The sequence below is a fragment of the Acinetobacter sp. YH12064 genome, assembly GCF_013419735.1.
Classification (GTDB): Bacteria; Pseudomonadota; Gammaproteobacteria; order Pseudomonadales; family Moraxellaceae; genus Acinetobacter; species Acinetobacter amyesii.
In genome coordinates, this window is record NZ_VOZP01000016.1 from 1 (window position 1) to 57,671 (window position 57,671).

49 protein-coding genes and 5 pseudogenes (1 of these 54 running past the window's edge) are annotated in these 57,671 nt (G+C 37.4%); 28 read left to right on the forward strand and 26 right to left on the reverse strand.

Annotated elements, in window-relative coordinates:
- Positions 1–2,370 (reverse strand): annotated as a pseudogene (locus FTU13_RS14485) (hypothetical protein); the annotation flags it as partial.
- Between the two features lie 69 nt (positions 2,371–2,439).
- Positions 2,440–2,535: pseudogene (locus FTU13_RS17660) on the reverse strand (ESPR domain-containing protein); the annotation flags it as partial.
- Positions 2,536–2,886: 351 nt separating this feature from the next.
- Here FTU13_RS17660 and FTU13_RS14490 point away from each other — a divergent pair.
- The 3 genes from FTU13_RS14490 to FTU13_RS14500 all read left to right on the forward strand — a co-directional run bounded on the left by FTU13_RS14490 (position 2,887) and on the right by FTU13_RS14500 (position 5,516).
- Positions 2,887–3,693 (forward strand): DUF6502 family protein, encoded by an 807-nt coding sequence (locus tag FTU13_RS14490; RefSeq protein ID WP_180128715.1) that lies wholly within the window; start codon positions 2,887–2,889, stop codon positions 3,691–3,693.
- A 66-nt stretch (positions 3,694–3,759) separates the two neighbouring features.
- Positions 3,760–4,404, forward strand: coding sequence for a hypothetical protein (locus FTU13_RS14495; RefSeq protein ID WP_180128714.1), 645 nt, complete (start codon positions 3,760–3,762; stop codon positions 4,402–4,404).
- 179 nt (positions 4,405–4,583) lie between these two features.
- Positions 4,584–5,516, forward strand: coding sequence for an IS5 family transposase (locus tag FTU13_RS14500; protein WP_180128713.1), 933 nt, complete (start codon positions 4,584–4,586; stop codon positions 5,514–5,516).
- Between the two features lie 330 nt (positions 5,517–5,846).
- On the opposite strand, the gene FTU13_RS14505 is transcribed toward FTU13_RS14500, so the two are convergent.
- The 4 genes from FTU13_RS14505 to FTU13_RS14520 all read right to left on the reverse strand — a co-directional run bounded on the left by FTU13_RS14505 (position 5,847) and on the right by FTU13_RS14520 (position 10,175).
- Positions 5,847–6,860 (reverse strand): competence protein CoiA family protein, encoded by a 1,014-nt coding sequence (locus tag FTU13_RS14505; protein WP_180128711.1) that lies wholly within the window; start codon positions 6,858–6,860, stop codon positions 5,847–5,849.
- A gap of 17 nt (positions 6,861–6,877) precedes the next feature.
- Complete coding sequence (locus FTU13_RS14510) at positions 6,878–7,885, reverse strand: HNH endonuclease domain-containing protein (protein WP_180128709.1); 1,008 nt, start codon at positions 7,883–7,885, stop codon at positions 6,878–6,880.
- A complete protein-coding gene (locus FTU13_RS14515; protein WP_180128708.1) occupies positions 7,878–8,462 on the reverse strand; it encodes a class I SAM-dependent methyltransferase in 585 nt (194 codons plus the stop codon). The genes FTU13_RS14510 and FTU13_RS14515 overlap by 8 nt, the downstream gene beginning before the upstream one ends.
- Before the next feature lie 78 nt (positions 8,463–8,540).
- Positions 8,541–10,175 carry an HNH endonuclease gene (locus tag FTU13_RS14520; protein ID WP_180128706.1) on the reverse strand — a complete coding sequence of 545 codons (1,635 nt, stop codon included), beginning with the start codon at positions 10,173–10,175 and terminating at the stop codon, positions 8,541–8,543.
- A gap of 596 nt (positions 10,176–10,771) precedes the next feature.
- On the opposite strand from FTU13_RS14520, the gene FTU13_RS14525 reads away from it, so the two are divergent.
- Both FTU13_RS14525 and FTU13_RS14530 read left to right on the forward strand, forming a co-directional pair.
- A complete protein-coding gene (locus FTU13_RS14525; protein ID WP_180128705.1) occupies positions 10,772–11,521 on the forward strand; it encodes a metallophosphoesterase in 750 nt (249 codons plus the stop codon).
- Positions 11,522–11,619: 98 nt separating this feature from the next.
- Positions 11,620–11,802, forward strand: coding sequence for a hypothetical protein (locus FTU13_RS14530; protein ID WP_151766087.1), 183 nt, complete (start codon positions 11,620–11,622; stop codon positions 11,800–11,802).
- Positions 11,803–11,901: 99 nt separating this feature from the next.
- Here the strand turns inward: FTU13_RS14530 and FTU13_RS14535 are convergent, their stop codons facing one another.
- From FTU13_RS14535 to FTU13_RS14570, 8 genes are all read right to left on the reverse strand, one after another.
- Positions 11,902–12,189 (reverse strand): hypothetical protein, encoded by a 288-nt coding sequence (locus FTU13_RS14535; RefSeq protein ID WP_180128703.1) that lies wholly within the window; start codon positions 12,187–12,189, stop codon positions 11,902–11,904.
- Between the two features lie 95 nt (positions 12,190–12,284).
- Positions 12,285–12,575 carry a hypothetical protein gene (locus tag FTU13_RS14540; RefSeq protein WP_151766085.1) on the reverse strand — a complete coding sequence of 97 codons (291 nt, stop codon included), beginning with the start codon at positions 12,573–12,575 and terminating at the stop codon, positions 12,285–12,287.
- A gap of 411 nt (positions 12,576–12,986) precedes the next feature.
- Positions 12,987–13,589 carry a transposase family protein gene (locus tag FTU13_RS17520; RefSeq protein WP_373456155.1) on the reverse strand — a complete coding sequence of 201 codons (603 nt, stop codon included), beginning with the start codon at positions 13,587–13,589 and terminating at the stop codon, positions 12,987–12,989.
- Complete coding sequence (locus tag FTU13_RS14550) at positions 13,478–13,768, reverse strand: transposase family protein (protein WP_180024855.1); 291 nt, start codon at positions 13,766–13,768, stop codon at positions 13,478–13,480. The genes FTU13_RS17520 and FTU13_RS14550 overlap by 112 nt, the downstream gene beginning before the upstream one ends.
- Positions 13,769–14,551: 783 nt before the next feature.
- Complete coding sequence (locus tag FTU13_RS14555; RefSeq protein WP_180128702.1) at positions 14,552–18,052, reverse strand: hypothetical protein; 3,501 nt, start codon at positions 18,050–18,052, stop codon at positions 14,552–14,554.
- A gap of 11 nt (positions 18,053–18,063) precedes the next feature.
- Positions 18,064–20,370: a hypothetical protein gene (locus FTU13_RS14560; protein WP_180128700.1), complete on the reverse strand. Its 2,307-nt coding sequence runs from the start codon at positions 20,368–20,370 to the stop codon at positions 18,064–18,066.
- 4 nt (positions 20,371–20,374) lie between these two features.
- Positions 20,375–20,827 (reverse strand): transporter, encoded by a 453-nt coding sequence (locus FTU13_RS14565; RefSeq protein WP_180045974.1) that lies wholly within the window; start codon positions 20,825–20,827, stop codon positions 20,375–20,377.
- Positions 20,828–20,878: 51 nt separating this feature from the next.
- Positions 20,879–21,118: a helix-turn-helix domain-containing protein gene (locus FTU13_RS14570; RefSeq protein ID WP_180128699.1), complete on the reverse strand. Its 240-nt coding sequence runs from the start codon at positions 21,116–21,118 to the stop codon at positions 20,879–20,881.
- Between the two features lie 101 nt (positions 21,119–21,219).
- Between FTU13_RS14570 and FTU13_RS14575 the strand changes: the two genes are divergently transcribed.
- Positions 21,220–21,996: a hypothetical protein gene (locus FTU13_RS14575; RefSeq protein WP_180128697.1), complete on the forward strand. Its 777-nt coding sequence runs from the start codon at positions 21,220–21,222 to the stop codon at positions 21,994–21,996.
- Between the two features lie 680 nt (positions 21,997–22,676).
- Here FTU13_RS14575 and FTU13_RS17530 read toward each other — a convergent pair.
- The 3 genes from FTU13_RS17530 to FTU13_RS14585 form a co-directional block, all read right to left on the reverse strand.
- On the reverse strand, positions 22,677–22,808 hold the full coding sequence (locus tag FTU13_RS17530; RefSeq protein WP_257223926.1) for a hypothetical protein: 132 nt from the start codon (positions 22,806–22,808) through the stop codon (positions 22,677–22,679).
- On the reverse strand, positions 22,805–23,329 hold the full coding sequence (locus tag FTU13_RS14580) for a helix-turn-helix domain-containing protein (protein ID WP_180128696.1): 525 nt from the start codon (positions 23,327–23,329) through the stop codon (positions 22,805–22,807). The genes FTU13_RS17530 and FTU13_RS14580 overlap by 4 nt, the downstream gene beginning before the upstream one ends.
- 388 nt (positions 23,330–23,717) lie before the next feature.
- Positions 23,718–24,896: a replication initiation protein gene (locus FTU13_RS14585; RefSeq protein WP_104442428.1), complete on the reverse strand. Its 1,179-nt coding sequence runs from the start codon at positions 24,894–24,896 to the stop codon at positions 23,718–23,720.
- A 942-nt stretch (positions 24,897–25,838) separates the two neighbouring features.
- Here FTU13_RS14585 and FTU13_RS14590 point away from each other — a divergent pair.
- The 8 genes and pseudogenes from FTU13_RS14590 to FTU13_RS14620 all read left to right on the forward strand — a co-directional run bounded on the left by FTU13_RS14590 (position 25,839) and on the right by FTU13_RS14620 (position 34,455).
- Entirely contained in the window at positions 25,839–26,615 is a 777-nt protein-coding gene (locus tag FTU13_RS14590; RefSeq protein ID WP_130075507.1) for a ParA family protein, read from the forward strand.
- An 11-nt stretch (positions 26,616–26,626) separates the two neighbouring features.
- The gene (locus tag FTU13_RS14595) at positions 26,627–27,538 is read left to right on the forward strand and encodes a ParB/RepB/Spo0J family partition protein (RefSeq protein ID WP_104442427.1); all 912 of its coding nucleotides are present in this window, start codon (positions 26,627–26,629) and stop codon (positions 27,536–27,538) included.
- Between the two features lie 233 nt (positions 27,539–27,771).
- Positions 27,772–28,307 (forward strand): annotated as a pseudogene (locus FTU13_RS17665) (transposase); the annotation flags it as partial.
- 33 nt (positions 28,308–28,340) lie between these two features.
- A pseudogene (locus FTU13_RS14600) lies at positions 28,341–29,303 on the forward strand (IS5 family transposase).
- A gap of 449 nt (positions 29,304–29,752) precedes the next feature.
- Complete coding sequence (locus FTU13_RS14605; protein WP_180128694.1) at positions 29,753–31,105, forward strand: MFS transporter; 1,353 nt, start codon at positions 29,753–29,755, stop codon at positions 31,103–31,105.
- A gap of 148 nt (positions 31,106–31,253) precedes the next feature.
- Complete coding sequence (locus FTU13_RS14610; protein WP_180128692.1) at positions 31,254–32,243, forward strand: AraC family transcriptional regulator; 990 nt, start codon at positions 31,254–31,256, stop codon at positions 32,241–32,243.
- 111 nt (positions 32,244–32,354) lie between these two features.
- Positions 32,355–33,461: an NAD/NADP-dependent octopine/nopaline dehydrogenase family protein gene (locus tag FTU13_RS14615; RefSeq protein WP_180024847.1), complete on the forward strand. Its 1,107-nt coding sequence runs from the start codon at positions 32,355–32,357 to the stop codon at positions 33,459–33,461.
- Between the two features lie 4 nt (positions 33,462–33,465).
- Complete coding sequence (locus FTU13_RS14620; protein WP_180024846.1) at positions 33,466–34,455, forward strand: 3-hydroxybutyryl-CoA dehydrogenase; 990 nt, start codon at positions 33,466–33,468, stop codon at positions 34,453–34,455.
- Between the two features lie 127 nt (positions 34,456–34,582).
- Here the strand turns inward: FTU13_RS14620 and FTU13_RS14625 are convergent, their stop codons facing one another.
- Complete coding sequence (locus tag FTU13_RS14625) at positions 34,583–35,050, reverse strand: MarR family winged helix-turn-helix transcriptional regulator (protein WP_180128691.1); 468 nt, start codon at positions 35,048–35,050, stop codon at positions 34,583–34,585.
- A gap of 147 nt (positions 35,051–35,197) precedes the next feature.
- Here FTU13_RS14625 and FTU13_RS14630 point away from each other — a divergent pair, with 147 nt between their 5' ends.
- The 10 genes from FTU13_RS14630 (at position 35,198) to FTU13_RS14675 (ending at position 44,828) form a co-directional block, all read left to right on the forward strand.
- The gene (locus FTU13_RS14630; RefSeq protein ID WP_180128689.1) at positions 35,198–36,319 is read left to right on the forward strand and encodes an amidase; all 1,122 of its coding nucleotides are present in this window, start codon (positions 35,198–35,200) and stop codon (positions 36,317–36,319) included.
- An 18-nt stretch (positions 36,320–36,337) separates the two neighbouring features.
- On the forward strand, positions 36,338–37,504 hold the full coding sequence (locus FTU13_RS14635) for an acyl-CoA dehydrogenase family protein (RefSeq protein WP_180128687.1): 1,167 nt from the start codon (positions 36,338–36,340) through the stop codon (positions 37,502–37,504).
- A 37-nt stretch (positions 37,505–37,541) separates the two neighbouring features.
- Positions 37,542–38,057, forward strand: coding sequence for a nuclear transport factor 2 family protein (locus tag FTU13_RS14640; RefSeq protein ID WP_180024842.1), 516 nt, complete (start codon positions 37,542–37,544; stop codon positions 38,055–38,057).
- Positions 38,058–38,086: 29 nt separating this feature from the next.
- On the forward strand, positions 38,087–39,364 hold the full coding sequence (locus tag FTU13_RS14645; protein WP_180024841.1) for a Rieske 2Fe-2S domain-containing protein: 1,278 nt from the start codon (positions 38,087–38,089) through the stop codon (positions 39,362–39,364).
- A gap of 13 nt (positions 39,365–39,377) precedes the next feature.
- Positions 39,378–39,863: an aromatic-ring-hydroxylating dioxygenase subunit beta gene (locus FTU13_RS14650; protein ID WP_180128686.1), complete on the forward strand. Its 486-nt coding sequence runs from the start codon at positions 39,378–39,380 to the stop codon at positions 39,861–39,863.
- 9 nt (positions 39,864–39,872) lie between these two features.
- The gene (locus tag FTU13_RS14655) at positions 39,873–40,610 is read left to right on the forward strand and encodes an SDR family NAD(P)-dependent oxidoreductase (RefSeq protein ID WP_180024839.1); all 738 of its coding nucleotides are present in this window, start codon (positions 39,873–39,875) and stop codon (positions 40,608–40,610) included.
- Between the two features lie 34 nt (positions 40,611–40,644).
- Positions 40,645–41,598: a PDR/VanB family oxidoreductase gene (locus FTU13_RS14660; protein WP_180024838.1), complete on the forward strand. Its 954-nt coding sequence runs from the start codon at positions 40,645–40,647 to the stop codon at positions 41,596–41,598.
- 72 nt (positions 41,599–41,670) lie between these two features.
- Positions 41,671–42,630 carry a p-hydroxyphenylacetate 3-hydroxylase reductase component gene (locus FTU13_RS14665; protein WP_019836948.1) on the forward strand — a complete coding sequence of 320 codons (960 nt, stop codon included), beginning with the start codon at positions 41,671–41,673 and terminating at the stop codon, positions 42,628–42,630.
- Positions 42,631–42,785: 155 nt separating this feature from the next.
- Positions 42,786–43,178: a DUF4440 domain-containing protein gene (locus FTU13_RS14670; protein WP_019836947.1), complete on the forward strand. Its 393-nt coding sequence runs from the start codon at positions 42,786–42,788 to the stop codon at positions 43,176–43,178.
- A gap of 354 nt (positions 43,179–43,532) precedes the next feature.
- On the forward strand, positions 43,533–44,828 hold the full coding sequence (locus tag FTU13_RS14675; RefSeq protein ID WP_180024868.1) for an amidase: 1,296 nt from the start codon (positions 43,533–43,535) through the stop codon (positions 44,826–44,828).
- A gap of 215 nt (positions 44,829–45,043) precedes the next feature.
- Here the strand turns inward: FTU13_RS14675 and FTU13_RS14680 are convergent, their stop codons facing one another.
- From FTU13_RS14680 to FTU13_RS14700, 5 genes and pseudogenes are all read right to left on the reverse strand, one after another.
- Complete coding sequence (locus FTU13_RS14680) at positions 45,044–45,976, reverse strand: IS5 family transposase (RefSeq protein ID WP_180128685.1); 933 nt, start codon at positions 45,974–45,976, stop codon at positions 45,044–45,046.
- 175 nt (positions 45,977–46,151) lie between these two features.
- Positions 46,152–46,805: a 3-oxoacid CoA-transferase subunit B gene (locus tag FTU13_RS14685; protein WP_180024836.1), complete on the reverse strand. Its 654-nt coding sequence runs from the start codon at positions 46,803–46,805 to the stop codon at positions 46,152–46,154.
- Between the two features lie 19 nt (positions 46,806–46,824).
- Positions 46,825–47,496, reverse strand: coding sequence for a 3-oxoacid CoA-transferase subunit A (locus FTU13_RS14690; RefSeq protein WP_180128684.1), 672 nt, complete (start codon positions 47,494–47,496; stop codon positions 46,825–46,827).
- A 201-nt stretch (positions 47,497–47,697) separates the two neighbouring features.
- Positions 47,698–47,988 (reverse strand): muconolactone Delta-isomerase, encoded by a 291-nt coding sequence (catC, locus tag FTU13_RS14695; protein ID WP_180024834.1) that lies wholly within the window; start codon positions 47,986–47,988, stop codon positions 47,698–47,700.
- A 14-nt stretch (positions 47,989–48,002) separates the two neighbouring features.
- Positions 48,003–48,969, reverse strand: a pseudogene (locus FTU13_RS14700) (muconate/chloromuconate family cycloisomerase).
- Positions 48,970–49,071: 102 nt separating this feature from the next.
- On the opposite strand from FTU13_RS14700, the gene catM reads away from it, so the two are divergent.
- On the forward strand, positions 49,072–49,989 hold the full coding sequence (catM, locus tag FTU13_RS14705; RefSeq protein WP_180024832.1) for a cis,cis-muconate-binding transcription regulator CatM: 918 nt from the start codon (positions 49,072–49,074) through the stop codon (positions 49,987–49,989).
- Positions 49,990–50,035: 46 nt separating this feature from the next.
- Here the strand turns inward: catM and FTU13_RS14710 are convergent, their stop codons facing one another.
- The 3 genes from FTU13_RS14710 to catA form a co-directional block, all read right to left on the reverse strand.
- On the reverse strand, positions 50,036–51,649 hold the full coding sequence (locus FTU13_RS14710) for a dynamin family protein (protein ID WP_180128682.1): 1,614 nt from the start codon (positions 51,647–51,649) through the stop codon (positions 50,036–50,038).
- Entirely contained in the window at positions 51,646–52,905 is a 1,260-nt protein-coding gene (locus FTU13_RS14715; RefSeq protein WP_180128681.1) for a GTPase, read from the reverse strand. The genes FTU13_RS14710 and FTU13_RS14715 overlap by 4 nt, the downstream gene beginning before the upstream one ends.
- Positions 52,906–52,993: 88 nt before the next feature.
- Complete coding sequence (gene catA, locus FTU13_RS14720; RefSeq protein WP_180024829.1) at positions 52,994–53,938, reverse strand: catechol 1,2-dioxygenase; 945 nt, start codon at positions 53,936–53,938, stop codon at positions 52,994–52,996.
- A 776-nt stretch (positions 53,939–54,714) separates the two neighbouring features.
- Here catA and FTU13_RS14725 point away from each other — a divergent pair.
- The 3 genes from FTU13_RS14725 to FTU13_RS14735 form a co-directional block, all read left to right on the forward strand.
- Positions 54,715–55,950 (forward strand): OprD family outer membrane porin, encoded by a 1,236-nt coding sequence (locus FTU13_RS14725; RefSeq protein WP_180128679.1) that lies wholly within the window; start codon positions 54,715–54,717, stop codon positions 55,948–55,950.
- 43 nt (positions 55,951–55,993) lie between these two features.
- On the forward strand, positions 55,994–57,139 hold the full coding sequence (locus FTU13_RS14730; protein WP_180128678.1) for an ABC transporter substrate-binding protein: 1,146 nt from the start codon (positions 55,994–55,996) through the stop codon (positions 57,137–57,139).
- 90 nt (positions 57,140–57,229) lie between these two features.
- On the forward strand, positions 57,230–57,671 hold the 5' end (the start) of the coding sequence (locus FTU13_RS14735) for a branched-chain amino acid ABC transporter permease (RefSeq protein ID WP_180024826.1). It continues 596 nt past the right edge of the window; 442 of the gene's 1,038 nt are visible here — the first part of the coding sequence; it begins with the start codon at positions 57,230–57,232; its stop codon lies off the right edge, out of view.

The following is a 57,671-nucleotide window of genomic DNA, read 5'->3' on the forward strand; positions in this document are numbered from 1 at the left end:
CACAAAGTTAACTTTATTGTCATCTTTATTGACGTTCTTAACAGTTACACCATCAATCTGGGTTTCGATGCTTTGTAATGCACTGTCTGCCTTAACTAAGCTGTCTTTCGTTTTATCACTTAAATCAATTGCATAATCAGTTACATTGTCTGCATTCGCCGTGCCTGCTTTAACAGTTACTGCATCTGAACCCGCTGATGCTGTTGTGCCATTGGCATTGACTGTATATGTGCTTTGACCTGTCGCTGCATCCGTTACTTTATCTACGCTTGCAACGTTGGTACCTGCTGCAACGACTGTTTTTGAAGCAGAAATTGCTTCAGAAATATTTTTATAATTAAAACTATCTACTACAAACGGACCTGTAATATTTCCATTTGAATCTAGCTTGACATCTCCACCAATAATATTTTTTGTACTATTAGCAACGTTTCCTAAAACACTATTAGTTGCATAAAGTTGACTCCCATTAATGGCATCAGTACTTTTATCAGATATCTCACCAGCACCAACATTCTTAATTTGACGTTCTTTCCCTAAAGCCCCCACAGAAACCTGCATGCCAGCATCAGTTACTTGCCCAGCAAAATCACCATAAGTTAAATTATTTAATGTAGTAGAAACCTGTTCAGTTGCATCACTGTCCGTTGTCGCGTAAGCGCCTAAAGCAATAGAGTTTTCTTTACTTGATGATGCACCAAAACCAACAGCAGTTGATAATCTACCAAGCGCATTTGCATAAGAACCAGTAGCAGTAGCATATTCCCCTTCGGCTTCTGCTGCAGTACCTATAGCACTAGACATAGCGCCAGCAGCGTTAGCATACCAACCTAAAGCCATAGCACCTTCAGCGATCGCTTTAGATAAATGTCCGGCAGCAATAGCCTTATCACCTGTCGCTTCTACAGTATCACCGATACCAATTGCTCCACCTCCTGTCGCATTAACACCTGTACCCAAAGCAAGCGATTGTTGTCCAGCCGTACTATTATGACCAACAACAATTGCTGTTTCACCTGCAGTGGTATTATTATTACCCACTACAAGCGTATTAGTATGTTCAACAGTATTTTCATTCCCTACCACGCGGACACTAGCAATCTTACCAACGATTTGGTTGTTATTACCAAATACGCCACTTTCTGTTGCATCAATTGTGCCATTGTTATTACCTAAACTATATGTTCCTGAACCAGTAATTATGGTTGGATCACCAATTGCACCAGAACCAATACCAGTAACAATATTACCTGTACCAATACTAATCGAATTTTGGCCTGTGGCTTGTGCCGTAGTACCTATCGCTATAGCATTATTACCGCCAGATTGAGCACCATCACCAACTGCGACACTGGAAAGCCCACTAGAAACCGAACTAGTGCCAACAACTACAGATCGTTCTCCCTGAGCTTCAGCTGATGCTCCTAATGCGACTGAACTCACGCCTATACCTTTAGTAAGTGATCCGATTGCAACGGCATACTCCCCACTCTCAGTCGCAGTACCCACAGCTACTGAATTTGTACCAACGGCTTGTGATTGAAACCCCCCAGCAAAAGAACTTTGCCCAACTGCTTCTGTATATGCACCAACAGCGGTAGAAGCAATACCAGTAGCCTTAGCAGTATCACCGCCAGCAAAAGCTGAATTTTCACTAGCCTCTGCATTCACCCCAACTGCTGTACTATATACTTTTGTTGCTTGAGCTGAACTACCTAAAGCTAATGCATCAGAAGCTGTAGCATCTGCTGAAGTGCCGATTGCAACTGAATTACTACCACTCGCAGTTGTACCCGTATTATTCCAATCTCTTCCCGTTCCAGTTGAACTCCCAATTGCAACTGAGCCAGTACCAGACGCAACACTCGAATGCCCGACTGCTGTAGATCTTGCCCCTGTTGCTGAGCTAACAGTCCCTAATGATAAAGAATAATCACCTTTAGCTGCAGCTTCACGTCCAATTGCAATTGAAGCATTGCCTGTCGTATATGATTTATTACCTATAGCAACATTGTTATTTCCATTTGCATATGAATTAGATCCAATTACAACTTGAGCACCTAGGTTAATACCATCCTGTACAGCAGAAGTAGCACCATCAATTGTTGCTGTAGCATTTCCACCAATAACAACAGATCCCCTGCTCAGAGATTTAGCATTATCACCAATTGCTATAGCACTTCCTGCAGCTACTTGACTTTGCATAAACAACGGTACATTAGGATTGTTCCAATACAATATTTCTAAGGAAGTATTTCCATCATAGACTACGCCATTGTCATGACTGACCAAACCTGTTCCAGAACCTGTTGTTGTAATTTTTTTGGCAGCAAATGTCTGAGATGCACCACCAATACATACAGCTAGCATGCTAATTTTAAAAAGCTTTGACAGCAAACTTTCATTATTAATCGAATTATAGTTTTCACTAGCATTCTTTACGGCTTTTGTTTTTTTTCCTGCTTTTCCTAGTTCTGAAACCGCCACCCAAACCCCTAAAGAGGCATTCCATACAACTCTATAGATTTTATTCATATCAAGACCCAATGTGTTTACTTATGTGATAAATGTCTCATTTCAAGGAAACAATAATGCAACATAGATCACATTTTTTAAAAAAATAAATGTGCATAACACACATATATTACATATAAATGTGCTTTTTGCACATTTATTTTTTTGTTAAAAATTTATCCTGCTGATTACTAATAATTTTTTTATTGATATAATCAAAAAACTAAGTAATAAAAAATATTATTAAGTTTGCTTAAGTAATACACAAAATAACTTTTTGGAATGATTTTTTGATTTATACTATTGCTTAAGATCAGATGTAGAAATAAAATTAAATTACTGAATTATATAGTTTTTTTGAAAGAGTTTTTTATGCCAGATTCGTTATTGCCAATTTCAGAAATTGCAAAAAAAAATGTTTCTAAAGTTATGCACCCTCTGGTATCTTGGCTAATTAGCTCAGGTGTAGGATTTAGTGAATTCTCGCAAGCTTTAAAAATAATCTTTCTAAAACAGTCACTCGTTGAGTTAGAGAAACTGGATAAAAAATTAACTGACTCGTCTATAAGCTTACTCTCAGGCTTAAATAGGAGAGATGTAAGTGAACTAAAAAGTAATCTTCAAAATGATACTGCTATTCAAACTTCTTCAAATATTAGTGCGCGTGTAGTTACATTATGGATTCAAAAAGAATGGCCAAAACAAATTCCTATTACGGGGGAAGGAATAAGTTTTGAGAATTTGGCAAAAGAAATTTCACAAGATAAACACCCTAGAGCCATTATTTTTGAATTAGATCGTCTTGGGCTTATCACTGAAGTTGCAAATACAATAATTCTACATACTGAATCTTTTACCCCTTCTAATAGCTCTTCATATAGCCAAAAATTACTTGCACAATCTGCTTCAGATCATATTTCATCAGGCTTATCAAATATTTTAATCTCTCCGAACATGTTTCTTGAACAAAATATAAATGCAGATGAATTAACGGAGGAATCAGTTCAAATATTAAAAGATTATACTCATGTTATATGGAAAGAAATGTCAAAAAAATTAGTGGATAAAGCTTTAGAATGCTCACAAAATGATGAGGGAAAATTAAATGCAAAATACCGCTTTAGTATGGGTATATATCAGTTTGATGAATTGTTAAAAAAAGATAATACTGAAAAATAGATACCTGACACGTTATTAATAAAGTATATTAAATAATAAATTTTTCACATAAAAAGGATATTCATAGTGAACAAACCTTTTTTTTATTTAATATCAGTTTTTCTTATTAGTGCTTGTGGGGATGATTTAGGTTCATTAAACACTGGCGGTGTATCTTTAGGCGGTACAGGTTTGCCTACTGCTGGCGGAGGTAATAATCCACCGTTAACTACTGAAGAAGAAACTAATGACTATATTATTTGGACAAAAGGTGTATACACACAAGTTTGTGAAAACTTAACAATTTCATCATATTTTCAAAACAGTGAGACAAATGAAGCTATTTTGAAAGATGGACATGGTACTTTTCTAATAGATACTAATGCAAAACCCACTTCAAATTTAACACTTGTTCTTACTGTTAAAAATAATAATCTTTATCCTATTTATGAGTATAGATATAAATGTGAACCACCTGTAATTCTGAGAGATCAAAATCAAAACATTTATGAACCAATAGAAGACCCTCAATGTTCTAATACTTCGGATGAATATCAGATACTTATGCCTTCTGATACATGGAATTATACTTTAAAATATAATATTCCTAAATATACTCAAGCATGGAATATGAAGTATGATAAAGAGTTCTCTATTAACCAATATTCACCTATTAATCAAAGATTAAAATGCTCTACTTTTAGTCTAGATTTTTTAGTTGAAAAAATGTAAGAATAAATTTATCAAATAAAATTAATGCTCTAGTTATGGCTGTCTTATAGAGATGGCCATAAGCTTACCGTGTATCACATATACTTAAATAAAAATAGATTAATGATAACATTATAGTATTTCATGGCTTTGTTGCACAAAGCTGTTCTTGAGGGCTTCTTCAGCAATATAATTTTCAAATGAAGAAGTCTACACACAAAATCTACCACACAGCCAATTGGCCCGCATATAACAGAGCCCTCATTAATCGTGGGAATATTGCTATTTGGTTCGATCCAAAGACCCAGTGGTATGCACAATCACAAGGCAAACATGAACGAAATCAAACTTACTCCGATACTGCTATTCAATGCTGCTTAATGATCAAATCTTTATTTAAATTGTCTTTGCGAATAGTCAAAGGCTTTGTCCAAAGTCTGATTAAGCTTTGTGGATTAGATTGGATAGCGCCAGATTACTCCACACTGTGCAGAAGACAAAGGCATATCGATATTGCAATTGGCTATCAAAAAAGTAGTGGTGGTCTCCATCTACTCGTAGACTCTACTGGCCTAAAGTTTTTAGGTGAAGGTGAATGGAAGCGTAAGAAACATGGACCTGAATATCGTCGCCAATGGCGTAAGCTTCATATTGATATCGATGCTGAAACCCTTCAAATACGTGCTGTACAACTCACCGCAAATAATGTCAGTGATTCACAGGTACTGGAAGATTTACTTGCTCAAATCCCATTAGATGAACAAATCGATTCTGTCTATACAGATGGTGCTTATGACACAAAACGATGCCATCAGGTCATTGCAGATCGGCAAGGACATGCAGTGATTCCACCTAGAAAAAATGCGAAACCATGGAAAGATACAAAGAGTAGCTCGCTAGAGCGAAATGAATTACTTCGAACAATTAAACGTGTAGGCAGGACACTATGGAAAAAATGGTCAGGCTATCATCGGCGAAGTTTGGTTGAAACTAAGATACATTGCATCAAATTATTAGGAGATAAACTCAGTGCAAGGAGTTTTGATAGCCAAGTGAATGAGATCCATGCACGTGTAGCAGTCCTTAACAGATTTACGGAATTAGGTCGACCACTTACCCAAGTTACGCCTTAAATTTGGCTCAAAATTAGGGGGCGCTTTGCATTTCAAATCTTTGTGCAACAAAGCCGTTTCAGGAGAAAAAAGACTGACGCCTTTTGGCCCTGAAACCTGTAATCTTAAGTGCATCTGTTTTACTCCTTACTTACGTGGTGGATTGTTATCGCGACCACCGCCAGAAGGATTCCCTGTTGTACTTGGCCAGCCTGCTTTACTCATTATGTTCTCCTTAGTTCATGTAGATTCAGCTTCATATCGAGCTGATCGAGGCATTATGGAAGAAGTATTTTTTTAATTTTGCCGTAAACGATTCAAATCAGTATAAAAAGTAATCAAGAAAATATTTTATGCTAATCGGTACCAATCACATTCCGCAGCCTGATTTGAATTACACGCTTTCTTTTTGGCTTTACAATAAATAGGTAACCCTTCTGTATAGTTGTAATTATCACCACTGTATTTACACAGAAAACAACTCTTCACAGGTATTTTCTTTTCAACTGCAAGTTTTAACTGCGAGATAAACATATCTCCATGTGCATAGCCCATGAGTACATTTGAGTTTTCAAATTCCAAATCAGTTTCAATAATATTGCTATATTCAATTTTATCTTGATACTTCGATAACTTAGCTTTTATATCTGCTAAATATTCCAAACCCAGCCAAGCCTTACCTGAATCCCAAACTAGAAATAAGAAATACCGCTTATGCATACACTTGCAATCAGCATCTACAATTGGAGCACTTTCCTGATTGAACCCAATAAAAAGAGCATCACTTTGCTTTAAGTCTGCCTGATAAATTTTTTCGACATTCTCTTCACAGTCCAATGGTATTTCAATAATTCGCTTGCCTGAGTTTTCCTTTTTTTCACTCAAAAAATGCGTCACAGCAATTTCAATATAAATACAATCTTCGACATTATTCTGACGAGTTAACAATAGATCGGGAATAAAATGATCGTGCCTTTTTTCAACTTGTATTTTTGAAAAGTAACTTGTGAGATCAAAACGTTTCACCACATATCCAAGATCACAATGTTTTCGGATGGATCTTTTAAATTTATGACATTTCTTGGGCACGTTGAACGTAATATAAAATGGTTCGTTTTCAGTTAAACATCTTTGATAAGTATCAAAAAAAGCACGCTTTCCCAAACGGTGTAAATACGTTTCACCATTACAGTCGAGTACCGTCTTATGGGCAAAATGCGGTTTCTTGATTTTTCCATTTACCTTTGCAATTAAAGGATTGTCACAGCCAAAGCAAATGTATTCAGATTTTTCTTCTTGTCCGACTAAATCAACTGCTTTGACAATTTCACCATGTTCATTTTTTGCATATTGATACCGTGCCATTTCACTTCCTTATAAATTTAACCCGTCCACATCAAATAATTATTTTCTTTTCCTTGTGCATAAGCCCACTCAGCCACCTTATGCGACCGCTCTTTATCCGTCAAAAAACCGAGCACTGATATCCGATCCACAATAATCAAATCCTGTTCTTCATTACGCTCTTGCCACTTATGCAAAAATTCATCAGATGCCAGTAGATTACTTTTCTTAGAATTACAGCTTGAATCTGCCAATACGAAGTTATGACCTGTATCCGACGGGTACATAGACCATGGAATGAAATGATCAACGGCGTAATTGCCATTTCGCATCGGTTTACTGCAGTAGAAGCACTTACAGTCTTGCAGCTCGACCAATACATTTGCTACCGCATTCAACTGGTTTCTACTCGGCTCAAACATGAATTGTTCAAGATTCGGCAACTGATTCAAAATAGGTGCATTGCTGCTGTTCTTACGGATATAGTCAATCCAACGTTTCTGGCAAAGCTCTTCAATGATCTCACTGAATTGCCTTAAGCAAAACATGACTTGCGGTAGAAGAATAAGTTGCTTTCCACACCGATCAAGCTGATATAAAAACTCAAAATTTTGACCATTGATGTTTTGCAAGTAGCGGACTGGCATGTCTTTTACAGTGCGAGCGACATCTTTAACTAACTTCAACCACACCAATGAATCTCGTCTTAATAACCCCAAAGAAGAGTAGCTTTGCCGAAGCTGTATAATGCGATTCACAATGGCAGCTTGTTTACCATTGTTCTGATTTAAAATCAGCTGCCCTTCATCATTAAAGGTATAGGGTACCGCTTGCTTCCAATACAGCTCGATAAACTTCTCAGCGATATCCGTATATTCGAGTGATAGACTCTCACCTGAATCTTCACCTTTTTCAATAGCTAATCGGCTTAGGCTAATTAGCAATGCAAATTTATAAGTACTACTAAAACTCCCTGACTGTAAAATCAGCTGAATATTCTTTAGAAATTTGAGTTGTTCTTGTGCAGTGGGAATAAAATTAAGCATGTTTTTTCCAAAGCAGATTAAGCCATTTTTCTTGTCTATCAGGTCGCTGATCTACCGTGATCCATTGCTGTATCTGTTGAACATTATCAAACTGCTCAAGTAAATCATTTGCTTGAGCCTCATCTAAATCCGTAAATTGACGCCCCTCTTTTTCTCGATCACTATTGCCATACTTAAATGACATATACAGCACACCGCCTGGCTTCAAAACAGAGATTAATTTTCCAATAACCTCAACTAATCGACTGCGCTCACAATGCAACAAAGATGCACATGCCCAAATTCCATCATAGATAGCAACCCCACTTAAATCATAGAAGCTTTGGAGTTTCACTTTAACACCCGACAGTATCGTTGCCTTTTTGACCAGCTCTTCTGAATAGTCAATCGCTTCTACCTGATAGCCTTTATTTTTAAAAGCCAAAGTGTCACGCCCTGAGCCACAGCCTAAATCCAGGATGCGTGCAAAATCTGGCAACTCAGCTAAAAATGGTTGGTATAGGCTTTCCATATCCACATACAACGTGGCTTGTAAAAATTGATCTGCGTATTGGTTGTAATAGTCTATTGTTTTCATATTGGTTGCTTAGGCTAAACACTGATCCCAGTCTACTAAAAAACAAAAAGATAAGGGAGCATTTGCTCCCTTATCTTTTTAGTCAAATAAATCTGCTCTTACTTCTTCCAAAGCACGATCTGACTTAAAACGATTACATATCGGGTGAATAATTGCTCCATTTTCTAAAACACCGTAACCACCTTCTGCTTTCGATTCTCGATGATCTACTTCAGTCGATTCAAGGTATAGAGCGCTATCACATACTTCGCAATAGCTCCATGTTTTCCTTTCCTCACGTTGATAAAGATTTTTTTTGGTCGCGAGTGAAAAATTTAGAGGTTTTTTCTTCTTTGTTAGTCTTACTGATTTCACAAAGCTAACAACATCATCCACAATGCTCTCATCATAATCACCACCAAAACGGTCAAGGTAAAAATCATTAAAATTAATATAATCAAATGATTGACTCATCGAAAGAATGACGGTGTTCAAACAAACTTCATCTTCAAAATCTAATTCCATATTGAGTCCAATACAGATAAAGGCTTGATACACGTTCTTCAATCGCTCATGTGATCTGATCCCGCTACCAAACTTACCTACAGTTTCTTTGATGGCCACAGGAATTTTTTCAATTAAACTTTCAACACCACGGCGTGCTCGGGTAAAACCAATAAAATCTAACTTCTTATTCTGTATTTCAAAACAGTCTTCTTCAATTTCACAGACGATAGAGAACCAGGCCAAAAAGGATGTCACTTGAAAACGATTATCTTTATAAAAATATAGTTTTGGGTGTAAGCCCAGACTTGGAATCCGAATACTAATTGCTGGTGTAGCGATACGACACAGCACAACTCTAAGTTTTAGCATTAAATTTTCTACACGCTGACCTTGGTCTATACTCACAGTATTCTGACAAGTATCACCAAACATGATATTCAGGAGTTCATTGACCAAGCCGATTTTTTTACCGTGTGTTAAATCCGGCTCTAAAAGTATTATCTTAAAAAGATGATCATGAATTTGCTCACCCAAAGTAATCACTTCATTTATCCGCTCGTAATTCAGTTCAGCCAAGTTGGATTTATTATCGTTTATATAACAACACGCATAAATCACATAAAAAGCATCACTTCCCCTATTTTGTAAATGATATTCTTCATCTGGATCTAATCGTTTCGTATCCGAATTGATTGAACAAAAGGCTTTTCGAGCTTCCTCAGGTGTCCCAATGACTTCAATAAAATTAATTTTGGTTGATTTTAATTTTTGCTGAAACTCAGAATCGCTACATAACTCTTGAAAATCAGCTAATCCACCTAATCGATTACGAATCTGACGAATATCTCGTTTTTGTGGTGCCGTGAATTTTGGGGCTCCTATTACTTGCTCATCAATAAAGTATCTTTTGATCCAAGCATAGATAATTGAAATCCTGTGCCCACCATCGATGATATAAATATTACCAGCAGCATCTTTCCAATAGCGAACGCATAAATTGACATTACGATCATTCAAACAGTTTAGAATAAACTCCTGAATTTCAGCAGGGCTCCAGCACTCTGTGGAGCGTTGATTGTCTGCTTTATATAGTTTTTCTAGAATCTCATGGTTGGCGAAGTCATAAAGTGATATTTCAAAGTTATGGTGCAGATTTGAATGCGACATTTCGTCAGGTACCATCATTTTTCTTTGAATAATATTGGTTAAAAGCTTAGTACGGGCCATTTTATTTTCTCTAGGCAATACTTCTCTATATCTCGTAAGATTACGAAATTTATAAAAGTAAAATTAATTAAACATGACGAAAATTTATTTCGAAAATTTTATTCTTTAAGAACAGAAGAAATAGCTTGGAGAAAATAAGGGATATTATAGAAAATGTTCATGTCTAGTTCCTGTAGTAATTAATTACAAACAAGCTTCCAACTTTTCCACGAGATGGAGGCAAGCCAAACAGGGGTGGAAATACCGTACTACAGAAGACGGCCAGTCATAGACTGCCCTGCTTGGCCTACCATTACGATAGACTAAACATAGTTAACGCAAAAAACCGCCAAAGCGGTTTACTGCTTCTGTAGTAAATTCAGGTTTCCACGCCTGGTCACAGATTTTGCTGTAACATCTTTATCTTATGTGCATAAATTTAATTGGTCAAATTTTATGATTAATATTTAATCAATTGATTCAAAAATAATTACCTATATTTTTATAGGCTTAAGGATACAGATGAGTATCTTATAATTTCTAATATTTAGTTGATGTAAACTTATTCGAATGAAGATGTATATATTTGAACGGCGTATTTTAATAAGGGAAGTAGATTGAAACTACAAATTTTATCGGATACTCATAATTCCAAATATTCGATATCAGAACTAGCTGACGTCATTATTCACGCTGGCGATTTTTCTAATCGCTTAAGTGGTGCAAATGAATTTGCCGAAAAATGTAAATCTCTAAATAAAAAATTTATCTTTGTTTTGGGCAATCATGATTACTACAACTCTAACTACAATTCAGTCGTAGATTTTTTAAAAGAAAATTACCCTGAAAATGCGCTACTTGATGATAACCATATCAAAATTCAAGATAAAATATTTGTAGGTGGCACGCTGTTTACGAACTTTCGCTCCAATTCACCACTTACATATCCTGAGGTACTTTTACAGTCCCAAAAAGATGCTGAACAATCGATTTACGATTTTGATCAAATAATGATTGGTAGTGATAACCGAACTATAACTACTAATGACTACATAAAACTATTTAAAAAATATCATCAAAATATTATGCAGTTTAGAGGGCAAGATCATGTGATCGTTATTACGCATTTTCCACCTCATTTAGCTTGTCTTGATCCTTATTGGGGTAAGCACCCTGTTGCATCGGCCCTTAACCCCTATTTTATTAATAATTTAGATGTTAAAGGCTTTCAGTTATGGATTTCAGGACATACGCATACATCAATTGATACTGTAGTCGATGGATGCAGATTAGTGATCAACCCTTTAGGGTATCCTCAGGAGCAAGGAAAAAATGGGTTTAGAGAAAATTTGATCATCGAAATTTAAGTATCATACTCGTATTGAAACAATTTAAACCAACTCTAATATCAAACATCCTGTAGGGCTGATGATTTAGCTTCTACACGATGAACCAGGAGAAACTCATGTCGATTCCTTTAGATCCAGAAAATGATTGGAAAAATAAAATTGCAGATCAAATACTTAAAGATCTACTAGATATCCATAAAATCCAAGGTAATTCTATTAAAAAAATGAAAGCAGACCAAAATGGTGTTTTCTATGTAGAACAAGAAATCTCAGTTGAAGAATTCCTTAAGAAATTCTGAATTTTATCTTGCTGATTTTTTTACTGCGGACCCAATTGTTCTTTTGCGCTCTCTTTTGAAGCAATCTGCTGTACCATAATATTTTCCTCACTTTACAGATTACTCTAGTTCTTGCTTTTCAACACTCTGATACGAAGACGAACTATTCATTAAAGCATGCCCACTCCTGAATGCCAATTCCTGATGAAGCTCTTGCTCAGCAATACTAGTCTCGCCATGATTTTTTATGTATTCAGCTCGTTTCTGAATAAATGCTCGCTCTCGCTCTTGAACGTTGGAATTCAATTCCATATTTGCCGCTTGACGAGTAGCTATATAATTATATGTAATGAATCCGCAAAGTACGATTAAAAAGAAACCAAGTTGCCTTTTTATACTTCTACTCACAAATAATCCTTTTATATCTAGTTGATACAGAAGTTATCATGTGCTCGCACTAATAAATTTAAAAATTAGAATGGATAAGTCACTATAAGGGTTAATCACTCATCTCTAGGATTGAAATCTTTAAATTCATCAGCATTGCTAGCAAATTTAACAAAAAAGTTATGCCATGCAAATAATGACTCTAATTCCTGTTTATTTTGAATCGGCTTAGGCAACTCATATCCAATGATCCAGTATGGTGCTGTACAGCAAACATGCTCAGGTATAAGGACTTGTTGTAAGGCTGTTTCAGCACTTAAAAAATATAAATTATCATTTAAGTGGACAATACCCCCTTGTAAAGCTTCTTGAATACAATGATCTGCCTCTATATACGTATCCTTCATTTAGTTCGCCTCCATTTTTCAATTAATGGGATTTCTAAATCTGTTAAATTATTTAACGCTGAGATTACTATTTCAATTGCATCACACCATTTGACAACTCTTGTATACTACCGAAAAATTCAAAAAATTGATTGATTCAAAATTTCAAAATACGTAAGTTGAGTGGAAACGTTATAAACATCAACCTGAATATCAATATCCATGGCGCAAGCTCCACATTAGAATATTGCTTCAACCATCCCAAAAGGCACTGCTCACAACAAATAATATCAGGTACTCCCCCACTGGTGATTTACTTAATCACATTTCATCTGAGGAGCACATTGAATCCTTATATACTGATGGGGAGTCTATGATACGAAATGCTACAGACAAGTCATTTTAGATCGACTGGCACATACTTGTACTCTGCTAAAAAAACATAGAATCATGGAAAGATAAAAAATAGACTTCTTTCATAAGACATTTTTTACTCAGTTCCAAATTATAGATTCCAGCAATTAAATCGAATCTTAAGCCTAGTCTTTTTCCACGGTTACGATATCGCTCAGCAAGAATTTCGAAGGTTTTCAAACTGCCGAATACATGCTCAATCCCTATTCTTCTTTTATTGATTTCCTGATTATAGATTTTGAGTTCAGGATCCAGTTTGCAGCGCCTCTTTGCTTTTAATGGCAACAAGCTATTTGGATACACTGTATAAATTCCCTGATAACCCTTATCTGCAAGAATAAAGGCACCTGCAGGAATCTGATTCAAGTTACGTTTGAAGAGTTCAAAATCATGTACGGCACCGTGACTGCTACATAAACTCAGGATTGTTTGAGTTTGATAATGAATGATGGCCTGTACTTTGAATGTATGAGTCTTTTTCTTGCCACTATAGCTTTTCTTCTTTTTTTTTAGGCCTTTGGATTGGACTTGATCAGGCAGTCCTCCACATGACGGACAACTCTTAAAGCAGTGGGCTCTGAGACACCATAACTTGTTGCGACATGGAACAATGTTCGGTATTCACGCCAATAACTTAAGTATAGAAGAATCTGATCCTCTATGCTCAATTTAGGTGGTCTACCTTTAGCAGGAACATGCATTTTCAATTGCTCAACCATTAAATCAAAGGTTGACCATGAGATGCCGGTGTATCGCTTGAACTGTGTTTCTGAAAGCTTCTTTGAATCGATGTATTTCATCCGCAGATTATGCAGGATTGTTTAAGATTCTTCGGTACAAATAATCAGCAAAAGATAGATCGTTTTTTGATTTATGAAAGAGATCTAATAGAGATCTTTATAAATAAATGAATTCTTAAAAACATTCAAACTTCTAGGAAGAACATTCTGGAAAAAGTAGTCAGGTGATCATCGCAAAAGTCCGATGTAAACCAAGTTGGATTGCATCAAATTATTGAAAGAGTTATATCTCTAGTTTATATTTTTTAGAATAATTCCATCTTTCTAGTCTTTATATAACCACAGCACTTAGGTTTTAAACAGCATCCTACTAAATAAATTAAAAGCTAGAATCATTCTTTTAAAAATACCAAAAATTTTCAATCAATTAAAATAAACTTCTAAAACAGATTTTCACAACCATAAAAACCCCATTTACTATAAATTAACACTCAATCCAATTGATTACTTTAAAACCAATAAAATACATTATTTAAATGAACAATAATTTCGAGATACCTCTATTAACTTTAACAAAGATTAAATATTAAAAAATTTCTCAAAAAGATTTGCATTTCTGTCTAAAATCACTCAAAAAAAGCTAAGAATAGGGGTAGGATTTTCACTCTTAATTACCCCATTTTTGAGCGCTAAAAAACTGATTATCTGCAAACCAATACTCAGAAAAACCAAGCTGTAAAATTAAAAACAATATCCATATGTTTTCAATGTATTTTTTTTGATAAATTTCCGTTCATATGCTAAACCTCTGATAGAACCTCTCAGCACTCTTTTTTGATACTCTCAGCACTCTTTCATCTTGTAAAAGACGCTTTGCAACAGCATCTTTTGAACAAAATTATTATCTTTTTTATTCCATATTTTATATTTTTTTATTTTCACCTCGCCCTTTTTTACATTATTAAATTCACCCGGATTATATTCATCCCATTCAAAATTATCTGAATCTTTTGAAAAATTATCTGAATCTTTTGAATAAAGTTTATTGATAAAATCTAAGAATCTTTGATAGTCAATCAAGTCATTTTCAGATGATGCCTTAAAATTCAAAATAGGACGATCTTTTTCAAGTGAAATTTTATTTTCTAAACAATAAAAAAAATGTTTAAGATCTTTCTGGGTTACATTTTTATTTAAGTTAAAAGGTTTCTCAATCTGATTGAGACTAGACCATATCACCATTTTATTCCAAGTAAAACCGATAAGATCCTCAGGATTAGCATCATTTTTAACGTGATTTGTATAGAGAGAAAACGGCTGGCTGATCGATTGAATGAACTTCAATACTTCAGGATCGATCGTTGCTATTTCTTTTTTTTCCCGCCACTTCCGGTATTCGTCTAAAAACGTTTCACGGTATAAAAATACTTCCTGTTGTTGAGGCTGCTTCTGCTTTTTCTTGCTCTTTAATGTAGCAGTTTGAGAATTATTTTCTGTGTGTGAATGAATCTTCTTCATCAATTTTAAAATATCTCTTTCATTCGACTGAAATTCAACTTTGAAATCGCGATGCATCAACTGACTATCGCCTAATAATGCCTTGATCAATTGAGGTGAATATTCACGGTTTGCTTGATAAAACATGTCAGCAATCAGGATATTCAGATGATGCAGATAATGTCTTGCAGTGATCCGAATGTCTTCATGCCCCATCAGATGCGCAAGTCGAGACCAGGCTTGTGCACTACGCGATGAAGCATCCTTCATATTGGGTAAAATGTGCTTTTTAAGCTTACGCCCAAACTCGGAATCATAGTCAGTAAAACAACGTACCAGTGCTATGCTACCTTTTAAAAGGATAGCCAAATGTGAAGCGGTACTATGCCTGAAAGCATGAAAGGTATATTGATGATCGTTTGTCCCTAATACAGTATTAAACAGCAACTTGGTAATTTTTGATAAATTTGTACTGGATAAAGGTTGTTCACCCAGCATAAAGAGCTGTTTGGTTTTTCTATTGCAGACTGCTGCAATCGCTTTAGAGCCAGGTAACAGGTTTTGATAAAAGCGACAAAATCCTGTGAACTCGTCCGGTGCTAAAAAATGAACTAAATCAAACTGACGCGTGGCATTATCACTTTTCAGATCACGCTCAGAATTTAGACGAATCCTAAGGGTGAGATCATCAATATCACCCATTGTTTTTCTCATTTTATGGTCAGATCGATCGTCTTTCTGCTGATCTAAAGCGGATTCAAACACATAATAGAGCTGTCGATTGTCAGGATGTTTTCGTAACTGCGGAGATACAAAATCATCGATACAGATCCCGGCAGCTTCATCAATACGCAAGCCCAGTCTAAATGCCAATGTATAGACCCATTCTAAACAGGTTGCATCCTGCTCAGTCAGACCCAAAGCTTCTGGGTATTCTCTAAGAATCCGTATCATCAATTGAAACATCTGCGGACTAATGAGTCTAGTTTTTAAAAATAAACCGTCACTTTGACGTTGATATAAATATTGCACAATCGGTGCACGATGATTCTTGACTAAGTATTGGTGAAAGGCTTTCAGCCGATCAAAGGCATAACCCGAGGTATTGTATTTTTTATTGTTGTTGGTTTGGGCGGTCGTTTTATGATTTTTCTGATCATTCAGCAGTTTTTCTTCAACAATCGTGCGATACATTTCCTCAAACTGCTCTTCAGTGGCTGTATCTAGATTGATCTGCTGTTCTAGAACATAACAAAGTAGGTCAAGCACAAAACTACTATAGTAACGCTTGATTGTTGAGACTTTAATAGCTGCTTTCCTATGATAAGCAAATTCGTTTTCTAACCACTGACACACGCGTAAATGTGCAATAGCCACTACATAATCTAGGTACTCGCCATTTCCAGCCTCATACGCAGATTTATAGTCCTCAGATTTTTGGATGCTTTCTTGGAGTTGATCCGCAAGCTGTTTGGGTTTGATTTCCTGATGAAAAGATAAAAGCCAGGATTTCAGCTCATGACGTTGACCGGTTCGTCGATCATGAAATGTTTTGACTGTAACTGTAGGCATCTCCAATTCTAAAAATTGGTTATTTTTGCCAAGGTTTCTAATTCTGGTCTGAATGGTTTTCCAGTTATCGGGTTGATCATAGAGCTGTGTATACTGCTCATAGATTAAAGGCGAAGTGATGATCTGATTGTTCAGTACACTGGCACTTAACACATCCAGATTAGGAATCTCTTGCCACAAGACATAATCCATATGCTTAAAAATGGCAAAACCGGTCTTTTCCAAGCCTTTTAAAAATAGCTTCACGTGATTAAGCTGTGTAAATGGCTGATCCTCACGTCCTTTTCTAGAGTCCCCCTCCTCCGCCATATTCAGTACAATGTTTAAATGGATTTTAAGTTTTTCTAGCAGTAAGGCTTCAGGCTGATTCCCCGTTTCAATTTCACTCTGTTCTTTTTCCCAGCACAGCAATGGCGAAGTGCTTTGTAATTCATGCCCTTGCGATCTATTAATTAGCTCCTGAATCCGTCGATAACATAGCATCGCAAAGGCATTGAAATAAATATTTTGGGTTTGCCATAACTCCGCCTCTTCTTCGCCATCCTGACGATAGATGTTGCCATACTTTGTCGAGGGCAACGTGTATGAAAAGACATAAGCTTTTTGAACCTTTTCGTCACCTGAATAGATCGGAAGCAAGCCACTATCCAGGTTCATTTTAAAAATTGCATCATGAATCGCCAGCAACCGTTCAGATTGAATGCATCCCTGATCAAAAATTAATGAAATACACAGACATTCAAACAAGGTATTCATTAATTTTTGTTGCTCTTTAGCCGTAGAGTATAAGAGGATACCTTGAGTTTTTTGTTTGAGATAATCCGCCCAATTCACATACAGTTTTTCTTTTACCTCGACGAGCATAGTACCCTGCTGTAACTTTCGTCCTGAAAAAACGTTGTCTAGACGTTTAGGTGTGTAGACGATCCAATCGGGCAACTTAATCTCATAGCTCTCGGCATAGGATGGGTAATCCTTTTGCCACTGCTGGTTTTTCTCCTTACAAATCTGTTTCACTTGTTTAAAACAGAATTGAAGGTAATCTGCAGCCTTGTCCTTAAATTTGGATGTTTGGCAGAGCTGCTCTAAAACTGCTCTATGGTTATTGAACTTGTCCAGAATTTGCTGATCAAGCCACTTAAAATCAATTTGAGCAAGGTCAGAATTTACATCTGTGTATGTAGCAGTGATCAGCTGAGAAGTTTCTTTAAAAATGTCGGCGATTTCTCTTTTAATGGCATTTTCTAATTGCGTAACGAGTGATGTATCAAGCACAAGATGGTCCTTTAAAGCACTTCAAGCTTTGCGATTTCTAGTTTGTTGAGCAAGCTTTTAACTTGCTGCTGAATGTCGTGTTTGTAGAAATAAGGGCTTAACCCAGAAATGTGACTGAATCCCATGCTTTGCTTATCATGGGTATATAGCGTATTGTGAATGTCACCACTCAAGGCGAGATGATTTTTAGTGAAATGCCTTGGCCAGTTTTTATAAATCTGCACGGTCTCTTTAAGGTAATTCGTGACAAAATCAGCAGACATGGGCTGTAACTCCAAATGCTCCACGACTTCCGCAAGATTCACCTGACCTTTTTGGGACTTGATCCGAGGATGTGAGATGACATAGAGCATAAAACCATCATTTTCCAATTTCACTTTAAAACTAGTTATCCCGAGTGTCTCGATGGTTTGCGTCAGATATTTTCGATATGCATTGAAATGATCCTGCCAGTAGCCTGTAACAGGAACAGGACGTCCTACTTTTCGTGAATCAGTTTTTTTATCATGCACATAAAGCAGTTGTGCCTTAGGATCGTAATGTTTGAGTAACCCCGGCATGCCGACTATTGGACGTACCGTCAGGCAGATTAAGGAAAGATGCCACATCCAAATGCTGTAAGCATTCAGCTTCTCGATCAGATTCGCTTGAGTATTGGCTAATGTGTTTTTGACAAAATGATAAAGCTGATTAAAAAATTCACTCGCGGCCTCTACAGTCCAGCATCGCTGACTACCAATACGTTCCTCACGATGAAAAATATGGCCAGGGTGTTCATTCTCAATCCATGGATCACCTTTTCTACGGTCTAATAGAACATTAATATAGCCTTGAAAATGCTGGTCGATTTGATCGATCTGACGCCCTTCATAGTTCCATTGCACGATATGATGAGTATCTCGATTAGCCAACAAGTGTGCGACTAGGTTATCACCAGTCTCCATATCCAGATGGAAATAGATTTGTCGCTCTAACATCCCGCAGGTGATTTCACCAATCTGATGCTCTTTAAAGACTTCCCGCAAAAAATTATTGTACTCAATCACACAAAATTCAGGTTCCTCTAAAGCCTCTAAACTGGTGATCCAGGGTGCTGGTATGCGCCATTCTAGGGTTAAGGCCCGATTATAACGCTGTGCTTTATCTTGCATGGCACCGGAATGATTGGCATTCAACTTAGGATCGATCACCCAATAATAATGGATGACTTTTTTGACTGATTTTTTTTTAATTCTACCAATACCAATCAAATACTTGATCTTTTGAAAGACCGTTGGACTCAGACCGGTCAAGAGACACATCAGACCACACACAGCTAGAGCCGATTGATATGCATCATTTCTCGTATTTTCTTGATAACACTCGTGCAATCGCTGATATACCTCAGTTAATAAACTGGGTTTCAGATAAAGCGGATTAGTTTTACAGGCTAAGTCACGTCGCTGAATTCGCTTAGTTTGCTTTTCAAGCTGTTTCTGTTTGTCGTCAGAGAAACTCCCCTTCACCCGCTTGGCGATCTCATCCTGTTCAGGATCAGAAATATTGACGTCTGTATCTTGTCCAGTATCCTCATTCTCTACATCCAACGATGATGTGCCTGAATCAGATTTATAGGTCATGCCCTTTTTAATATCGTTAATTAAAGCCTGAACATTAATTACTGTTGAATTTAATCTACTATTGGCAATCTCGTTGAAAACAATAATAAATTGTTGAATATAGCGGCCAAGATTAAGCTGTTCAAAATCATTTTTTATTGTTTTACGCTCTAAAAGAATTTTTAACTCGTTGGCATCAAATTCATCCATAGCTTGGAGTTTTCGTGTAACTTTTTTATACAACAGTTTATTTTTCTCAGTATTCGATAACTGCTTTTGCAAAATAAGTTTTAAATTATAAGATACTGTATTGATTTTATTGTTGTTTTTACAATTATTTAGAATAACCTTTTTTTCACCCTTTTCATCCCTTGTAATCTGAGGCTCTAACAAGATGATTCCCTTCAGCATTTCGCACAAGACTGCAGTCAAAAGATAGGAATAGATGAATGCTGCTTTTTGTTGGTCGCTTAGTTGTCCTATAGATGCACTTTTAGTCCATTGCGTTAAGCCTGCTAATAATTTCTGTTGTGTCACTATCCGATTATTTTTAATCACCACATGTATTTTGTGAGCAGCAGCATACAGTTCCTGTGCCTGCTGATCTTGCGCAAGGAGCTGATTCAAAATTTGTTTTTTTTCGCTCAGGAACTGATTGACCCATTCTTCCAATAATTTGGTTTCTTCGTCTAACTCTGACGATTTATCATTTTGACTCATAAAATCACCATAATTTTTTAGGGTAAAAATTGAAAATTTGGTTTTGCTCTAACTTGAGGTTCAAGTCTTTATGCAACTTGAAGTATTTTTTATAGGTGCTGGCACTCAATTGAACATGACGCTGCAGATTTGGATCCGATCGCATATGCTGTGATAACCGCAGACCTAAGGCTTCGGATAATTGAGTAAAAAAACAGGTAAACAGCACAGCATGGACATGTTTCTGTTTGTGCTTGTCGACCTGTTGCAGATCTAGAGGAATTTTATGGATTAACCATTTTAGGACCTCAAATTCATCAACGGCTTTATTCGATTTCGCCCCCGTGTTAAGAGTTCTTTTGATGTAAGCATCCAGCTTGTTTTTAAGATTCAAGATAAAACCTCGAATAAAGTCTGGTAAATCTAATATCAAAAGTGCTCTGAGTTTGATCAGAACTTCAAATGATTTTTTTTGCATGTTGAAACCTAGTAAATAGGTATGAGCAATTAGTCCATACCATCTTCAAAATCAGTCTTCTTTTAAGCAAGCAAATTTGTAGACTTTCGCCTTACCCCAACGAAAAGTACGTCCATGTCTAATAGGATTAATTGGGCCATTTTCATATAAAGCCCACTTACGTAAAGTCTGTTCTGCATACCCTAAAAGCCTAGCTGTCTCTCTAGTAGTCAATAAAAGCCAATCATCTGTAATCGGCTTATGTTTATGCTTAAATGACATTTTTTTATTTCCGTGTTGATTTAAAGCCATCAAAACACACCTAAATTTGGAAAGTAATATTACAAAAATAGGTTTTTTCTTTCCTAATTTAGAATTAAAATGATTTGAACTTTAATTAGTCAGAGTGATGTATGGGTCGCCCGAGAAGAACCAGGATTGATTTTGCAAAAACGATAAGCTGGTATGACTTTTTTTATAATCAGTTAGTACATTCTGGTAGATATAAAAATGATTATGATATGGAGAAGTTTTTTTATGGATACCCAGAAGAACACGATGTAAAAAGCTTATTTAAAAAGTATAAATTTGGTTTATCTACACCACAAAAATATTGGATAAGTACAGTTGAATATAAATGTATTGGCTCATCTAATATTATTAACCATCCTCTATGGAAAATTTTGAAATATCAAATAGTTGATGAAGATCTTATATTATTAGAATTAGCTACTTTACCTCACTATATCGTAGAGTTCATTTCATCCAATGGACGTATTAAAGACTTTGATAAGAGTTGCTTAAAACATATAGCAAGCTATGGCTCACTCGACAGCCTATGTGCATTGTATTTATTGCATCACTGGGGAGTAACCATTAATAGTACCGCTCTTTCTAATGATTGCTGTTCACTTCTCATAAATTCATTAGAGTTATTACTAAAAAGAAATCCTCACTTCCATCGTTCACATGTCTTTTTATTTGATGAATTATGTGATCAGATCTTCCTTATAGAATTAAAAGGATACAGTCGACCACTCAAAATTAAATTAAATTGGCGAGAATACAGAAGGAAAAACTGGTCTAGTGAAGTTAAAGAGATATCTACAAAAGCCGAAGCAGATTTCCGCATTCACCCGAAACTTCAAGACTTCATTCCAAGCACACATCCAAACCTAGTAGAACTATAGAAAGAAACTGTTTGTTTAAGTTGATTTTATCTGCTTACCATTTGCTTACCAGAATCTAAAAACAAAAAAACCACTTAGGATTAGTACACCTAAGTGGTTGTTTTATATGGTGGGCCCAGACAGACTTGAACTGTCGACCAACGGATTATGAGTCCATTAACTATCAAGTTTAATCAGATTGTGGACAAAGCGAGTAAGCATCTTTATAGACAATCTAAATAGAAATTTAATCCTTAAGCAGCCTTGAATCCCTTTATCAGAATAAGTGTGATTGCGTCAGAGCAAGCCTGGTAGCTGTGCTTATAGTATCTTAGGATCAATTTTTTGCTTGATTAGTACTTGAAAATACAAGGACGAAGATTGTACGGAGATTTTAGGTGCAGGCTTCTTCATCTGTAAATTATATTATTGAGAAAGCTTTAAAAAAAAAGCTTCGTCCAATTTTTTTTTACATGCTTAAAAACAAGTATCTATAAATATTTTATGCAAATAAAAATGAAATTTTATTCTATTCTTAGATTAGCATTTGAAGTGCAACACCATGCTCTTACCATAATACCTGACTCGGACTTCCAAGCCGAGTCTCTTTCTTGGACGATGATTGATACGATCAGTGATTTCTGAGATGTATTCATCTGTATACTGATTTAAGTTCCTTCCTTTTCTAATGTATTGTCTGACTAAGCCATTGGTATTTTCATTTCTGCCTCGCTCCAAGCACTATAAGGATCTGCAAAATACAAATCTATTTCTAATGCTTGAGCTGCATATTCATGCAGACTGAACTCCTTACCATTATCAGCGGTAATCATTTTGAGCTGATCTTTTTCGGCTCAAGTAAACTGATTGTTGTTTGGCAGACTTCCTCTGCTTTGCCTGACCTACACTTCTTCAACCACAAATAACCTGTTTTGCGATCTACAATCGAGACCAATGATTGCTGATGATTCCTACCCACAATCGTATCTATCTCTAGATCACCAAAACGATGACGGCGTTCAATCTCAATCGGTCTATCATGAATGCTTTTACGATTAGCCAGCTGACCACGAGATGCAATCTGTTCAGGACTCCCTTGGAGTTCAAAATAAAAGATGACATGTGTCCATATTTCATCAGGGATTCTTTTGGGATTGTAGCAATGGCGTCTTAAAGCGAGTTGATTAGCATGTTTAGCGAAGTAACCATTTCTCGCTCGATTACGATTAATTTCTCTAGGAATAGTGGAAGGTGAACGATTCAGTCTCCAAGCAATGTAACGTTTAGAAAATCCTTCACGTAACAATGTAGAAATCTGATATCTTTCTTCTTGGGTAAGATGAGTATAGTCCATGATACAACTTTGACTTTGGTCGGTCGAAAGCAAAATGCTAGCTTATTTTGCTTCTTTACAATAATTTAATCTCTGTTGCACTTCATTTGAGAATCTAAGATTTATAAATTAATTCTTTAGAAAAATGGTGATTTAAATAGAATTCCTTCATCATATTAACTACTAGATCGCCATTTTTCATCTTAAATTTAATATTCAATCATATCGATGATAAAATCCACTTTATCTAATTTCAATATTTATTTCAAAAAATACTCTTATCACCTTTAGCCTACAGATCGTTTATGAATTAGATCAATATGTCGTAAAATTGTTTTTCTAATTAAAGTTATAAGTGGTTTCTTTGAACTAAGAATAGCCGATAAAAGTGTAGCAAGTTGCTACACTCCTAAATAATATCCTTTCCGAAAATTTCATTTAGACGATCCTTGATGTCTTCCACAAATTTACTATCAGTTTTCAATTTATTTTTCATTTTTCGCTTAAAGTCACTTAAGCTCATTCCTACTTCAGCAAAATCCATTTGAAATAATGAATCATTGATAACAACGTTTGCTTGAGAGTCTGTGAGGCAACCTACAGTCTTAAACCACTTTTCAAGCTGTAAATAATTAGCATCATCATTAAAAATATACCATGAACGTACAGTGGTATCGAATTTTGCACCTAGATCTTTTACCTCAGCATTATCTTCAAATGGAACATCTAAGTAGATCTTTAATTTTTCGGCCTTTTTATTTTCAATTACAGGCTTTTCAAAACCACGATGATGTAGTTTAAATTTTACGCCTACAATAGGGCGTCCTTTTTTAATGGTTTCATATTCTAACTGTAGATCGGTGTTTTCATTAATTTCAGCTACAATTTTATCTAATACATAACGTCGAAAATCGACCCAACGGTCATATTTAGTTTCATTTATATCAATTAGAGCTTTGAGATTCTCTAATAATAATGGAACTTCATAGATTTCTTGAGTCTTAAATTTGAATTCGTTTTTTATGAAATAGGTATAAAGACTCATACTTGCAACTGAATCTAGAGCAAATAAATGTTTTAGTTGGTATGTCGTAAAATTACCACCAGCTAATTGAGTAAAGTAAGGTAATACTTCACTGGTAAATCTGATTTGAAGTGCATTCTTTGAATCATCTTCCCATCTTAACTCACGGATAATAGGGACAACCGAGTGAACTCTTTTAGTCTTTTTCTTTATATCATCTACAGGTTCTTCAATTACAAAATGCGCCACACGGGATGAAAGTTCTTTGTAAATTCGATCAATGGCTACATTAATTGAATTTCGCTTACTTAATCCCAGTAATTCAGCTAAATCATCTTTATACAGATAGATGTATGTTTGTTCACTAATCTCTTTATCGATATGATTCTTCTCACCGTAATTGGCAACAGCCATCGCATATAAAAGTGCTTTATATTCATTCGCTGACAATTCAATAGGTCGTATCAAACGATTACTAGTACTTACAACCCCATTGTGACGAATATTACCTATGCAGTACGGGATTGAATCCAGCTCTTCTTTGTTATGGCTTAGTTCTGACATAAAGTGTATTAACTATTTTAAGTGTGCTTAACTTGATTATGCATGTTATATAAAAAAGTGGAAAAAGATTCAACACTTTCACCTAAAAAACCTAAGGTGGAATACTTGTCACCAAATTTAGGTAAAAATCCATTAAAGTGGAAATATATTTTTAAATTCCACTCCAAGATGACAAACACTCCACTTTTAGATGTTTTTGATTCTTTATAGAAATACGGATTGATGAATAAACACCCATAGTGGATTTTAAATAATCAATTAACCTATTTCGATATGACAAGTTTTCCACCTTTAAAAACGCAGATCACTGAAAAAAAATATCGAGTTTAGTCATAAGAACAAAATATCTGCATTCTAGGGTGAGTGCGTGAAATTCTTTCCACTCTTAGATCAATGAATATATCAAAAAATGGGGTAGTAAAAAAAAGTCTTGCAACTTTATCCACAATATTATTTTTGTAAGTGATTTTTTTTCCACTCTTGCACTTAAATTAATTAAGTTATCAACATTATAAATAATTGTTTTATATATATTTTAAATGATAATACATATATTTTATAATTAACAGTGAAAAACATTCCACCATAGTGACAAATACTCCACTTTTAAGTGACAAATACTCCACCTTACAGTGACATATATTCCACTTTTAAGTGATCATCTTTCCACTTATAGAAGACAACTCTTCCACTTTAAGATGACAAACCCTCCACCTTAAAGTTGATATAGTATTGTTTTTAAATGAAAAATATCAACTTAATTATTAATTAACTTAATTATTAATTACTATTAATTATTAAATAAGCTAGCTATATAAAACTTTAAATTTAAAATTGCTTTAGCGTTATACAAATGACTGTTTTAAATTTAAAAGGTGTAGTAACTTAGCCCAAAGTTATTTATATTAATAGTAATTGTAAATATAGAATGATTTGACAAGTATGTCTGCAAAAATTATTGCTGTTGCGAATCACAAGGGTGGTTGTGGTAAAACAACAACAGTTGTTCATTTAGCCTCTGAGCTAGCAAACTTAGGAAAAAAAGTGCTTGTGATCGATTTAGATCCTCAAGCAAATGCTAGCTTGCATATTGGTTTAAAACATCCAAGTGAAATTGGAGTAACAACCGCTGAGTTATTAGTAGGTGATGTCTCATTACTTACTGACGCTTTAGAAGAAGATACTAATTTTGATAATGTTTCACTAATTTATGGTTCTCTCAATTTAGGAAAAACTGAGGACCAATTAAAAGAAGATGCGCCAAGACCATCAGAAGAACTCACTACAAAATTAGAACTATTAAAAGATCTTTATGATTTTATTTTAATTGACTGCCCTCCAAGTTTAAAACTATTGACGAGTAATGCTTTAGCATCTTCAACACATGTAATTATCCCGATTGAATCTGGCTCACAATATGGTCTATATGGTGTTACAGACTTACTTAATCATTTAGAAAAAATAAAGCGAATCAATCCGGAGCTACAATTATTAGGTGCACTACTTATTAAGCACGATGAGAGACAAAATGTTTGTAAACTCATTCGTGATGAAGCATTTAAGCAAGTGGGCTATATTATGGAAACGACTATTCCACAAAGTACAAAAGTAAATCAAGCCGCAATTATGCAGCAGTCTTTACTTAAGCTAGACAAAAGTGGAAAGGTTAGAAAGGCTTTTGAAAGTTTAGCTAAAGAAGTTTTAGCTAAAGTTAACTGATTGAGAATTTTATGGCAACTGCAAAAGAACTTTTAGCTCAAAAGCTGAAACAAAATACTCAAAAGCATCAATTAGCTCAAAAAGATAATATCAAGGAATTAAAGGAATTTAGACGAAATGTCCCCATTGAAGACATTTCACGGAGTCCTTATCAACCGCGTAGAAAATTTGATGAGCAGGAAATCAAAGAACTGGCTGAATCGATCGATGAAGTTGGTTTGTTGCAACCCATCACTGTTCGTAAACTTGAAAATTTAAAATTTGAACTGATTGCAGGTGAACGTCGATTACGTGCGCATGAAATTCTAAAAAAATCGACCATTGAAGCAATTATTATTGATGCAAATAATGAAGAGGCTTCACTACTTACACTAGCTGAAAATTTAAAACGCCAGGATTTAACAGACTTCGAAATCTATATTGGTCTAGTAGGCTTGGATGAAAATTTAAAGAAAAATAAACAACGTTTAGCGAAGTCTTTAGGCTTAAATCGCGAAGACATGTATAAATATTTATCTTTTGAAAAGTTGCCTAAAGCCATCTTGAATGATTTGGTAAATGAGCCCCAGTTATTAGGTCGAACTGCTGCAACAGCTTTTAAAAAATTTCTTGCAGATCACGACGAAATAAAACAACGTGCTGAAAAAGCCTTGTTAACTGTTTGGACAAAAGTAAAGAATGGCCAACTTGAGCAAACTAAGGCTGTTGCACAAGCTACGAAATATCTAGTTCAAGATAATAATGACTCTCCATCAACATCGCTTGTAAAAAAAATTGAATATGCTGGGAAAGTTGCTGGAAATATTAAATTTAATGATAAGTTATTAAAGGTTTCTTTAAAAATTTCTCATTTTGATGATGCTAGTTTGGAAAAATTAGAAAATCTATTGAAAGAGTTGGTAGAGAAAAATCAAGAAGTGTAGCAACTTGCTACACTTCTTTTCTTTAAAATATGTCTGATAGTATAATCTTGGTGATACCTAGTAAAATAATTAATGTTAATTAAAAACAATTTTTTTATAATATATATTTATAAAAGTTAGATGCTGTTGACATTTGTTGTATAAAAAATAGTGAGAAAGTAAAATTCAATCGACAAACCACATTCCTTCTTGTTATGTATTACAACAATGCTGGCGCATAATCAATGGTCTAAGTCTTTAAATTATTATCAAATGATGCAAATCTAGAATAGGTTTCTATTGATGCATCTCATATGCGAGTGCATCAACATACGACCGGAGTGAAAGACCAAACTATTTCTAATAACTTTGGTGGAAATAGTTCTAAAATCCATTTAGTTGTGGATGCGGATGGAAATCCTACTGAATTTATTATTGGTGATAGCAAGCCCCATGTCTGATTTAAAGAATCAGGATTAAACTCTTGATTCAATATATTCTCAGCAACAGGCATCTTGTGTTTGATGCTTTGGATTTAAAAGAAACAGAAATATTGTGTGCAGATAGGAGTTATGTTTCAGAATTATTTAGAGAAAAATTGAGAAAACCGAAACCAAAGCAAATATACTAAAGAAATGTAAGTCTGAATCTAGTAAGCAACATATGGATTGGTGTTTATATAAAATTAGGTATTTAATGGAAAATGCATTAACAAGATTAAAAATATTTACGAGGAACTGCCAATCGGTATGACAGGCTAATGCAGAACGGCTTTGTTGCACAAATCTAACCTAGAAGGTTTATTCAGTCCTATAATTTCAAAATGAATAAATCTGCTCCTAAAACCTATCGTACAACCAACTGGTCTTCCTACAATCGTGCCCTTATTAATCGAGGAAATATTTCTATTTGGTTTGATCCAAACATTCAGTGGTATGCACAACCACAAGCCCAACAAGGTCGAAGTCAAACTTACTCAGACACCGCTATTCAATGCTGTTTAATGATCAAATCTTTATTCAGACTCTCATTACGCATGGTCACAGGTTTTGTTCAAAGCTTGATTAAACTCTCTGGATTAAATTGGATAACGCCAGATTATTCGAACATATGCAAAAGGCAAAAGTATATTGATATTGCGATTAACTATCAAAAAAGTAGTGATGGGCTACCTTGCGCAATATATTGCTCATCATAGACTCAACTGACTTGAAGTTTTTAGGTGAAGGTGAATGGAAACGTAAGAAACATGGACCAGAATATCGTCGCCAATGGCGTAAGCTTCATATTGCTATAGATGCTAAAATTCTTCAAATACGTGCAGTTCAGCTCACAACGAATAATGTCAGTGATTCGCAAGTGCTCGAAGATTTACTTGCTCAAATTTCCTTGGATGAACAAATTGATTCTGTTTATACCGATGGTGCTTATGACACAAAGCATTGCCGACAAGTCATTTTAGATCGAGATGCACATGCTGTGATTCCTCCAAGGAAGAATGCAAAGCCTTGGAAAGATCAGCAAGCGAGGTCTATAGAGCGGAACGAATTATGAAAGACAATCAAACGGCTAGGCAGATCGCTTTGGAAAAAGTGGTCTGGATATCATCATCGAAGTTTGGTGGAAACCAAGATGCATTGCATCAAATCTTACGAAGCAGTGCTTCTCAGGTGAGAAATTAACAGCAAAGAGTTTTCCGAGTCAGATGAATGAGATCCATGCACGCATAGCCGTATTGAACAGATTTACAAAATTAGGGCGTCCTCACATCCAAGTTACTACTTAAATTCTGTTGAAATCAGCAGAGTACTGTCTTTTAAATCTTTGTGCAACAAAGCCTTTTTGACTCCCTTTTCCTGAGAAAGTGTCATGAGTTATTTCCTTATATGAAAGATATCCGCAAATGCAATAAATCAAAAAATCCATGTAAAATTCAATAAAATTTGTAAAAAATAATGTGATTTAAAAGATATCTAATGACAAAAACCAATCAAAAAGGTATGTTTTTATACTTAAAAATATGTAGAAATATACATGTAAAAGTGAATATATTCTATATACAGGGTCACGGAGTTTGAGGTTTTAGATTTAACAATAAATCTCGCTAGGAAGAGCGCATTAAAAGTGCTGGCGGTTAAAGGTTTATCGTGAACACATCATTTCTTGTTTTGATCAAGAAAATAAAGGAAATATGACTTATGAGGAACTTGAGTCATCATACAAGGATTGCATTACATGAATAGTTCTATAAGTGATCGAGCAGTAGTTGTAAATAAGAAATCGAGCGTATATGCATGGTATGTGGTTTTACTCTGTATGCTGGCCTATATCTTTTCATTTATTGATCGGCAAATTTTAGCTTTAATGATTGAACCCATTAAAGCCGATTTAAACCTCTCGGATACTCAATTTAGTTTATTGCACGGTTTAGCATTTTCATTGTTCTATGCATTTATGGGCTTGCCGTTAGCGTACTTGGCAGATCGTTTTTCACGTCCAAAAATTATTGCAGCTGGAATTATTTTTTGGAGCATTGCCACTGCACTTTGCGGTCTTAGTAAAAATTTTTTTCAGCTTTTCTTTAGCCGAATGGGTGTCGGTGTTGGAGAGGCCGCTTTATCACCTGCTGCATATTCCATGTTCAGTGATATGTTCAGTAAAGACAAATTGGGTCGCGCAGTCGCAGTGTACTCGATTGGCTCTTTTGTGGGCGGCGGTATCGCATTTTTAGTAGGCGGCTATGTGATTGGTTTGCTGAAAGACTTAAGCCTCATCGAAATTCCAGTTTTTGGTGCTGTAAAAGCCTGGCAAATGGCCTTTATTTTGGTTGGCTTACCTGGGATATTTATTGGCCTACTATTTGTTTTGACGGTGCGTGATCCAAAGCGTAAAGGGCAAAGTGTAAATGCAAATGGTGAAGTTGAAAAAGTTACTATCCGTGCTGCATTTACATTTTTGAAAAAGCATCGTAAAACCTTCACTTGCCATTATTTAGGTTTTACTTTCTATGCAATGGCTTTGTATTGCTTAATCAGCTGGTCGCCTGCATTTTTTATGCGTAAATTCGGTATGACGCCGACTGAAGCTGGCTATATGTTAGGTACAGTTTTGCTGGTTGCCAATACTCTCGGTGTATTTTGTGCAGGTTGGCTGAATGATTGGTTGATTCAAAAAGGTCGTAAAGATGCGCCAATGATTACCGGTGTCATTGGGATTTTCGGTTTGGTATTGCCTTTAGTGGCGTTTACTCAGGTCTCTGAATATTGGTTAGCAGTGACCTTACTCGCGCCTGCAATGTTCTTTGCATCTTTCCCAATGCCAATCTCAACAACAGCAATGCAAATGTTGGCGCCAAACCAATTGCGTGCGCAAATCTCGGCAATTTTTCTGCTGATCAGCAACTTGGTGGCAGTCGGAATTGGAACCACTTTAGTTGCATTGGTAACAGATAAAATTTTTGAGAACCCGCTGATGGTTGGAACATCTTTATCCATCGTGGGCGGCATTGCCTGCATCTTGTCCTTTATTTTATTAAAGAAAGGATGCAAGGCTTTTGCAGACAGTATTCAGCGAGAACATTCTGCTTAATGTTTTTTTTAAGTATTGGGTTCAAACGACGGCATTTGCCAAAAACTTGAATTGAACGCTGAAAAGCCTTAAGCGATAAAATATGCAATTGCCCATTATTAAGACATGGGCTTTTGCATTAAATCAATGCCGATAATGGAGTGCGGAGATGAATCAATTGCTTAATTTTAATCATTTGCATTATCTTGATGAATTTTTACTTTTCAATTCAGATGATTATCAAACCATTAAAGATCAGATCAGCCATTATTTATGTCCGCACCAGTTTGATGTTGAAGCGGTTGCCAGTTTAAATACGCGCTTAAATGGCTTTAGTTTTGGTAATTCGGCACTGTATGATTTGAAATATAGTGCGCCTGTGGCGATTACCATTGATGAGGCAGCACAAAATTATTTGTTTCGCATCACCTTGGAAGGCCAGTGCAAAGTTGAGCATGCACAGCATCAGGTATTGCAGTCGGTTGGTATTATGACCGTGACGCATCCAAACAGTAAAAACCGAATTATTACCAATCACCGTTGCCGCAATATTATTTTAAAATTAACACAGCAAGATGTTGAAACTCAGCTCTTTAAAATGCTGGGCTATACAAGTACAGAAGCTGTGATTTTTGACAGCGGCATGCCGTGTACCGATGAAGGCTTAAGCTCTATTCTTGAAACGCTGAATTATCTATGTCATGCCTATTACAATATTCAAAATTGGAGCTTTATTTCTGCAAGCTTTACCCAATATTTAATTGAATTGATTTTGTTAAAAGTCCCGAATAATTACAGTCAGCGGTTGAATGAACAGCGCCAGCGTGTATTACCTGCGTATATGAAAAAAGCCCAGCAGTATATTCAGCAGCACATTAAAGACAATATTGCTTTGCCTGCTTTAAGTGAGTATTGCTGTGTGACGGGCCGAACTCTGCAAAAGGGTTTTAACCAGTATTTTCAGCAAACACCGATTGAATATATACGCGACATGCGTGTTGAACTGGTGCATCAAGCATTGCTGAATAGCCATGAAAATGAAACAGTGACGGATATTCTGCTCAACAATGGAATTCAAAGTTTTGGACATTTTTCCACGATTTACAAAAAGCGTTACGGCTGCTTGCCTTCACAAACCTTAAAAATGCGTGCGGCCTAATGGGTATTCTAGACATTTCAGTTTCGTAAATTGAATAGTACATTCGCATATGGGGAAGTGATGAGTTAAGTAATTTTCTATGATGAATTTAGTTAATCAGGAGGATTCAAGATGAAAATTACAGTACTTGGCGGCGGTCACGGATGCTATGCAGCGGCTTTAGAAATGGCGGAAAAAGGGCATGATGTGGTGCTTTGGCGCCGCGATGCAGAGGCACTTGAAGCATTGGCTGCAACAGGCCAGCTCTTTGTCAAAGATTTTCAGGGCGAACGGTCTGTCACAGTGGGCTTTGAAAACAGTCAAATCAATTTGCAAAATAATTTAGAAAAAGCAATTACTCATGCTCAGCTGATTATTATTCCTTTACCTGCAACTACACATGTGAATCTTGCTGAACAAGCAGCACCATACTTTCAAGACGGTCAAGTAGTATATTTGCCGCCAGGTACGTTCGGAAGTTTTGTCTTTGCAAAAGCCATGAAGGACGCGGGCAATAATGCGAGAGTGGCATTTGCGGAAACAGGCACACTGCCTTATTTGGTGCGCAAACATGACGTAAATCATATTGTGGTCAGTGGTTATGCGACCCGTTTGCCGACAGGCGTGTTTCCAAGCAATTTATCTGAACATGCATTTAAAATTTTGAAACAAGCGTATCCGAGTGTAGAGCCTATCGAAGATGGATTAAGTGGTGCATTGATGAATGCAGGGCCAATTATCCACCCACCGCTGATTATGATGAATGCAGGTCCATTAGAGCATTTTGAAGCTTGGGATATTCATAATGAAGGTACTCAGCCATCAATTCGTCGCGTGACCAATCAGCTTGATGCAGAGCGTATGCGTGTCCGTGAAGCTTTGGGCTATCCAGCGCCGCATTTTCCGCTGGCTGATCATTACAATAAAGAAGGCGAAGGTGACGAGTGGATGTATGGTCGCGGTGCGCACGGCAAACTAACGGACAGCGGTGACTGGCGCGAAGACATTAACCTGCAAGAACATCGCTATATGCTTGAAGATACACGCCTAGGTTTATCCTTAATTGTTTCTGTTGGTCGTTGGGCAGGTGTACCAACCCCTGTTGCAGAGGGATTATTAAATATTGCGTCTGCGGTTACTGGTCGAGATTTATATGCTGAGGGGCGTACCTTAGAAAATTTAGGTTTGGCCCATAAATCTAAGCAGGAAATGCAAGCGGTGCTGCAACAAGGAGTGTAATGCAATGTCCAAGATTCAACACGTTGCAGTGATTGGAGCAGGACGCATGGGTAAGGCAATTGCGATTGCTTTTGCCTATGCTGGGCTTCAAGTTAAATTAATCGATGCCAAAGTACGGTCGGAACAAGAATTTATCCAATATCAGCAGCAAGTTCAGCAAGACCTTGCTCAAGAGTTAACTTTGCTCCGGACTATCCAGTTTGTGCAAGCCGAACAAATTACCGCGATTCAGGCGAATATCCAAATTTTGGCCAAATTAGAGTCGACTGAGTTTTTAACGCAGTGTGATTTAATTATGGAAGGCGTGCCTGAACAAACTCAGGCCAAACAGGAAATATTCAGCTGGTTAGATCAGTATATTTCACCGCAGTGTATTGTGGCTTCGACAACCTCTACATTTTTAGTCACGGATATTGCGCAAATGCTGTCACATCCTGAACGAGTGGTGAATGCGCACTGGCTGAATCCTGCTTATTTAATTCCGTTGGTCGAGCTGAGCCGCTCAGAGCAAACTTCTGATGCTGCGGTTGAACAGCTCAAGTCCTTCCTCACTGCGATTGGTAAAGTTGCTGTTGTATGTAATGCAAAAGCAGGGTATATCGTCCCGAGGATTCAAGCCTTGGCGATGAATGAAGCCGCGCGGATGGTGGAAGAGGGTGTTGCTTCGGCTGAAGATATTGATATTGCAATCCGTACCGGCTTTGGCTTGCGTTTTTCTGTACTGGGTCTATTGGAATTTATTGATTGGGGAGGAGGTGATATTCTGTATTACGCTTCCCAATATTTACAGAAAGAATTGGGTGAACGCTATCGTACACCGCAGATCATCGAAGACAATATGCAGAATAAGCGTAATGGCTTGCGTGAAGGTCAAGGTTTTTATGACTATGAAAGCATGGATATCGATGCCTACAAACTGAAAGTATTAAATACCTTTAATCGCCGCATAGAAACCGCCGAATTAAAGCCAAAATTTAATGTGTTGAAAAATTAAATCGCTGCTTGTAAAGGTTCCATTATTTGAATAAAAGCAAAAAGCTCATCTTGGGATGAGCTTTTTAGTGCTTTAAAGACTTGAGTTTGTATTTGAATTTCATCTCAAGTATATGATTTAAAAATATTTAACTCATCGGCATTAAATCAAACATTTTCTTTAATTGAGCATTTAAGTCACTTAACTCTTGATCATCGAAAGCGTTCAAAATGCCAGATAATGTTACTTGGCTTATTTGATTGATTTGTTCAACCAGCGAATTCCCTTTTTCAGTCAACTTCACCATTGAAATCCGTTCGTCCTGATCGGATGAAAACACTTCAACAATATCATCTTCAACCAGACGGTAAACTGCTTTGGTTGCGGTGGTCAGCTTCAATGTAGAAAGATTCGCAATTTCGGTAATGCTTGCTTGGCCTAAGGCATTGGCGCTTAAAATAATTTTACGGCGAGTATTATCAATACCTAATTTTTTTATAGATTTTTCAATAAGCTGGCTGTATCTGCCATTCACTTGAGATATCCAAAAAAAAGGATAATTTTTCAAGCTGTCAGGTTCATTATTTGGCAAAAACTGTTCTAAGTGAGTAAGCATAGTCAAATTGCGACTTTATAAACAAGGTATTGGCCCATTATACAAATTATTGAAATATTTTCTTTCTTAATTTGATTAATAGTCGCTTGACAATTACACGGAATTTTACGATATTTAATTTAAGGATAAAAATACATGGAAAAGTGAATGAATATTGTGGCAAAAAATATTCAATTAGGATCAGGTAAATTAACCGTGATGGTGAAAGATTCTATAGATATTCAAGGTATTAAAACAATTTCTGGCAGCCGTGCCTTGGAAGATACTACGCCAGCAGCTCGAAATGCTGAAGTGGTCGAATATATTTTAAATGCGGACTGTACGATTACAGCGAAAACCAATTTGCATGAACTCGCTTTTGGCATAACAGGTATTAATCAGGCTTATGGCACGCCCCTAAACCCTAGGTATCCAGCGCTTATTCCTGGAGGTTCATCTAGTGGTTCAGCTGCGGCAGTGGCAGCAAATCTTGCAGATTTTACTTTAGGCACAGATACAGGCGGTTCGATTCGCATGCCCGCTGCATGTTGCGGTGTATATGGTTTAAAACCGACCTTTGGACGGGTAAGTCGAAAGGGGGTGCTTCCAGCACAAAGTTCTTTGGACTGTGTAGGACCCTTTGCTAACTCTGTTGAAATGATTGAAACCGCAATGCAAATCATTGATCCAACATTTACAGCGCAAACCTTAGAAACATCATCTAGTACAGCCCCAAAATTCGCTTGGCTCAATGTGCAGGCAAATTCTGAAGTGAGTGAATGTATTCAAGACTGTTTAAGCCAAGCAAATCTAGAGGTCGAGCAAGTCGAAGTCGAAACATTTAAAAAGGCTTTTGATGCAGGTATGCAGATTATCAATTATGAAAATTGGCAAGCCTACGGTGAGTTAACTAAAACAGGTTTGATTGGTGCAGATGTCCAAGGACGTTTATTGAAAACAGCCGAAACCACCTTGGAACAAGTGCAGCAAGCAGAACAAGTAAAAGCTGAATTTACTCAAGAAATCGATGCATTACTCAATAAGTTTGACGCTTTGCTTTTGCCTACATTGCCACAAATTCCACCTAAAGTCGCAGATGCTGAAAATACAGTGGCATTTTTAAATTTAACCAGCTTAGTGCGTCCATTTAATTTATCTGGACACCCAGCAATATCGATTCCACTCGAAACAAAACAAGGTTTACCTGTCGGACTACAGATCGTTACTAAGCGCAATGCAGATGAACACTTATGTTCAATTGCTAAATTTGTCGTGAAGGCAGCACAATAAATTACAAGGAGTTAGGTAATGAGTAATTTATCTAAGGTATTTAGTTCAGACAATGCGCAGACAGTTGATGTTGAAGCATTGTGTACAGAAATTCGTGAACGAGCAATCACTGGCGAATTTGATCAACAAGCGTATGTGAGCCAAGACATTATCGATAAGCTAAAAAAGCTTGGCGTATACCGCGCGCTTGTACCAAAACGCTTTGGTGGTTTGGAAGTTTCACCGCGTGAATTTTGTGAATTAATTGAAAAATTATCTATGGCTGATGGTTCAGTCGGTTGGGTCGCAAGTTTTGGTATGAGCCCTGCGTATTTGGGTAGTTTACCTGAAGATACATTGAAAATTCTTTATAAAGATTCCCCTGATATCGTTTTTGCAGGCGGTATTTTCCCTCCGCAACCTGCAGAAATCACCGATGAGGGAGTAGTGGTAAAAGGTCGTTGGAAATTTTCAAGCGGATGTATGGGCGCGGACATTGTTGGTGTAGGAATTTCTCCACGCAAGGACAATGAAGCACAAGGTCTACCACGTATGGCGGTGATGCCAGCAAAAAAAGCCAATGTAGAAATGACATGGGACACTGTTGGTCTTAAAGGCACAGGCAGTCATGACTTGGTGGTTGAAGACGTACTAGTGGCAAAAGAATGGACTTTTGTTCGTGGCGAGCCATCAAAATTGCCTGAACCCTTTTTTAAATATCCATCTTTGTCTTTGGCAACACAGGTGCTCACTGTAGTAGGGATTGGTGTTGCAGCAGCAGCTTTGGAAGAGTTCAAAAAACTTGCACCAGGTAAAGCATCTATTACAGGTGGTTCAGAAATTGCAAATCGTCCAGTCACTCAATATGAGTTTTCTCAAGTAGAAGCAGAGTTTAGAGCAGCCCGTACATGGTTCTATGAAACGATGGAAGTGGTATGGAATGAAGTTCTTGCAGGTGAAAAACCAACAGATCAGCAAATCAGTGATATGCGTTTGTCATGTACCCATGCCGCACGCGTAGCTGCTCGTGTAGCACGCAAAATGCAAATGTTGGCAGGGATGACCGCCATTTATACCAACAATGTATTTAGCCGTTTTGTGAATGACACCAATGTGGTGACACAGCATGCTTTTATGGGCGATGCCACTTTACAAAATGCGGGTTCAGTAAGTTTTGGTCTAAAACCAACACCTGGATATCTATGAGTATATGGAAAACAAGTGATTTTTTACGGTGAATGACATGGACTTGAGCGTAATCTTTAACCGCTTAGCAAAACTCGAAGCTGAAACAGCGATCCGTAATTGCATTAATCGCTATATGGAAATCTGTGATGCTTTAGATGCCAATACTGATTTAGATGAGCTCATGGATTTATTTGATCAGGACAGTATTTGGGAAGGCGTTGGAGAAAAATATTCCAAATCTTTTGGTCGCTATGACTCTTGGCAAGGCATTTACAACATGTTCAAAAGCTACACCGAAAAAGAATCTCATTTTGTTATGAATGCTCATTTTGTCAGCTCAGAGCAGATTTATGTAAAACAACAACAAGCCAATGCCTCTTGGCTTATGTTGCAAACCTCAACATTTCGCGACGGTCGTAGCCACTTAAATGCAGCAAAACTGAGCGTGAAGTTTCAACAACACATTGATGGTGCGTGGAAAATTAAACATTTCCAAACTGAAAATATTTTTAGTCGCCCTGTATCACACTGGAACAGTACAGCTGAATTGCCAGTACCTCACCAGAATTAAGCCAAGGATAAGAAAGAAGGATCGTGAATATGAATAGTTTAATTCCAATGCAAGATGCAGAACGTGATTATGATGCACTGGTACAAAGTGATCGTGCACATACCTCCCTATATAAAGATCCAGCCATCTTTGAAGATGAAATGGATAAGATTTTCTATAATTCATGGGTTTGGGTTGCACACGCAAGTGAAATTCCTGATGCAGGTAGCTATAAAACCATCAATATTGGTAAGCAACCTGTGGTTGCGGTACGTGACCGTAAGAAAAAAGTACATGTGTTATTGAACCGTTGCCGTCACCGTGCTGCCACTGTATGCGAACACAAAAAAGGAAAAACCAACAGCTTTGTATGTCCATATCACGGTTGGAGCTACGCACTTGATGGAAGCTTACGTGGCGTACCATCTCCTGAAAGTTATGGCGAATGTCTTGATAAATCAGAATTTCCTCTGATCAGCTTACGTGTTGAAGAATACAACGGCATGATTTTCGCGTCATTTAATCATGATGTAGAACCGCTAGTAGATTTTCTTGGTCCTGCGAAAAAGTGGATTGATTTATTCATGAAACAAGGTGCTGGCTATCCAGTAAAAGTTTTGGGTGAGCATCGTTTTACCTTCCCTGGAAACTGGAAAATTCAGTTAGAAAACACCACGGACGCTTACCACTTCCCATTGGTACACAAATCTTTCCTAAGCTCTGTCGATGAAAAAACAGAAGAACTATTCAACTTTGATAACCAACCCGGTTTTGTTGAAGACCTAGGTAATGGTCATAGTGTCATGGTGATGATTCCTGAATTGGTCGATCTAGACGAAGAACTTATGGAGCGTCCAATTCAAGAGCGTTTTGAAGATCTTGCTCAAGCATTACGTGATGAAGGTCATGAAGAACTTGAAGTGCGCCGTATTGTTCGCGCTGTAGGTGGTTCGGGCTTTAACTTAAACTTATTCCCGAACATTGCATGTTCAATGGCATTCTTCCGTGTGATGCAACCCATTTCAGTAGACAAAACAGAAATTCACCACTCAGTGATTACCATGGATGGTGGACCACAAATCGCCAACCAATACCGTCTGCGTTTACATGAACATTTCCAAGGACCATTTGGCTTTGGCACACCAGATGATGCAGAAGCTTGGGAACGCGTACAAAAAGGTGCAAGCGCAGGCGAAGACCTGTGGATCATGCTAAACCGAGGCTTACCGGGCGAAGTTAAAACTGAAGATGGTTTAAAAAGTGACGTGAGTGCGGAAACAGGAATGCGCGCTGCATATCAGCAGTGGAAAAAGTTGATGACGGCTTAAGGAGAAGAGCGCCATGAAAATTGATATTAATCTATTAAATGAAGTCACAGCTTTTGTATGGGCTGAAGCAGACATGCTAGACCATTCAGAACACGATGCTTGGTTAAGCCTTTGGAATGAAAAAGGGGTGTATATCATTCCCATCGATCCAGCACTGACAGATTACGAAAACAATCTGAACTATGCTTATGACAATCATCACATGCGTAAATTACGCATAGAACGATTGGAAAATGGAGAGGCCATTTCCACCTCTCCAAAAGCTAACACGGTACGCAGTGTGTCACGGATCCGCATTTTGAAAGATGAAGATGGTGAAATTGTTCTACGCTGTGCGCAAAACTTGCGTGAGTTCCGCAAAGAAAATTTAAAACATTATACTGCTGACGTGACCTTCCATTTGGTTCGTGATGCAGAGCAAGGTTTTAAAATTAACCGCAAAATTATTAACTTAATTAACTCTACCGATACTTTAGCGGGTATCAGTTACATTCTCTAGGAGAAGAAAATGAAACAAGTTGTTTTAGTGACTGGTGCAGCTTCAGGTCTGGGAAATGTAATTGCAGAGTATTTTGCAAGCCAAGGTCATCAAGTCATTTTATCTGCTAGTACATTGGAAAAAGCGGAAAATGCTAAGGCTCGCAGTCCAAATGCTGACAATATGTTCCCTCTAAAATTAGATATTTCAGTAGAGGACGATTTTCGAAATGCAGTGCAATGGATTGAGGAAAAATTTTCTAAACTTGATGTTTTAATCAACAACGCAACAGTGACTAAGGCAACACCTGTTTTAGAAATTACTGCTTCAGATTTTGATTGGGTCATGCAAGTGAACCAACGCGGAACTTTCCAAGCTTGCCAAATTATTGGGAAGTACATGGCCGATCAAGGTTATGGACGAATCATTAATATGGCATCGCTTGCAGGTCAAAATGGCGGTACTGCAACTGGTGCTCACTATGCTTCAACCAAAGGTGCGATCGTCACTTTGACAAAAATATTTGCCAAAGAGTTTGCTGCCAAAGGTGTGACCGTAAATGCAATTGCACCGGGACCAATGGAATCTCCAATCGTACATAGTGTTGTTTCTGATGAGAAAATGACACAATTCTTACAAAATATTCCCGTAAAGGCATTAGGTAGCATGGAATTTATTGCAGAAACATGTGCTTTATTGGCAAGTCCGAGTGCAGCTTTTGTAACTGGCGCAACGTGGGATATTAACGGTGGATTATTTATGCGTTAAGCCTTTTGCATAACGTATAAGAGGGAGAAAAATCATGACTACACTATATAAAGTTGTTGTCAAAAACCGTCGAGTTGAAGGTGAAAATGTTGCAGTCATGGAGTTTGAATCAGCAACATCAAAAGCTTTGCCTAATATTGAGGCAGGTGCTCATATTGATGTGCATCTACCGAATGGCATGGTTCGTCAATATTCACTCTGTCAAAATCCAAGCCAACATGGGGTATTTCGATTAGGTATCCTACGTGATCCTGAGTCACGTGGTGGTTCAGTATCTGCATTTAATGATCTAAAAGATGGCATGGAAATTGAAGTCAGTGAACCTAAAAATCTATTTCCATTGGTGCAAGCGAAACATAGCGTGCTAATTGGTGGTGGTATTGGTATCACCCCTTTGATCACGATGGCTTACCAATTGGCACAAGAAGGTGCCTCATTCGAGCTGCATTATTGCGGTTCAAGTCCAGAACGATGTGCATTTGTAGATGAAATTAAAAATGGTGAATTGGAAAATTTCACAAAATTTCATTTTAAATCAGAAGGTGCAAGCCACCGTGAATTTTTTGAATCGGCAATTAAAGATATAGACCCTGAAAGTCATATCTATACTTGCGGTCCAAATGGATTTATGGACTGGGTCATTAATTTAGCCGCGACGCAAAACTTTCCAGAAAATCAAATTCATAAAGAATATTTTCAAGTTGAAATTGAAACAGGTGGTGAAGCATTTGAAGTGGTCGCACAACAAAGCGGCAAAATTATCATGGTGGATGCAGAAGAAACCATTTTACAAGCATTGGCACGTGAAGGCATTGAGATAGAAATGTCGTGCGAACAAGGTGTTTGTGGCACATGTATGTGTGATGTGATTGAAGGTGAACCAGATCACCGTGATGTGTATTTTACAGATGAAGAAAAAGCCAGTAATGAACAGATTCTAGTGTGTTGTTCACGATCAAAATCGGCACGGCTGGTCCTTGATATTTAGGCTGTTAATGTAACGATAGAGCATATCAAGTTTGTGTGGAAATAGGGAAAACAAGATTCAGGAGTGAATAAAATGAATTCATTAAAAACAATGGAAAATGTCAAAATTGACCCAATGAAATTCCGTCGTGCATTAGGGAATTTTGCGACAGGTGTGACCATCATGACCGCACAAAATGCTGATGGTGAAAAAGTGGGGGTGACAGCAAATAGCTTTAACTCAGTATCACTCGACCCTGCTTTGATTTTATGGAGTATTGATAAAAATTCTTCAAGCTATCATGTGTTTGAACAAGCGACACATTTCGCTGTAAATATTTTATCGGGTTCACAAATTGAACTTTCAAACAAATTTTCACGACGTAATATCGATAAATATGAAGGTACCAGTTATCACGAAGGTGCAGGTAAAGCTCCAATTTTAGACAATTGTTCAGCGGTATTTGAATGTGAACGCCACCAGATTTTAGAAGGTGGAGATCATTGGATTATTGTCGGGAAAGTGGTGAATTTCCATGACGAAGGACGTAGTCCTTTAGTTTATCACCAAGGTGCATATTCTGGCGTTACACCACACCCACTATTGCAAGTAAAAGATAGTATTGAAGACACTGCAGATGTCGGAGAAATGCATCAAGGGCATCTATACAGTAATGTGTGTTATCTCATGAGTCGTGCATTTAAATTTTACCAAAATGACTATATTCCAAAGCAATTAGTGACAGGTTTTAGAACCAGTGAAGCACGGTTGCTCTTGGTTTTAGGCAGTGGAACTGCATCGAATAAAAATGATTTACCACGTGATATTGCGATGCCAATGCGTGAAGTAGAGCAATCAGCTGCCATCTTAGCCAAAGATGGGTTGCTTGAAGAAAGAGATGGTTTTTATCGTTTGACTGAAAAAGGTAAAAAAACAGCGCATTATTTATTTGATATTGCGGATAGTCATCAAAACGAGGTTTTAGCAAAATACTCGAAAGATGAACAGGACTCTTTTATCAAAATACTTAAAGACATCGCAGGCGTGATCTAATTCAAAAGCTATCTATAAGTTGACAGGCATTTTCTATATTTTGTCTGCCAACTTGGCTTTGATTTACGACAACAGATTGAAATGATTTAAGCTACAAAATACAGTTTTAAATGAAAATTACAGTTAAATTTAAATGATTAAAAGAGAGACATGATATGGCACTGGAAAAACAAGCGGTAATTCAAAGTACTGTTTCTTTACACGAACTGATCCAATCCGTTTTCAATGCAAAAGAAACAGATGAGCAATTGGCTCAAATGGTTGAATACTTTAGTGAAGATTTTGAAATGGTTGGTGCAGCAGGTAAGCGCATCCAATATGCACAAGTTTTACAGCTATTTAAAAACAATCAAGGCAATCTTTCTGATCTAAAAATTGAAATTTCAGATCCGGAAGTCGTTTTACTAAAAGATGATGCAGCTTTATTAAACTATACAGAAACACATCATCGTGATGCTGGAACAACAAGCCGTAGAGCTTCGGCTTTATTGGTTGAAGAAAAAGGTAAAATGCTATGGCGCTATTTACAAGAAACATTTCTTGTTTGATGAGCCTTAATTCAAAGAAAACATAGCCTGAAGTGGTTATGTTTTCAATTATTTCGCTTCAAACAAATTAACATTTAGTTCTGTTTAAAGTCGTCTTTTTCTTGATCTTAAATCTTCATATTTATTATCTGAGAGGATTATACAAATGATCACTAGATCCAGATAAAGATGCGAAAAACTCTATTACCAAAATTCAAAGTGAAATTAGCCATATGAATGTCCTTCAAAGATTCTTTGCAACTCTTTGAAGAACAATTTTTTAATTTATTCCATAGCCTGCTTATACATATTTTAAACCACAGGTTTAGCAATTTATTTCAATACATTCAGAGTAATAGCATTTGGAGAATATTAATGAACCATGATCAATGGATTTGTAAAAGTATTAGTGAATTATTAGATGTGATTGAAAAAAACGAAGTAGACTTGGAAACGATCATTGATTCTTTTTATTCTAGAATTGAACAAAGTGATCCAGATATTCAAGCATGGCAGTTTCTTATTTCAAAAAAAGAATATTTAAATCAATATTATAGTAATGAGGAATTTTATAAAAATTCGGTTTTAAAAGGATTACCTTTTGCCGTAAAAGATGTGATAGATACTGCAGGCATCGAAACCCGTATGGGTTCAAAAATTCATAATAATCGTGTTCCTAACATGGATGCTGCCGTGGTTATTGCAATTAAAAAGGCTGGCGGCATTTTGATGGGTAAAACGGTAACTACCGAATTTGCTTTTTTTAAGTCTGGCAAAACGAAAAACCCACATGATCCGAAGCGCACACCAGGCGGTTCTTCAAGTGGTTCTGCGGCGGCAGTTGCTGCACATATGACACCGTTTGCATTAGGTACTCAAACAGCAGCTTCCGTAATACGACCTGCTGCATATTGTGGTTGCATGGCATATGTAGCAAGCCATTCAGAATTTTCACTTAGAAATATTCAACCACTCGCACAATCTTTAGATAGTTTGGGCATGTTTGCAAATGATTTCTCTGACCTACTATTGATGAGACGAATCATTCAATTACGTAGTGATTTAGATTCTAAGCAAATGGCTAAAGAGAATCTAAGAGTTGGCGTTTATTCTGGTGATCAATTAGGTGAAATAGAACCTGAAATGCAATATGCAATGAAAGGGTTTATGAGTAGTGTACAGCGTGAATCCATCACATTTGTACAACTCCCAGAAGATATCGACATTAAAGCATTGGCTGATCATCATTATAAGATTATGGCATTTGAAGTGGCGCGAAATTTACAATATGAATTTCATACGGGTTTAATGGATGAATATATCACTGAACTTATTCATACTGGTCTGAATATGGCTCATGCTGATTATTTAGAACATCTTCAATCCGTTGAAAAAATCAAAACAGACTATGTAAATTGGATGAACAAGGCATCTATTGATCTCACGATTGCACCAGCTGCACCGGGTATTGCACCACTTGGTTTAGAAAAAACTGGACAACCTTTTATGAGCCGTCCATGGCAAGTCATGGGTTTACCTGTAACAACTTTCCCTATGGCGCATCAGCAAAACATGCCACTCGGTATTCAACTGGTGGGTAAATTTCATCAAGATGATGAATTGTTAGAGCACAGTGATTATCTATTTAAATTGTCGCAATCTAAAGGTTGAAATTTAAATAAATAAATAGCGAACCTTTAAAAGTCTGAAACATGAACAAATAAGATATTACAAATATTGAATATGTAATATATGGTAGTTATTACAGCGATTAATGATTTTTTTATTTGAAAAAAATGACTATTACCAAAACAGGCAAAGATGGGCATGTAAGGGCTTTGTTGCACAAAGATTGGAAATGCAAAACGCCCCTAATTGAGCCAAATTTAAGGCGTAACTTGGGTAAGTGGTCGACCTAATTCCGTAAATCTGTTGAGGACTGCTACACGTGTATGTATCTCATTCACTTGGCTATCAAAACTCCTTGTACTGAGTTTATCTCCTAATAATTTAATGCAGTACATCTTAGTTTCAACCAAACTTCGCCGATGATAGCCTGACCATTTTTTCCATAGTGTCCTGCCTAAACGTGTAACTGTTCGAAGTAATTCATTTCGCTCTAGCGAGCTACTCTTTATATCTTTCCATGGTTTCGCATTTTTTCTAGGTGGAATCACCGCATGCGCTTGCCGATCTGCAATGACCTGACGGCATTGCTTGGTGTCATAAGCTCCATCGGTATAAACAGAGTCAATCTGCTCATCTTGTGGAATCTGATCGAGTAAATCACCAAGCACTTGTGAATCACTCACATTATTTGTAGTGAGTTGAATGGCGCGTATTTGAAGGGTTTCAGCATCTGTACCAATATGAAGTTTACGCCATTGGCGACGATATTCAGGTCCATGTTTCTTGCGCTTCCATTCGCCCTCACCTAGAAACTTCATGCCTGTAGAGTCTATGAGTAGATGCAGCCCATCGCTACTTTTGTGGTAGCTGATTACAATATCAATATGCTTTTGTCTTCTACAAAGCGTGGTGTAATCTGGAGCTATCCAATTTAATCCGCAAAGTTTAATCAGACTTTGCACAAAGCCAGTAACCATACGTAAAGACAGACGAAATAAGGATTTAATCATTAAGCAGCATTGGATGGCTGCGTCGGAGTAGGTTTGATTTCGCCCTTGTTTGCCTTTTGATGGCGTATACCATTGCGTAGCAGGATCAAACCAAAGGGCAATATTTCCGCGACTCATGAGTGCTCGGTTATATGCGGGCCAATTGGTTGTGCGGTAGATTTTGTGTGTAGGCTTCTTCATTTGAAAATGATATCGCTGAAAAAGCCTTTACAGATAGGTTTGTGCAACAAAGCCTTTTTAAATCCTTAACTGAAAGCTCCTCCCTTTTTAAAGGGAAGTTGGGAGGGATTTTAAAAAGATGATTTATTCGAAAAATCCCCCTAAATCCCCCTTTGTAAAAGGGGGACTTCCTTTTTTATTTAGATGTCCCATCCACCAATTTTGCACCAGTCATCGACTGCAACTCTTCAAAGCTCATACCGTCCACTTTTTCAATCACGGTCATGCCTGTAGACGTTACATCAATAACGCAAAGGTCGGTATAAATACGGTCTACGCATTTCAAGCCAGTAGCAGGGTAGCTTAATTCCGCGACAATTTTTGGTTCGCCTTTTTTGGTTACATGATCTGTGGTGATAAAGACTTTCTTCGCACCTACAGCCAAGTCCATTGCACCGCCCACAGCAGGGATGGCATCGGGAGCGCCTGTATGCCAGTTGGCTAAGTCGCCATTTTCAGCCACTTGGAATGCACCGAGTACAGCAATATCTAAGTGACCACCACGCATCATGGCAAAAGAGTCTCCGTGATGGAAAAATGCACCGCCAGTCAGCATAGTGACAAATTCTTTGCCCGCATTAATCAGCTCAGGGTCTTCTTGACCTTTTTCTGGAGGTGGACCAAAAGCCAATAGGCCATTTTCAGAATGTAAAAATACGTCTTTGTCTGAAGGCAAATAATTCGAAATTTTCGTCGGTAAACCAATGCCTAAATTCACATAAGCACCATCTGGAATATCTTGGGCCACACGTTCAGCAATTTGATCACGGCTTAATTTGGTATAACTCATCTTAAATCTCCGTATCCAATTATTGAGCAGGTGTAACTTGAACAATGTGTTGAACAAAAATCCCTGGGGTGATGATATGTTCTGGATCTAAACCACCCAGTTCAACCACTTCAGATACTTGCGCAATAGTCACATCAGCAGCCATAGCCATAATTGGGCCAAAGTTACGTGCCGATTTGTTGTAAACCAAGTTACCCCAACGGTCGCCTTGATGCGCTTTAATGAGAGCAAAGTCGGCTTTGATTGGATTTTCTAAAACAAAGTCTTTGCCTTCATAATTGAGTGTCGGTTTACCCTCAGCTAAAAGCGTACCAAAACCTGTAGGCGTATAGATTGGGCCTAAACCCATGCCAGCAGCTTGAATACGACATGCCAAATTGCCTTGTGGCACCAGTTCTAATTCAATTTTTCCAGCACGGTAAAGTTCATCAAATACCCAAGAGTCAGACTGGCGTGGGAAAGAACATATGATTTTACGTACAGAGCCAGCTTTAAGCAGTTTGGCAAGACCATAATCACCATTACCTGCATTGTTATTCACAATCACGAGGTCTTTGATGCCAAGCTTAATCAGTCCGTCAATTAGTTCTGCGGGCTGACCTGCTGTACCAAAGCCGCCGATCATGATAGTTGAACCGTTTTTAATTTGGGACAGTGCATCCATTAATGATGTTGAGCTTTTATCAATCATATGCCTACTCTTATTTGTATATGCTTAAATTGCTATGCGTAAATATCATTTCAAAAATACCAATGCATAAAAATTATTGGCTTGTTATCACTCTACAATTAGCTCCTATTTCAAGCTGCACCTTTACAAATCCTGGAATACATCTCAGTAAATAAATGAGAGATAAACCATCCTAAAAATGAGAATGGTTTAATTTTTTAATCAGGTGTCATCTTCACGAATTGAAGAAGGATGACGATTTAAGGCAGTCACTTGAATATCCATATACGGGTAGAGTGGTAAACCTTGCAAAATGTTGTGCAACTCTTCATTGCTTTCAACATCAAAAATACTGATATTTGAATATTGACCTGTAATACGCCAAATATGGCGCCATTTACCTTGGCACTGTAAATCTTGTGAATAAGCTTTTTCAACAGCTTTAATTTCATTGGCTTTATCGCTTGGCATATCTAAAGGGATATGTACGTCCATTTTGACTTGGAAAAGCATGATGTCTCCTTAAATTATTGACGACGCATGTTGTCGATTTTATTTTCGTCCAACTCAATACCTAAGCCTAAACCTGTAGGGATTTGTAGCTCAAAATTTTCATATTTAAGTGGTGTTTTTAAAATTTGTTCAGTCAGCAATAATGGACCAAATAACTCAGTGCCATATGCTAAATTACTGAAGGTTGAAAATACGTGTGCAGAAGCAATCGTGCCGATAGGGCCTTCCAGCATGGTTCCACCGTAAAGATCTATACCTGCAAGATTGGCAATTTTCCCAACTTCGCAGCCCTCAAGTAAGCCGCCTGATTGTGCAATTTTGACGGCAAAAACAGAGGCTGCATTGCGTTTTGCTAATTCATAGGCGCTTTGCGGACCCATTAGGGATTCATCTGCCATGATCGCAATGTCGAATTTACGGGTTAAGCGTTCCATCGCATCAATATTGTTGATCACACAAGGCTGTTCAATCAGATCGACACCGCCATCTTGTAGCATTTGAATGCCTTTAATGGCAGTCAATTCAGACCAAGCACGATTGACATCGACCCGAATCGAAATGTCATCACCTAAGGCTTTTTTGATTGCTAAAACGTGTTCAACATCTTGTTCAACAGGGCGTGAACCGATTTTGAGTTTGAACACATTATGACGCTTGCTGGCAATCATCTTTTGCGCTTCAGCAATGTCTTTTTCAGTATTGCCTGAAGCCAGTACCCATAGCACTGGAATACTGTCACGCAAACGACCACCTAAAACCTCACTAAGAGGCAGGCCTAGACGTTGTGCTTGAATATCCAGTAAAGCCGTTTGAATGGCACATTTCGCAAAACGGTTGCCATTAATATGACGGTTAATGATGTGCATCGTCTGTGCTGATTTTAACCAGTACGAGTGTCTGAGTTTGCATTGTTGCAACAGCCATCTTATGTGGACGGATCGTTGGAATCTCAACAAGCAATGTTTCTATAGTTTTATACATTGCAAAAAATCTTCTGTGTTTAGCTATTTGTATACCCTAAGTTAATGTAATATCTTAAACTAGAGCCAAATTGGTATTTTTGAATACTTAAAAGGTATATAAATGGAATTAAGACATTTACGTTATTTTGTGACGGTTGTTGAAGAACAAAGCATTACTAAAGCTGCAGATAAACTCTGTATTGCTCAGCCTCCTTTGAGTCGACAAATTCAAAAATTAGAAGAAGAATTAGGCATTACCTTATTCGAACGAGGATCGCGCCCAGTTAAAACAACAGAGGCAGGGATGTTCTTTTATGAACATGCTGTGCAAATTTTGACGCATACATCTCAAGCGACCTCAATGGCGCAGCGCATCAATGCTGTGGATAAGACAGTTCGGATCGGCTACGTCGGTTCTTTACTGTATGCCTTGTTGCCTCAAATCATTTATTTATTTCGTCAGCGACATCCAGATACACATGTAGAGTTAATCGAGTGTGGCACGCGGGATCAGATTGAAGCCCTAAAAGCAGGTAAGATTGATATTGGTTTTGGTCGATTGCGATTATCCGATCCAGCCATCAAACGTTTATTATTACGTAAAGAGCGCTTAAAACTCGCGGTGCATAAAAATCACCATCTGGCAGAATTTATTGATACTGGCGTTTACCTATCCCAAATTGTCAAAGAATCCATCTTTTCTTATCCCATTGCGCCTAAACCTAATTTTTCGACATTAATTCAGTCTATTTTTACGGAATTAGGCTTAGTCCCGAAAGAGCTCATAGAAGTTCGTGAAATTCATTTAGCACTCGGTTTGGTTTCTTCTGGTGAAGGGATTTCGATCATTCCTGAAAGTGCCAGTGAAATTGGCATGAAAAACTTAATCTATATTCCAATTTTAGACTTAGAAGCTTATTCGCCAATTTCATTATCGGTCAGAAATATGGATCAAAGTTCATACATTCCCGATATTTTAGAATGCATCAAAGAAGTATTCGCCGAAGAGGGTAAGCCAGTTCAACTCAATGATGATTAACACAATGGTTGGTAAGCTGCACTGAAGTTTTCCTTAATGTGCCTATTTAGGATAGATTCAAAAGATTCCTCGCTTTTGATGAATCAGAATTTGGTCGTCTTAAATAATCGGCAATGTATTTTAGTTCTTGTTCATCATTGATTAAGCCCTGTTTGATGGTCTCAATTTGCTTTTCAATGTCGCTCAGCACGTTTTGACATTGCTCAATGACATCATCCAAATAGTTGTCTATTTTCTGCAATAAACCATTCGAAATTTCAGTATATAAACGCTCATGGCCAATGGCTAAGACGTCCATACCCTCGTCTGCATATATGACTTCGTACGCCAAATACTCCGAAAACTCTAAATGCTCAAGCGGCATAAATTTCAACTGATAATCAGCCAAATGATTTGAAATGTGTACTGCCAGTAATTGATTGGTTTGCTGTGTAAGCGTGCGATATAAATCAGGCAAGGCTTGCTGCTCGGCAAATTGTTCTAATAGGCTCGGTAAAGTGGCAATAACGCTGCGCCATGTTTGCGTCATGATTTGAGACTTATGCTGTGCCAATGCATTGCTTGCATTGTTCAAATACAACTGTAATTGATTGAGCTGTGGCACAACTTCAAGTTGTAACGGCGCTAATATTTCTTCCTGCAAATGATGAAGTAAGGCTTCGGCAGGTTTTCGCTGTTTATAGGCTAAGGCGGGTTCAATTAAATGTAAAAGAGCATTAAATAGGCTATTAAATCCCGCGGATTGCATAGCTTGATCCTTAAAATCTGCATCTTTTAACATTTGCGAAGAAATCGATACTGGCGCTTGTAATAAGTCGGGATCAACTTGCATTTCCACCAGCTGTGCCGTGGCACGCGTGTAGACGTCCCGTTCCTGCAAACTGCGTTGAACCGAATTTTTATTGCATAAGACTTGGCAAATTTCTCCATCCACCTCGTCTTCTTCAAAATAATCACTTCTGGTAATCACAGGTAGTAAGGGTTTATGTCTACGTAATTCCTGTCCCAAAGCCATGAGTTCTTTGACTTGACCGGGTGAGGATGAACTGCTTAACCATAAAACACCATCGGCACTGTCTAAAAACCGTTGAGTTAGTTCGGCATTTTGGGGAGTTACAGAATGCAGTCCAGGCGTGTCTAATAAAATTAAATTATGACCGAGGCAAACACCTTGTAAACGTGAGGTAGTCTCTGTGGCACCTTCTTTTAAAGGTTTATCACTTTCGGTGATATTTCCAGCATCGAGATAAAAATAATCAACGCTTTGTTGTCGTCTACGGAAACTTTCAGCCAAGACATTACATAATGAACTTTTACCAGCATTAAATTTGCCAAAAATCAGTAAAATGATTTTATCTTCAAAATGTTCAGCAACAGACTGTGCATCTTTGAGTCGATCTAGATGTGTTTCCCAGTAACTTAGATAATGTTCAAGTTGGGTATTTAAAGCCACAATCGCAGTAGATATTTGGCTGGATGAACTCAATCCGTTACTGTTTAAACGTCGTTCATTTAGATTGGTTGCTAGTTGCTGATGCCAAGCCTGCATTTTATTTAAATGCGGTAGAATATCTTGCTCAGGCTGATCGAAAGCATCGGAACTTTGGATCAAATGTTGAATTGGACTTTCAATCGAAGTTTGAATCAAATCAGTACTCATAATGCTCCCTCCAAAGTTTCTGTTGCTTGTTGGGCTTGTACAATGAGTTGAAGTCGTTGCTCTAGATTCTGCAGTTGGTTTTTCAATTGCATGCGATCGGCCGAGACTTCAAAATAGTGTGTGAATTCACGTCGCAAACGATCACGACCTGATTCTTCGTCAAAAATAAGTTTTAAATCCTTACGCAGTTTGACCGAAACCCCCATGACCGCAACCATCACTGTATCCAAACTACGGACATTACTTTTTTGTGTATCAGGTAAACCAATCACACCATATCGTACTAAGTGACTGTTGATTTCGATACAAGCGCGAGAATACGCTACTTGAATACGGTTACGATCTCGTTTACCCGCAGTCACTTTATACATATTGGCAAAGGAATCTGGTTCTAAAGAATCGTCTTTTCCTGAAATCTGCAGAATGGGCTGTAAATCCTCACGAACTTTGTCTAGCACTTGATTGAGATCATGTAAAAAGGATTCAGATTGCTGTTCAAGTGTTGCAGTAACTTGATGGATATTGGTTTGAATCGAATTTTGCAATTCAGATGTTTCTGATTTAAGTTCAGTAAAGATCTTATTTTTTTCAAACTGGCGTACTGTTGATACTTTTTCAATCATGCTGTTGAGCTTTTGCTTTAGTTCTAGAATACCACTGCGTTGAACTAGGAGTGGTTTAGAATTGACTAAGCCTTGGCGATGACGCGTTGCAGAAACAGGCAGAACATTGGCATCTGGCGCTTGTTTCTTAATACTGTCAATAATATGTGCTAAAACATCTGCATCTGGTGCTTGGTCGATTTGTGTCAACACGAGTACGCTTTGGCGCCGTGTTTGCTGTTCATCCTGTTTGAATTGCTGAAATAAATGTAATTCATACGGATCGAATTCACCCTCACGAACCGAATGGATCATTAAGCGGATATCCGCTTCGGTCCACATCGCATCTTGCGCATATTGGTCGTCAATGGCTGCGACATCAGCATCTAAACCTGGTGCATCTAACCAGCGAATATTATGCTTTAAATGTTCAGATAGGGTGACGGTTTCACGTTTATCTGCAACAGAGAAAATGTCATCGCCAATGAGTTCATTTAAAAGTCGGCTTTTACCGTGGTTATATTTGCCAATCACCGTCACGGTGGGAAATTGTCCTGCTAATAAGATGGCACGAAGCCGAGCCAAAGTCCTATTTCGCTCTGGAAGAATGGCTAAAATTTCATTTTGTGCTGCATCAAAAATACGAATATCCATATAATTTTCTATTTATCCATAAAGCAAATCAGGCTAGTCCATTGCTGGCAGCCTGATTACAAGATTCAAAATTAGATTTATATTTGCATCAAGCTTGCAAGCGCGGGCGGTCTACCACTTGGTTATCAACTCCATCGACAAGTCGGCTTAATTTTAGATCAAAGACCATTTCAGCAAATGGACCTTCTACGCCGTTGGCTTGACTTGTCGCAGGATCGGTATGCTCAATCGCTTCAACCACTAGGCCTTCACGAGTTGCAAAAGCGAAGTCATCGTAGGTGTACGGGTCACCAGCAACGTTAATTTGCGTAGTTAGTTTGCGATGACCATCTGCTGACACAAAAAAGTGGATGTGCGCAGGACGGTTACCGTGCCGACCTAATTGATTTAACAATTGCTGTGTTGGACCATTTGGTGGGCAGCCATAACCTGATGGCAGAATCGTTTGTACACGATAATGGCCTTGTGCATCCGTCATAATAGTACGGCGCATATTGAACGGTGTTTGTTCGCCAGTTGGGTCAAAGTGTGAATAGAAACCTTTGGTATTGGCATGCCAAATTTCAACTTGTGCATTTGGAATCGGTTGACCATCTGCATTGTAAATTGTGCCATGCAAAATAAGCGTATGGCCATTTGGATCGCTGCCATCATCCATACGGGCAAAGCCTTGTGACACAGGCGCGCCAGCCACATAAAGAGGGCCTTCAATGGTACGTGGCGTTGGGTTATCAATACCTAAAGCGGCATCCGCGGCATCCATACGCATATCGAGGAAATGGTCAAAACCTAAACCAGGGGAAAGCAATCCAGCTTCATGACTTGTACCGAGTTGGTTTAAATATGCAATTGCCGCCCAATATTCGTCAGAAGTAATTTCTAAATCTTCGATGGTTTTAAATAAATCAGAAACTACGCGGTGGATAATTTGTTTGATACGTGGATTACCACCTTCTTGCTCAAGACCACTGAGTAGATTTATAAAATTTTGTACTTCTTCCGTGTTAAAAATTTTAACATTTGCGGCTGTCATGGCTATCTCCTTCATGTTGCCATAATGCTGGTCCACTTCATAATTATTCAATCGTTGTATGAGTTAAGCCTGCATTGATTCTTAAATTGTATATCCGTTCATATATACCTTAATTAAATGTTATAACCTTATCTAGTCTTGTTTTGGTATCTTTAAATACTTAAAAGGTATATTTAAGGAATGTAGTTCTAAAAAATTAATCTAAGCTGGATAGTTCTTATTAACATAAAGCTTAAATGATCATGAAACTAATTAAGCTCATTTGAGTGCAATGAAATGACTAAAATTAGAAAAATCGAATATTGAAACTGGTCATCTAAAAGGGGGGTGACTAATTTATATGAGCTTTGATTAAATATAGGACTATTTTATTTACATTCATTTCATATCGATAGATGTTACATATTTAAGTCTTGCTAATTGCAATAAAAGCTTCTAATAAAACATCAGAATCAAGCAAACTAACTGATCATTACAACATCTTTAATCTATTTTTTCGTTTGAAAACTTCATCTCCATAAAAAATATAATGTTTTGACTTATGAATATTCCTTTCATGTGAATAATTTAGGCGATTTTACTATTTAAGGTATATAAATATACTTAAAATAACATTGAATTTTCCATGTAAATAAACAATATTGATGCTATGCAGTCATAAAAAATGGTCAGAGATGGCATGAAGTATAAAGGCTAGCTTTGTCGGGATGACTTAACTCATTGATTGGAACAGATGAGAAAAATTCAATTTGATTTGTATTGTATAAGGATATTAAATGAATAAATTACCAGCATTAGCATTATTAACCGTCTGTTGTAATGGGGCTGTGTATGCTGATTTTGTCGAAGACAGCCAAACCACACTAAATTTTAGAAATTTTTATATGGAGCGTGATAACACAACGATCCCTAATGTAGGTAGCTGGTCACAAGCACTTGGTCTAAAATTTAGTTCAGGTTATACAGATACACCAGTACAGTTGGGATTAGATGTAACATCTAGCTATGCTTTACGTCTGACTGATCACAACGCTGAAAGACCTGATACGATTCTTCCATTCGACTCAATCAAAAATAAGCAAGAACGCAGCTATAATAAATTTGGCGCGACTTTAAAGCTCAAATATAAAGACTCTGAATTATTAATCGGTGAGCTGTCGCCACGTACGCCAGTCGCTTATATTGATGAGTCACGTCAATTGGCAACGACCTATGCAGGTGTTGCATTTGAAAATAAATCAATTGATAACTTAAAATTTTCATTGGGTCGCATCACGCATATTAATGCACGTAATGATGATGAGTTTGAGAAATTAAGTTTATTTGCCCCAGGTAAACCACACATGGAAAGTGATGGTTTGAACTATGTTGGTTTTGACTATAAATTCACTCCTGCAGTTGATGGATCATATTGGTTCGGGCAACTTGAAGATATTTATCAGCAACATTTTTTAAGTGCAGCGTACAACACCACTGTGGGTGCAACTAAGCTGAAATTGGATGCGCGTTATTTCCATAACAGTGAAGATGGTGATGCATATTACGGAAATATTGATAGTCAAACCTTAGGTGTTCAAGCCAATTTAAGTAATGGTCCACATTCATTCGCAGCAGGCGTACAAAAAAATAAAGGCGAAACCAACTTCCCAACATTTGATGGATATGCACCGCAACCATTTTTACATACATGGTCAACACTAGGGTTTATTAAACCTGAAGAACTGACCTATCACGCACAATATTCGTATGATTTTAAAGATGTAGGCGTACCTGGTTTGCGTACCACACTCCGTTATTTATACGGAACAAATATTGAACGTCGGGGTCTATCAGACAATAAAGAAACCGAAGCAAACTTTATCTTAGGTTACACCGTTCCAGAAGGTAAGTTGAAAGGACTTGGCTTAGAGTGGCGCTATATCGATACCACAACCAAATACGGTGCGGGTCATAGCGCAGGAAATGATTTTGTAGAAAATCGATTCATTACGACTTACAGCATGAAATTCTAATTGGATTCAACGTGTAGGTTAAAAGAATAGCAAGGAGAGAATAATGACTTTAAGTAAACTAGTATGTGCAACCAGTGTCTTGGCAGCCTCTATTGTTTGTGCACACGCTGAAATCAAAGTAGGCGTAATTACTTCATCATCTGGCCCAATCGCTATGGTGGGTATCCCTCAAAAAAATACCATCGCTTTACTGCCTAAAAAAATTGGCAATGAGACTGTACGTTATTTTTCTCTCGATGATGCCAGTGATCCAACTGCATCAGTAAAAGCAGTTGAAAAATTAATTAAAGAAAACAATGTCGATGCCATTATTGGTCCATCAGGATCGCCAAATGCTTCAGCAGTCATTGGAACAGTGGCAAAAGCACAAGTTCCGCTATTAGCACCAGTAGGTACAGCATCTGTAGTCTTACCGATGAATGCTCAAAAAAAATGGGTATTCAAGACCACTCAAAATGACGACATTATTGCTGCAGCTCTCATCCAAGACATGGTGAAACGTAAGTTCAAAACCATCGGATTTATTGGTACAGCTGATCCTTATGGTGAAAACTGGGGCAAGGTTGTGAGTGCATTAGCTAAAAAGCATGGCATTCAAGTCGTCGCTCAGGAGTCTTTCCAGCGTCAAGATACGTCTTTGACAGGTCAAGCGCTGAAACTGATCAGTAAAAAGCCACAAGCAATTTTAATTGCCGCACCTGGCAGTGCAGCAGTTCCGCCTCAAACAGCACTATTTGACCGCGGTTACCGTGGCCAGATCTATCAAACCCATGGTGCTGCATTGGATCAGTTCTTAAAACTAGGTGGTAAGAAAGTAGAAAATACAATCTTAGCTGCGAGTTTGATGCTGGTGATTAATGAAATTCCGAGCAGCCATCCGTCTAAAGCAGTTGCTACTAAATATATGAACGCCTACAAGACGCAATATAAACAGACTCCTGCGACTTTCGGGGCGAACGTTTACGATGCTGGAATTTTGTTGGAAAAAGCAGTGCCTGTCGCTTTAAAAACAGCTAAACCGGGTACTCCGCAATTCCGTGCAGCACTACGTAATGCTTTAGAAAGCACAAAAGAAGTGGCGGGTACTCAAGGTGTTTATAACATGACGCCAACAGATCACAGCGGCTTTGATAAACGTGGTCGTGAAATGATTATTGTGAAAAATGGTCAGTGGAAGCTTTTGAAATAAAACTGATAGAGATAAAAAGTTAAATTATTCGGGTGGAGGCGTCCCTTTACTCGAATATTGACTCACCCACAGGAAAGGCGGGGAGACGTTATGGATTTAGATATTGCCTTGGTACTTGCACAGGATGGCATCACCAGTGGTGCGATTTATGCCTTATTGGCACTGTGCATTATTCTTGTATTTTCAGTGACACGAATATTATTAATTCCTCTGGGCGAATTTGCAGTTTTTGGTGCACTTACTTTGGCATCTATTCAGGCCGGTAAACCAAGTTTAATTGTTTGGTTAGTGGCTGCATTCTTTGTGGTAAATACTTTATTAGATCTATATGCCAAAGTCAGACACAACAGTATTTTTAATATCAAGCTATTTGCCGGAAGCCTAATTTATATAGGTGTTTTATTACTGGCTATGTATAAGTTGCACCTTGATCAGTTACCGATGTGGGGACAAATTATATTAACCTTAGCGGCAATTATTCCGTTGGGCCCTCAAATTTATCGCACTTTTTTCCAACCTTTGGTTAGCGCAA

Bases quoted from the DNA above. Each gene is read 5' to 3' on its own strand.
- FTU13_RS14615 (WP_180024847.1), top strand. From the start codon at position 32,355: ATGAAAATTACAGTACTTGGCGGCGGTCACGGATGCTATGCAGCGGCT.
- FTU13_RS14610 (WP_180128692.1), top strand. From the start codon at position 31,254: ATGAATCAATTGCTTAATTTTAATCATTTGCATTATCTTGATGAATTT.
- FTU13_RS14565 (WP_180045974.1), bottom strand. From the start codon at position 20,827: ATGCAAAAAAAATCATTTGAAGTTCTGATCAAACTCAGAGCACTTTTG.
- FTU13_RS14690 (WP_180128684.1), bottom strand. From the start codon at position 47,496: ATGATTGATAAAAGCTCAACATCATTAATGGATGCACTGTCCCAAATT.
- FTU13_RS14710 (WP_180128682.1), bottom strand. From the start codon at position 51,649: ATGAGTACTGATTTGATTCAAACTTCGATTGAAAGTCCAATTCAACAT.
- catC (WP_180024834.1), bottom strand. From the start codon at position 47,988: ATGCTTTTCCAAGTCAAAATGGACGTACATATCCCTTTAGATATGCCA.
- FTU13_RS14645 (WP_180024841.1), top strand. From the start codon at position 38,087: ATGAATAGTTTAATTCCAATGCAAGATGCAGAACGTGATTATGATGCA.
- FTU13_RS14515 (WP_180128708.1), bottom strand. From the start codon at position 8,462: ATGAAAACAATAGACTATTACAACCAATACGCAGATCAATTTTTACAA.
- FTU13_RS17530 (WP_257223926.1), bottom strand. From the start codon at position 22,808: ATGATTACCGCTGATAATGGTAAGGAGTTCAGTCTGCATGAATATGCA.
- FTU13_RS14575 (WP_180128697.1), top strand. From the start codon at position 21,220: ATGGGTCGCCCGAGAAGAACCAGGATTGATTTTGCAAAAACGATAAGC.
- FTU13_RS14530 (WP_151766087.1), top strand. From the start codon at position 11,620: ATGTCGATTCCTTTAGATCCAGAAAATGATTGGAAAAATAAAATTGCA.
- FTU13_RS14505 (WP_180128711.1), bottom strand. From the start codon at position 6,860: ATGGCACGGTATCAATATGCAAAAAATGAACATGGTGAAATTGTCAAA.
- FTU13_RS14580 (WP_180128696.1), bottom strand. From the start codon at position 23,329: ATGGACTATACTCATCTTACCCAAGAAGAAAGATATCAGATTTCTACA.
- FTU13_RS14670 (WP_019836947.1), top strand. From the start codon at position 42,786: ATGGCACTGGAAAAACAAGCGGTAATTCAAAGTACTGTTTCTTTACAC.
- FTU13_RS14520 (WP_180128706.1), bottom strand. From the start codon at position 10,175: ATGGCCCGTACTAAGCTTTTAACCAATATTATTCAAAGAAAAATGATG.
- FTU13_RS14585 (WP_104442428.1), bottom strand. From the start codon at position 24,896: ATGTCAGAACTAAGCCATAACAAAGAAGAGCTGGATTCAATCCCGTAC.
- FTU13_RS14680 (WP_180128685.1), bottom strand. From the start codon at position 45,976: ATGAAGAAGCCTACACACAAAATCTACCGCACAACCAATTGGCCCGCA.
- catA (WP_180024829.1), bottom strand. From the start codon at position 53,938: ATGACAGCCGCAAATGTTAAAATTTTTAACACGGAAGAAGTACAAAAT.
- FTU13_RS14550 (WP_180024855.1), bottom strand. From the start codon at position 13,768: ATGAAATACATCGATTCAAAGAAGCTTTCAGAAACACAGTTCAAGCGA.
- FTU13_RS14625 (WP_180128691.1), bottom strand. From the start codon at position 35,050: ATGCTTACTCACTTAGAACAGTTTTTGCCAAATAATGAACCTGACAGC.
- FTU13_RS14605 (WP_180128694.1), top strand. From the start codon at position 29,753: ATGAATAGTTCTATAAGTGATCGAGCAGTAGTTGTAAATAAGAAATCG.
- FTU13_RS14490 (WP_180128715.1), top strand. From the start codon at position 2,887: ATGCCAGATTCGTTATTGCCAATTTCAGAAATTGCAAAAAAAAATGTT.
- FTU13_RS14590 (WP_130075507.1), top strand. From the start codon at position 25,839: ATGTCTGCAAAAATTATTGCTGTTGCGAATCACAAGGGTGGTTGTGGT.
- FTU13_RS14630 (WP_180128689.1), top strand. From the start codon at position 35,198: ATGAATATTGTGGCAAAAAATATTCAATTAGGATCAGGTAAATTAACC.
- FTU13_RS14665 (WP_019836948.1), top strand. From the start codon at position 41,671: ATGAATTCATTAAAAACAATGGAAAATGTCAAAATTGACCCAATGAAA.
- FTU13_RS14640 (WP_180024842.1), top strand. From the start codon at position 37,542: ATGGACTTGAGCGTAATCTTTAACCGCTTAGCAAAACTCGAAGCTGAA.
- FTU13_RS14595 (WP_104442427.1), top strand. From the start codon at position 26,627: ATGGCAACTGCAAAAGAACTTTTAGCTCAAAAGCTGAAACAAAATACT.
- FTU13_RS14635 (WP_180128687.1), top strand. From the start codon at position 36,338: ATGAGTAATTTATCTAAGGTATTTAGTTCAGACAATGCGCAGACAGTT.
- FTU13_RS14510 (WP_180128709.1), bottom strand. From the start codon at position 7,885: ATGCTTAATTTTATTCCCACTGCACAAGAACAACTCAAATTTCTAAAG.
- FTU13_RS14660 (WP_180024838.1), top strand. From the start codon at position 40,645: ATGACTACACTATATAAAGTTGTTGTCAAAAACCGTCGAGTTGAAGGT.
- FTU13_RS14560 (WP_180128700.1), bottom strand. From the start codon at position 20,370: ATGAGTCAAAATGATAAATCGTCAGAGTTAGACGAAGAAACCAAATTA.
- FTU13_RS14500 (WP_180128713.1), top strand. From the start codon at position 4,584: ATGAAGAAGTCTACACACAAAATCTACCACACAGCCAATTGGCCCGCA.
- FTU13_RS14650 (WP_180128686.1), top strand. From the start codon at position 39,378: ATGAAAATTGATATTAATCTATTAAATGAAGTCACAGCTTTTGTATGG.
- FTU13_RS14715 (WP_180128681.1), bottom strand. From the start codon at position 52,905: ATGGATATTCGTATTTTTGATGCAGCACAAAATGAAATTTTAGCCATT.
- FTU13_RS14540 (WP_151766085.1), bottom strand. From the start codon at position 12,575: ATGAAGGATACGTATATAGAGGCAGATCATTGTATTCAAGAAGCTTTA.
- FTU13_RS14685 (WP_180024836.1), bottom strand. From the start codon at position 46,805: ATGAGTTATACCAAATTAAGCCGTGATCAAATTGCTGAACGTGTGGCC.
- FTU13_RS14620 (WP_180024846.1), top strand. From the start codon at position 33,466: ATGTCCAAGATTCAACACGTTGCAGTGATTGGAGCAGGACGCATGGGT.
- FTU13_RS14675 (WP_180024868.1), top strand. From the start codon at position 43,533: ATGAACCATGATCAATGGATTTGTAAAAGTATTAGTGAATTATTAGAT.
- FTU13_RS14730 (WP_180128678.1), top strand. From the start codon at position 55,994: ATGACTTTAAGTAAACTAGTATGTGCAACCAGTGTCTTGGCAGCCTCT.
- catM (WP_180024832.1), top strand. From the start codon at position 49,072: ATGGAATTAAGACATTTACGTTATTTTGTGACGGTTGTTGAAGAACAA.
- FTU13_RS14725 (WP_180128679.1), top strand. From the start codon at position 54,715: ATGAATAAATTACCAGCATTAGCATTATTAACCGTCTGTTGTAATGGG.
- FTU13_RS14655 (WP_180024839.1), top strand. From the start codon at position 39,873: ATGAAACAAGTTGTTTTAGTGACTGGTGCAGCTTCAGGTCTGGGAAAT.
- FTU13_RS14570 (WP_180128699.1), bottom strand. From the start codon at position 21,118: ATGGCTTTAAATCAACACGGAAATAAAAAAATGTCATTTAAGCATAAA.